Below are 54,523 nucleotides of genomic sequence, written 5' to 3'. Positions count from 1 at the left end.
CCATCCTGGAGGCGCTTGGATCCTGTTGAATTCCCCGGGCGCTGAGTAGAATGGCCACTTCCCCTCTCAGCAAGGACGACGTATGGCCTGCGGGATGTTCGACACGCTTCTGCTCTCTCCTTGTCCTCATGTCGGGCGACGCGAGGCTCCTAAGTTGTTTTGCAATATTGATTTAACTTGTTTCGAATATCTGCCGGCGATCCCCCGGATTCCGTCGCACCTATTCCGACAGTCGGGACGCTGAATCATGTGGAAGACAACGGAAGGCAGCACTGGAAGGCTCCTGCAGCTCTGCACGGGCTATTTCCTGGTCTACATCGTCACCGGTCTGGTGGTGAAGGCGTTCACCGCCGCGCCCCACACACCCATGGGCACGCCGCCCATGAACGCCATCGCCTTCCTGGGCTACAACACGCTGGGGGCCAACCTCACCTGCCTGCTGCCGGTCCTGTTCCTGGGGTGGTTCCGCCTGCGCTCCATCCGGCCCATGCGGGTGGCGGGCCTGACGCTCCCCTCGGAGATCCTCTACATCATCCCCAGCGGCATCTGCACGGCGGTCATCATCCCCACCACCACGCTCATGTACACCCTGCCCATCTCCGTGATGGTGGCCATGGTGATCATGCGCGCCAGCGTCATCGTCATCGGCCGGGTGGTGGACGGGCTCCAGATCGCCCAGGGCATCCTGCGGAAGCGCATCTACTGGGAGGAGAACGCGGCGGTGGTCTTCGCGGTGCTGGCGGCCTGCATCGAGCTGTTCGGGCCCCACACGGACGGCTTCGCCTTCATGCGCAACCGGGCCGCGGTGGTCATCTTCACCAGCTACATCGCCTCCTACGCCATCCGGATCTACATCATGAACTACTTCAAGAACACGCGGCCCAAGGGCGCGCCCCTGGACAACACGGGGTTCTTCGGGGTGGAGCAGATCTCCGCTTCCGTGACCATGGTGGTGGTGGCCCTGGTGGTCTACCAGAGCCCGCGCCTCTTCCCCGGCTGGCTCCAGGCCCCGCAGGTGGTGGACTTCATCGGCTCCATCCAGGCCCCCGCCCCGGGGTGGTACTGGGCCGCGTTCTCCGGCATCGCCTTCGGCCTGGTGGCCTTCTTCTCCGTCTTCATCTTCATGTTCAAGGGCAGGACCGCCACCTTCACGGGCCTCCTGAACCGCCTCACCTCCCTGGTGGCGGGAACCACCGCGACGATCGTGGGGCACTGGCTCTTCCGCAGCCGGCTCCCCAGCGTCCAGAACTGGGTGTCCCTGGGCTTCGTGCTCGTGGCCGTGGTCTTCCTGGCCCGGGCGGAGCGCCGGCGGGCGCAGGAACTGAAACTGGCCCAGGAAATTTGAGGCGGGGTACCCTCAAGGCATGGAACCCACGACCCTCCGCGCTGTCATGGCCGCGCTCCGCAAGCCGGAGACGGGCTGCCCCTGGGACCTGAAGCAGGACCACCAGTCGCTGGCCCGCTATCTGCGCGAGGAGGCGGCGGAGGTGCTGGATGCGCTGGCTGCGCACCAGCCCGGCGATCCGGCCACGGAGGCGCACCTCTGCGAGGAACTGGGCGATCTCTGGCTGCAGATCGCCTTCCATGCCCAGCTGGCGGCCGACCGCGGCGCCTGGGACCTCCACGAGGTCGAGCGCACGGTGGTGGAGAAGCTGGTGCGGCGGCACCCGCATGTGTTCGCGGCGGTCAGCGTGGAGGGCGCAGAGGACGTGCTCACCAACTGGGCCGCCATCAAGCGCGAGGAGAAGGGTCTTCACGGCGAGGAGCCGCGGCTCCTGGAGGGCATTCCGGCCTCGCTGTCGCCCATGGAGGAGGCCCTGGAGATCGGCCGGCGCTGCGCCAAGGTGGGCTTCGAGTGGCCCGACCTGGAGGGCGTGCTGGACAAGGTGAAGGAGGAAGTGGCTGAGCTCCAGGCCGAGTCCGAGCCGGTCCGCGTGGAGGAGGAGTTCGGCGACGTGCTGTTCAGCCTCATGCAGTGGGCCCGCAAGAAGGGCGTGGATCCCGACACCGCCTTGCGGCGCCAGATGATGCGCTTCAAGGGGCGGTTCGTCTCGGTGGAGGATGACGCGCGCCAGGCTGGCGGCTGGGAACACCGGACCCTCGATCAGATGGAAGCGGCCTGGCAGGCGGCCAAGCGGAAGGCGACCTCATGATGCTGTTGGCGCTGCTCGCCTCGCGCGGCGGATCGCCACCCCCACCCGTGGTCCTGCTTCTGGTCCCGGTGGTCTTCCTGCTGATCTCCTGGTTCTCCAACCGGCTCATGGGCCTACCGGCGCTCTACGCGGCCTTCCCTGCCGACCCCACCGATCCCATCGAGAGGAACCTCGGCTGGCAGCAGGTGGAGTTCGGTGCCCTGCGCGGCCACTCGCCCATCTCCCTCAAGGCGGGCCGCCGCTGCCTGCACCTGAAGCAGCCCTTCCCCTTCCAGCCCGCCTGGTGGCAGGGGCCGGCCTCGATTCCCTGGGATCAGATCCGGGTGGAGAAGGAAGCCAGCGAGTCCACCTGGGCCTTCCTCAGCGCCGCCGAATTCCGGCTCGGCCGCGATGGCCGCGTGATCCGCCTGCGCGGCAAGGCCGCCCGGACCCTCCAGGCGAAGGTGCGCGAGAAGCAGGGCTCCACGGGTGGATCGGCCTATGGAACGGGTCTGCCGCCGGGCCAGGGGGCCATCCGGCCGCGGTGACCTAGACCGCGTCGGCGATGGCCTTGCCCATGTCGGTGGTGCTGGCCTTGCCGCCCATGTCCGGGGTGCGCAGGCCGCTGGCCAGCACCGTCTCGATGGCGGCCACGACCGAGGCGCCCGCTTCGGGGCAGCCCAGGTGGTCGAGCATCATGGCTCCGGCCCAGATCTGGCCGATGGGGTTGGCGATGCCCTTGCCGTAGATGTCCGGCGCCGAGCCGTGGACGGGTTCGAACATGGAGGGGAACTCCCGCTCGGGGTTCAGGTTCGCGCTGGGCGCGATGGCGATGGTGCCCGTGCAGCCGGGGCCCAGGTCCGACAGGATGTCGCCGAAGAGGTTGGACCCCACCACCACGTCGAACCAGTGGGGGTTGCGGACGAAGTGGGCGCAGAGGATGTCGATGTGGAACTGGTCCACCTTCACCTCGGGGTAGTGGCCGCCCATGGCCTTCACACGCTCGTCCCAGTAGGGCATGGTGATGGCGATGCCGTTGGACTTGGTGGCCGAGGTGAGGTGCTTCTTGGGCCGCGACTGGGCCAGGTTGAAGGCGTATTTGAGGATGCGGTCCACGCCCTGGCGGGTGAAGACGGTCTGCTGCACGGCCATCTCCTGGTCGGTGCCTTCGTAGAGCCGGCCGCCGATGCTGGAGTATTCGCCCTCGTTGTTCTCGCGCACCACGATGAAGTCGATGTCGCCTTCCTTGCGGCCCGCGAGCGGGCAGGGCACGCCGGGCATGAGCTTCACAGGACGGACGTTGGCGTACTGCTTGAAAGCCCGCCGGATGGGGATGAGCAGGCCCCAGAGCGACACGTGGTCGGGCACGCCGGGGAACCCCACGGCCCCGAGGAAGATGGCGTCGTGGTGCCGGATGCGGTCCAGGCCGTCCTCGGGCATCATGCGCCCGTGTTCGAGGAAGTACTCGCAACTCCAGGGGAACTCGTCCCACTGGAAATGCAGGTCGTGCTTGGCCGCGGCTGCCTCCAGAACGCGGATGCCTTCGGGTACCACCTCTTTGCCGATGCCATCGCCAGGAATGACCGCGATCCTCAAGTCGCGCATGGGGTGCTCCTGTGAAAAAGATGCAAATGTATCTATTTGATGATGGTATGCGGCTGAAAGAACGCGCAGATACCTCTTCACACTATGCGACTCAGAGGTAGACTACGCACCGAAATTCGACCCCCCTTTCCCACACATGGAGGCTCCTCATGAGCCACGACCCCGTTTCAGGAACGGCCCCGGGCGGAGGCCTGTCCGGTTGGCAGGGCGCCAGGCCCGTTCCGGCCCTGGCCACCCTGGTCCTCGGCCTGATCTTGTACTTCGGACTGCCCCGGCTGGTGTCGGTGCCCGACGCCAAACTCTTCACCGGGCAGCCCCCGGCGCCCAAGCCGGCCGCGGCGGCGCCCGCGAAACCTGCGGCGAAGCCTGCTGCGCCAGCGGCTGCACCCGTCGCTGCTCCGGCTCCCGCCAAACCCATGACCAAGGCCCAGCTGGAGGCCAAGGCGAAGGCGGATGCCGAAGCCAAGGCCAAGGTCGAGGCGGAGGCCAAGACCAAGGCTGAAGCCGAGGCGAAGGTGAAGGCGGAGGCTGACGCCAAGGCCAAGGCAGATGCCGAGGCCAAGCGGAAGGCCGACTGGGTGCGGGGGCTCCACCTCTTCGCCATCTTCGTGAGCACCATCGTGGGGATCATCGTCAAGGCGCTGCCCATGGGCGCGGTGGCCATGATCGGCATCGCGGTCACCGCCCTGTCGGGCACCCTCGGCATCGCGGATTCCATCAGCGGGTTCTCCGATGTGACCATCTGGCTCATCGTCCTGGCCTTCTTCATCTCGCGGGGCTTCATCAAGACGGGGCTCGGCGCCCGCATCGCCTACAACTTCATGGCCCTGCTCGGCAAGCGCACGCTGGGCCTCAGCTACGGCCTGGCGGCCACCGATCTCGTGCTCGCGCCGGCCATCCCCAGCAACACGGCCCGCGGGGGCGGCATCGTCATGCCCATCATGGCTTCGCTGGCCCGAGCCTACGGCAGCAACCCCGGTGACGGGAGCGCCCGCAGGATGGGTTCGTTCCTGACGCTGACGGCCTACCAGGTGAACTGCATCACCAGCGCGATGTTCCTCACGGCCATGGCGGCCAACCCCCTGGCCCAGAAGCTGGCGGGCGACCTCAAGGTGAACATCACCTGGGTGGGCTGGGCGCTGGCGGCCGTGGTGCCGGGGGTCGTCGCGCTGCTGCTGATCCCGTTCATCATCTACCGCCTGCACCGGCCCGAGATCACGGAGACGCCTGAGGCGGTGGAAATGGCCAAGGAGCACTTGCGCGGCCTCGGGCCCGTCAAGCGCCAGGAATGGATGATGCTGGGCGTCTTCGTGCTGCTGCTGGTCCTCTGGATCTTCGCCAAGCAGCTGGGCGACCTCAACGCCACCACCTCCGCCCTGGCGGGCCTGGCCGTGCTGCTGATCACCGGCGTCCTCACCTGGGAGGACATCAAGACCGAGACCGGCGCCTGGGACACCCTGGTGTGGTTCGCGGCCCTGGTGATGATGGCCAGCTTCCTCAACAAGCTGGGCATGGTGCCCTGGTTCAGCAAGTCCATGGGCGGCATGGTGGCGGGCAAGGGCTGGATCGCGGCCTTCCTGGTGCTGGCCCTGGTCTACTTCTACAGCCACTACTTCTTCGCCAGCAACACGGCCCACGTGGCCTCGATGTACGCGGCCTTCCTGGGCGTCTCCATCGTGGCCGGCGCGCCGCCCGTGCTGGCGGCCCTGGTGCTCGCCTTCTTCAGCAACCTCTTCGCCGGCATGACCCACTACGGGACCGGCCCGGCGCCGGTGCTCTTCGGCACCGGCTACGTGGAGCTCGGCACCTGGTGGCGGACGGGGCTCATCGTGAGCGTCGTGAACATCGTCATCTGGGTGGGCCTCGGCGGCCTGTGGTGGAAGGTGCTGGGGCTCTGGTAGGGCCCCTCTTGCAGCCATGAAGAAGCCCCGCCAGCCGGCGGGGCTTCTTCGCAGGGAACGCCGTTCAGGCGAAGATCTTCGACAACCCGAAGGCGACGCAGGTGGAGACGCTGACGCCGATGAGGCCGGGGATCATGAAGCTGTGGTTGAGGAGGTACTTGCCGATCCGCGTGGTGCCGGTGCGGTCCATGTTGATGGCGGCAAGGTCGCTGGGGTAGAAGGCGAAGAAGAAGTAGGCGTAGCTGGCGGGGATCAGGCCCAGCAGCAGGGAGGTGGGCAGGCCCAGGGCGTAGCCGAACGGCAGCATGATGGTGAGCGTGGCGGCCTGGCTCTTCACGAAGGCGGACACGCAGAACATCGCGATGGCGAAGGTCCAGGGGGCCATCTGCACCATGGCCTTGATGTGGGCCACCAGGTAGCCCTCGTTGGCCTTGATGAAGGTCTCGCTCATCCAGGCGATGCCGAAGATGGAGACGACGGCGATCATGCCCGCGATGAAGACGCTGGAGCGGGCGATCTCGGGGGCCTTCACTTCGGTGGCGAACAGGATGAAGGCGCCGAAGGCCAGCATGATGATCTGCACCACCGTGGTCATGGGGACGGGCTTGCCGTTCACCAGGGGCAGCAGGGCGGGCTTGAGGGCGATGAGCACGATGGTGAGCACGCCGGCGAAGAAGAGGCCCACGGAGAGCTTGGCCTTGAAGGGGATCACCTTGTCCAGGGTGGTGACGTCGCCTTCCAGGCCCTTGGCGAAGTCGGGATCCTTCATGCGCTCGAGGAACTCGGGATCCTGATCCAGTTCCTTGCCGCGGTTGAAGCTCCAGGCCGCGGCGGCCAGCACGCCGATGATGCCGGCGGGCAGGGTGATGCGGACGATGTCGAAGAGGCCCACGGGGTGGCCGTTCTTGGCGGCCATGGCCAGGAAGGTGGTGACGGCGGCGGCCACCGGGCTGGCGGTGATGCCCATCTGGGAGGCCACACTGGAGATGGCCATGGGACGCTCGGGCCGGATGCGGGTCTTCAGGGCCACATCGGAGATGACGGGCAGCAGCGCATAGACCGCGTGGCCCGTGCCCACGCAGACCGTGAGGAAGAAGGTGGAGAGCGGCGCCAGGATGGTCACGTATTTGGGGTGGGCCCGGAGCAGCCGTTCCGTCAGCTGCACCAGGTAGTCGAGGCCGCCCGCCACCTGGAGGGTGGCCGAAGCCGTTACCACCGCCAGGATGATGAGCATGACGTCCACCGGCGGGGTGCCGGGGGCCACGCGGAAGAAGAGCACCAGCACGGCCACGCCCAGGCCGCCGATGAGGCCCAGGGCGACGCCGCCCTTGCGGATGCCGATCAGGATCGCGCCGAGGACGAGGATGAATTGGATCCAGAACATGAATGCGGGGGACAGCATGTCTTCTCCTTGAGACCGAGGGTCTTTGGTTTTACAACCCTCGCGGGGCGAGCGTAGCAGACCGACCGGTAATGAATGGTCGCTGTCATCACTTTTTTTAGTTGCTAAACCCCGGCGGGGCCTCCGGAGAACCCTCGCGTGCCCCCCACGCCCGCGCCAGGGCAGGCTAGGATGGCTCTTCGAGAGCCCCTCCCGGTGAACCCCCTTCCATTCCATCTGGTGACCTTGACCCAGGCGACCTGGGGGGAGGCCCTTGCCTGCGCCCGGGGACTGGGCCAGGACGCCCTGCCTGAACTCAGGCTGGACCTCTTCTCTCAGGTGGATCCGGGGAGCCTGGTGGAGGCCCTGGGCAGTCGCTGCCTGGTGACCTGCCGGCGGCGCTCGGAAGGGGGCCGCTGGCCGGACGAGGATGAAGCCGGTCGCATGGCCCATCTGCTCCGGGCCGTGCCGGCGGGTCCCGCCTGGGTGGATCTGGAGTGGGATCTGGCGGTGCCGCCGGAGCTCCAGGCGGTCCGGCCCCGGGTGGGCCTCCTCCGCTCCGTGCATGTGGCCTCCGGGGTCTTCGACCTGGACCAGCGCCTGCGTGCCCTCCCCGACGGCGAGGCCTTCAAGTGGGTGGGGTGGGCCGGGCGCCTGGCCGACAGCGGGCGGCTCCGGCCGATCCTGGCCTCGGCCCGCGCTCGCGGAATCGCCCTCTCCGCCTTCCTCATGGGGCCGAAAGGCCTCGTAAGCCGCGCCATGCAGGCGGCCTGGGGCGGCGCCTTCACCTATGCGGCCCCGGACGACGGCCCCGCAGCGGCCCCGGGCCAGCTCCCGCTGGCCACCCTTCGGGCCTGGCGTTGCGCGCACCTGCGCCGGGAGGACGGACTATGCGGCGTCATCGGGGATCCCGTGCTGCACTCCCGGGGCCCGGCCTTCCATAATCCCCGCTTCCAGCAGGCTTCCAGCCATCTGGTCTACCTCCCGCTGGTGTGCGGGGAGGCGGAGGAGGCCGTGGAGGCCCTGGCGGCGCTCGACGTCCTGGGCCTCAGCATCACCGCGCCGCTCAAGTTGGCCCTGCCGCAGGCCCTCGGGCTGGAGGGACCCCTGAACACCCTGTGGCGCCGGACGCCGGGGGACGCCTGGCAGGGCGCCAACACGGATGCGGAAGCCCTTGGACAGTCCCTGTCGCATCTGGCTCCCGGCCCGGTGCTGCTGCTCGGGGGCGGGGGCGTGGGCCGCACGAGCCGTGAGGTGCTGGAGGCCGCCGGCCGCTCCGTGCTTCAGGTCTCCCGGCGGATGCCGTCCAGCCCTGAGGTTGTGGCGGCCTTCGCGCCGGTGGGCCTGGTGCAGGCCACGAGCCTGGGCATGAGCCCTGAGGATCCGGTCCCCTTCCCGGACCTGCTGGAAGCCGCCCTCCCCACCGCACGCTGGGCTGTGGAGTGGATCTACAAGGAGGACACCGCCTTCGGGGCCTGGGCCCGCCACGCCGGCCTGGAGCTGGTCTCGGGCGCGGCCCTCTTCGACGCCCAGGCCGAGGCGCAGAGCCGGCGGTTCATCCAGGGATGTGGCGGAGCCACCTGACAGCTGATCGCCGACAGCTGATAGCTTCTTTTCATGGACCTCCTTCTCGTCGAGGACAAGGACAGCTTCCGGCGCCTGCTCACCCAGGCGCTGGAGGGCTCGGCCTGGACCGTGCGGGCCGTGGCGGATCCGCAGGAAGCGCTGCGGGCCCTGGAGGCGGCGCCCTCGCATGTCCTGGTGTCGGACCTGCGCCTGCCGGGGATGAGCGGCCTGGAGCTGATCCGGCGGGCCCGCCAGCTGCACCCCACGCTGCGGGTGATTCTGATGTCCGCCTTTGCGGAGCCCCGGGACATCGTGGAAGCCATGCGCCTGGGCGCGGAGGATTTCCTGCCCAAGCCCTTCGATCTGGAGGTCTTTCTGGCCCTGCTCGACCGCCTGCGGGCCTTGGTGGGCGCGCCGCCTCCGGATCCGGCGGAGCCCTGGGTGGCTCACAGTACCGCGATGCAGGTCCTGGATCAGGCCCTCCGGCGGGCCGCGGGCACGGATCTGCCGGTGCTGTTCCTCGGCGAGCGGGGTGCGGGCAAGGGCCGCTGTGCCCGTCGCCTCCACACCCTCCGTCACCCCGGCGCCCCCTACCTCACCCTGGCCGCGGCCACGCTGGGCCCCGAGGGGCCGGACCCGGCCCTCCTCCAGCTGATCCAGGGGGGGAGTCTGTACCTGGCGGGGCTGGAGCATCTGGCGCCGGAGGCGGTGGCGCCCCTGGTCCGGGCCATCGATGCGGCCGGTGCTGGCTTCAGCTGGATGGCCGGACTGGAAGCGGGCGGCGTGCTGCCCACGGACCTGGCCCAGCGCCTGGGCGCGCTCGAACTGCGGGTGCCACCGCTGCGCGAGCGCAGGGAGGATCTGCTGGCCCTGGCCAAGGCACTGCTGGAGCGGAGCGCCCGCCTGGAAGGGCGCCCGGCGCCCTGGCTGGAGCGGCCGGCGGAGCGCCAGCTGCTCGACCGCGCCTGGCCCGGAAACGTGCGGGAACTCGAGGCGCTGCTGAGCCGGACCCTGGGCCAGTCGGATGGGCTCGCCATCCGGACCTTCCCGGACCTGGCCCTGGGGTGCTCGGAACTCCTGAACCTCCCCTGGCCCGAACCGGGTTCCCTGGAGGCCATGGTCAGGGCCGCCTCCCGGGCCGCCGAAACCCAGCTGCTGCGCCGCGCCCTGGCCCAGGCTGGCGGGGACCTCCCCCGGGCGGCCGAGGCGCTGGGTCTCACCGTGCGCAGCTTGGCTCAGCGCTTGCGGGACCAGGGCATCCCTTTGGAAGATAGAGACAGTCCTTTCCCCCGGAAGGCCCCATGACCCAGGATCCAGCCCAGGCCCCCCCCGTCCTCACCCCGCCCGTGCGGTCGCAGGAGGGGGTCCGTCCCGCCGCCCGGGCGGGTCTCGCGGCGCTCCAGGCCGTGGTGGTGGGGAAGGATGCCCAGGTGCGGCGGGCCTTCGCGGCCCTGCTGGCCGGAGGGCACGTGCTGCTCGAGGACCTGCCCGGCGTCGGCAAGACCACCCTGGCCAAGGGGCTGTCCCGCATCCTCGGCGGCAGCTTCCAGCGGGTGCAGGGCACCAACGACCTGCTGCCGTCGGACCTGCTGGGCGTGCATCTCTGGGATGCGAAGGAGCAGGCCTTCCGATTCCAGCCCGGCCCGGTCTTCTGCCAGGTGCTGCTGCTGGACGAGCTGAACCGCATCGGCCCCAAGACCCAGAGCGCCATGCTCGAAGCCATGGTGGAGGGCCAGGTGACGCTGGACCGCAGCACCCACCGGCTGCCGGATCCCTTCTTCGTCATCGCCACCCAGAACCCCCTGGACCACGCGGGCACCTTCCCCCTGCCCGAGAGCCAGCTGGACCGCTTTTCCTGTTCCCTGCACCTGGGCTACCCCGACCGCGAAGCCGAGCGCCGGATCCTGAAAGGGGAGGCGGGCTCGGAGCGCCTGGATGCCCTGCGCCCCGCCCTGGACCTGGATGGCTGGCGGATGGCCCGCGCGGCGGTGCGGGCCGTACGGGTCTCCGAGGCGGTGATGGACTACGCCGAGCGGATGGTGGATCGCATCCGGACCGGCGGCGGCTTCTGCTCCACGCGGGCGGTCAAGCACTGGTTCGGGCTGGCCCAGGCCGAGGCCTGGCTGGAAGGGCGCGACTTCATCACGCCCGATGACCTGCAGGCCACGCTGGCGGACACGATGGCCCATCGCGGTAGCCTGGATGATCGCCGCCTGAGCCGCACCGACCGGCGGGACCAGCTGGCCCGGCTGCTCAAGGACCTGCCCGTGGGATGGACGGGATGAGAGAGGATGAGACCGTAGGCCAGATCCTGCGGGAGGCGCGCGTCGCGAAGGGGCTTTCCCGCGAGATCCTCGCGGTGGAATTGAAGCTGCCGCTGCGCCACATCGAGGCCATCGAAGCCGATGACTGGGCGGCCCTGCCGCCGGGGCGTCCCCGGCCCCTGGCCCGGCAGCTGGCGGAGCGCCTGGGTGTGGACCTGGAGTTCCACACCGGAGCCTTCCAGACCGTGCCCGGGGTGCAGGAGCTGACGCCTCCCGACCCCAGGCAGGAGCGGCTGGAGCGCATCGTCATGGGCCTGCTCACCGCAGCCTCGGTGCTGGTCGCCGCCTGGCTGGTGGTGCCTGGCCCCAGCCTCGGTCAAAAGCCCTCCGCCAGCTACCTGACGGCCCTTCCCAAGGCCGCCCTGCCGCCGCCGGCGGCGCCGTCCACTTCGCCCTATCCCGTGCTGGGCGAGCTGCTGCCGGAGGCTCCCCTCAACGACCAGGGCGTGCTGATCAGCCTGCGGGCCATGGATACCTGCGAGGTGCGCCTGGAGCCTGCGCCGGATTCAGGCGCCACGGCTCAGACCCACACCCTGCGGGTGTCGGAGCCCTGGCGGCTCCGCGCGAAGGGACCGTTCTCCATCAGCCTGGACAATGCGGGGGTGGTGAATGTGGAGGTGGCCGGGGTGCGGATCGCCCATGGCCAGAACGTGGGTGAGGCCTGGACCGGCCGCTTCGATGCCGAGGGCCGTTGGCTCAGGCCGCCCTTGCCGCCGGTCCTGGCGCCGACGGACCCCCAGCCTCCCGATGACGAAGAAGACGGAACCCGGCCATGAGCATCCACCCGATTGTCGAGCGCTTCCTGCAGGGAACCCTGCCTGAACCCATGGGCATGACCCTGGTGGGCGGGAGCCTGCCGATCCCGACCGCGGACCTTCTGCAGGCCTTGGCCCACGCCGTCCTCCGGGAGACGCCCTACGCCGCGAAGGCCCTCGAATGCCTGGGTTCCATGCCCGAGTCCATGCTGGCCGGCGTCCTGCTGGAGCCGGTGGATCCGCCCCAGCCGCTGCAGCTGGTCCTCTGCCACCGGAAGGAGCCGGTCCTGCTGGAGGAGGCCCTGCTCAATCCGTCGCTGACGGCGGAGATCGTGGAGGCCTCGGTCCTCAGCCTGCCGGGCTCCGTGCTGGAGATCGTGCTGAACAACCAGGTGCTGTGGATCGAGCGGCCGAGGATCCTCGACCTGCTGGAAGAGCACCCCGAAGGCGAATACGTCATCAAGCGCCGGGTGAACGAGTACCGGTTCGACGTGCTCCGCCTGATCCCGGAGGAGGTCAAGAAGGAGCGGCTGGAGATCCTCGATGAGGTGCAGGCCGGGCACCTGGACAAGGCCTGGGCCGAGCTGCCCCTGCCGAAGGAGAAGTCCCAGGAGGAGGCCGAAGCGGAGATCGAGTCCGAGGAGATGGCCGCCGAGCGGCGCCTGCTGGCCCAGAAGCCCCTGGTGGATGACCAGGGCCAGGAGATCGTCCTCACCCTCTCCCAGCGGGTGGCGAGGCTCCGGACCAACCAGAAGATCATGCTCGCCATCAAGGGCGGCAAGGAGGAGCGCACCATCCTCATCCGCGAGGCCAACCGCCTCATCCAGGTGAACGTCATGCGGAACGGCCGCATCACGGAAGGCGAGGTGGCCTACATCGCCCAGATGCGCACCGTGAACGACGAGGTGCTGCGGATCATCGCCAGCAACCGCGAGTGGATGAAGAAATACACCATCACCAAGGCCCTGGTCCTGAACCCGCGGACCCCGCTCCCCCTGGCCATGACCCACTTCAAGCGGCTGCTCGAATCCGACATGAAGCTGCTGGTGAAGGATCGTAACGTCGCCGAGCTGCTGCGCCGCGAAGCCAAGCGGTTCCTGGAGATGAAGGCGCAGGGGAAGGGGTAGGGCGGGCTACTTGCCGGTCTGGTCCTTCCACCGCCGCAGGGCCGCCATGGCGTTGGCCACGTGCTGGTCGGGCTTGAGGTCCGTGAAGGCGTGGATGATCCGGCCATCCGGGGCGATGATGTAGGAGGTACGGTTGGCGAGCTGCGGCTTGGCGGCCAGGACAGCGTCGTAGGCCTTCATGATGGCCTGGTCGGAATCCGACAGCACTGCGAACTTGCCCCGGCACTCGCTCACGGAGAATCTGTTGAGCTTGTCGATGTCATCGTGGGACACGCCGACGACTGTGGCGCCGAGTTGCTGAAATGAGCCCACAGCTTCGGCGAACAGGTGGGCCTCGGTGGTGCAGCCGGGGGTGAAGGCCGCCGGATAGAAATAGAGCACCACGGGGCCTTTCTGGAGGGCCGCGGCCAGCGAAAACAAGGAGGCCTGGCCCCCGAGGGAGGCCTGGGCCTGGAAATCCGGGGCCTTGTCCCCGACCTTCAGGGACGCGAAGGCCGGAAGGGTCGCGAGCAGTGGCGCCAGGGCCAGGGTGAGAGCCTTCAGTCGCGCCATCGGAACCTCCGCTTTCGAAACCTGCGGTGCGTTGGATTCCCAGAACCTGCATCCGTGACAGCCGGGAAGGGCCAAGGATCCGGGTCGGCCCGCCTGCCATTCCGCGGCTTCGAACTCCATCTTTTCCTGTCCCCAAAACAGAAGGCCCCCGATCGGGGGCCTTCTGTTTTGGAGCGGGCGACCAGGATTGAACTGGCGACATTCAGCTTGGGAAGCTGACGTTCTACCACTGAACTACGCCCGCGGCAGGGGTCCATCCTAGCGCAAGTGCGGGCCGGGAGCCAACCCCGCTCAGCCCAGGTACGCCGCGATGACGCGTTCGTTCCGTCCCAGTTCCTCGGGGGTGCCTTCGACGGCGATACGGCCGCGCTCCATGACGTAGGCGTAGTCGGCGACTTCGAGGGCGCTCTTGGCGAACTGCTCGACGAGGAGGAGGGTGATGCCTTCCTCCTTGAGGCGGCGGATGGTGCGAAAGACTTCCTGCACGATGACGGGGGCGAGACCCATGGAGGGCTCGTCCAGCAGCATCACCTTGGGTTGGGCCATGAGGGCGCGGCCGATGGCGAGCATCTGCTGCTCGCCGCCGGAGAGGGTGCCGGCCGACTGGCGGGCGCGGTCCTTGAGGCGGGGGAACAGTTCGTAGATGCGATCCAGATCGGCCCGGGCGCTGGCCTTGTACCCCAGGAACTTGGGCAGGCGGCTGTAGGCGCCCAGCAGCAGGTTGTCCTCCACGGACAGGGGGCCGAAGACTTTGCGGCCCTCGGGGGAATGGGCGAGACCCAGCCGGGCGATGCGCGAGGCGTCGAGGCCCTGCACCTCCCTGCCGTCGAGCGTGACGCGGCCGCGGGTGGGCCGGAGCATTCCGGAGACGGCGCGCATGGTGGTGGTCTTGCCGGCGCCGTTGGCCCCGATGAGCGCCACCACAGCGCCTGGCTTCACGGTCAGGGAAGTGCCGACGAGCACCTCGCTGGCCCCGTAGCCTGCATGAAGATCATCCACCACAAGCATGCCGGTCTCCTTCAAGCGGGCTGGGGTTCGGCGTCGCCGGGCCCGGATTGGCTGGCCTGGCCCAGGTAGGCCTCGATCACCTTGGGATGCCGCTTCACCTCGTCGGGGGCCCCTTCGGCGATGACCTTGCCGCCATCGAGCACCGTCACCCGGTCGCAAAGCTCGCTCACCACGTCCATGTGGTGCTCGATGAGGATGATGGTGACGCCCCGGGCGTGGACCCGCTTGATGATCTCGATCTGCTGGACGACGTCGGGATGGGCGAGGCCCGCGGCGGGCTCGTCGAGGATCAGCAGGTCCGGCCGCCGGGCCAGGGCCCGGGCGATCTCCAGGAAGCGCTGGGCGCCGTAGGTGAGGTCCTTCGCCTTGGCCCGCGCCTGCTCCTTCAGGCCGATGAGGTCGAGCAGCGCGAGGGCGTCGGCCTGGGCTCGGCGTTCCTCAGCCCGGGCGAAGCCCAGGAGCACCAGGGGGAGGGGCATCCGGTAGACCCCCTTCAGGGCGACCATCACGTTCTCGATGGCCGTGAGCTCGCTGAAGAGCTGAAGGTTCTGGAAGGTGCGCGCCACGCCCGCCCGGGCCACCCGGTTGAGGCTGCCCTGGGGCAGCTCCGAGCCGCGGAGGGACACGCTTCCCGAGGTGGGGGTGTAGAGGCCGGAGATCACGTTCACCACGGTGCTCTTGCCCGATCCGTTCGGTCCGATGAGGCCGTGGATCGTGCCGGCGCGCACCTGCATGGACAGCCCGTCCACGGCCTTCACGCCGCCGAAGTGCCGCTTCAGGTCCGCCAGGACGAGCAGGGGGGCGTCCCCCTGGGTCCGCGGCGGCAGCACCGCATCCAGGTCCGAAGGCGCCGGCAGGGGTGCGGGGGGCACCCGGAACAGCTTGGCCAGGAAGAGGGCCAGGAACCCCATGAGGCCTTCGGGCAGGCCCACCACCACGGAGAACAGCATCAGGGCGAAGATGCCCTTGCGCCAATCCTCGGTGTTCTCCACGAAGAAGCCGCCGACGGCCAGGATGCCCATGGCCACGACGGGGGCGAGGGCCTGGAACGGGCGGGTGGATTTCTTCGCCAGCCCGCGCAGGCCCGCCGCCAGGGCGACCGCGAAGCCCGTTCCGCTGAAGATGTGGAAGAGCAGGGAATTGGACAGCAGGTTGGGCAGCAGGACCACCACGGTGGCCCCCACGAAGGCGCCCCAGAGGCTCTTCCGCCCTCCCAGCACCACGCCCAGCAGGAGGATGATCATCAATTCGTAGACGAAGCTCTGGGGCTGGAGGTACTGGAAGTTGAAGGCGTAGAGGCCGCCCGCGAGCCCGCCGAGGCCCGAGCCCAGGGAGAAGGCGGCGACCTTGTGGTAGTAGGTACCCACGCCCATGGCGTCCGTGGCGATGGGGCTGTCCCGCAGCGCCTCGAAGGCCCGGCCCCACTGGGAGGACAGCAGGTTGCGCATGACCATCCAGACCAGGGCCAACAGCGCCATGCACAGCCAGTAGAAGATCGGCGGCGTGAGGGTGTGTCCGAACAGCGCGGGGCGCACGAGGCTGAGGCCCTGGGCGCCGCCGGTGAGGCCCTCCAGCTCGTTCAGCGCCGTGGTGCTGAGCGCCGCGAAGCTGAGGGTGGCCAGGGCGAACTGCGGGCCTTCGAGGCGCAGGGCGGGCAGGGCGAGCAGCGCGCCGAGGACCAGGCCCACGATCATGGCCGCCGCCAGCGCCGGCACCATGCCGAGGCCGAACCGGGTGACGGCGAGGCCGGCGGCATAGGCTCCCAGGCCGAGGAAGGCCACATGGCCGAGGTTCACCTGGCCCAGATAGCCCACCGTGACGTCCAGCCCGATGAGGAGGATGCCGTAGATCGCCAGCAAGGTCAGGAGGCCCAGGGCATAGGGGTTCACGACCAGCAGGGGGATGGTGGCGAGGAAGGCGAAGACGACAAGCTCGGCGCCGCGGAGGAGGAGGATGCGGCGCATGTCACACCTTCCGGATGACGGCTTTGCCGAAGACGCCGGTGGGGCGCACGGCCAAGGCGAGAATCAGCAGCGTGAGGCCGGGGGCTTCCCGCCAGCCGCTGCCCAGGTAGAAGCTCGCCAGGCTCTCCAGGGCGCCGAGGGCCATGCCGATGAGCACGACCCCGAATCCCGAGTCCAGCCCCGCCACCACGGCCACGGAGAAGGCCTTGAGGATGAGGGCGGAGGCCATGGTGGGGCCCACGGTGGTGATGGGCGAGACGAGGATGCCCGCGAGGGCCGCGACGGCCCCGGACAGGGCGTAGGAGAGCATCACGGTGCGCGTGGCGGAGATGCCCATGAGCTCGGCGGCATCGCGATCGGCCGACACCGCTTCGAAGGCCTTCCCCAACAGCGTGCGGCGCTTGAACAGTTCGATGAGGCCCATGATGGCGAAGACGCCCACGGCCACGGAGAGCTCCAGCCGGGTGACGTCCACGCCGAACACGCGGATGGGATCGGCGGAGATGGGCGTGGGGAAGGGCCGATCGTCGCGCCCCCAGATGTTCTCGGCGGCCGAGAACAGGAAGAGGCCCATGATGATCGAGAGCAGGATCCAGCCTTCGCTCTTCTGCTCAAGCGCGAGCCGGACCCCCGCCCGCTCGATGATCAGGCCCATCAGGGCGCCGAAGAGCAGGCCTCCCGGCACCATCAGCCAGTAGGGCAGGCCGAGGTTGGTGAGGGTGAGGCAGAAGAAGGCGGACACCATCACCAGCTCGCCCTGGCCGAAGTTGATGCTCTTGCTGGTGGCGTAGGTGAGCTGGAAGCCGTAGGCGATGAGGGCGTACACCAGGCCCATGAGGGCGCCGCTGACGGCCATTTGTCCGATGATCAGAGCGTTCATACCGGATCTTCCTGGGGAAGGGCGGAAAAGCCGGGGGGCCGAAGCCCCCCGGTGCGGCGACGGTGTCGGGAAGGCTACTTGGTTTTGCCCTTGCCGGGTTTGGCGGCCGGCTTCGCGGCGGGCTTGGCGGGAGTCCCGGTGGCTTCCTTGATGAGGCGGGCCTTGTCGGCGGCATTGCCGAAGACCACGCGGCCGTCCTGCACCATGCCCATCACGACCTGCTCGCGGCGGAAGGCCTCATGGGTGGTCACATCCGCCGGATTCCACTTGGTGTAGGGGTGGTTCCAGGTCGCGATGACGCCCTTCACGGGTTCCTTCAGGTCCTCCAGGGCCGCCTTGATCTTGTGCGTGTCCGTGGAACCGGCCTGCTTCACCGCCGCGGCGAAGATCAGGACGGCGTCATAGCCCTGGGCCGCGGCCACGGCCGAGGGGATGCGGTCCACCTTGTAGGTCTTGTGGTAGCCGTCGATGAAGGCCTTCGCCTTGGGCGTGATGGGCTCCTCGATGAAGGTCTGGGGCATGAGGGTGCCGTTGCCGTTCTTGCCGGCATTGTCGATGTAGTTGGACATGGAGAGCGTCCAGCCGCCGATGAGGGGGGCCTTCATGCCGATCTTGGCCATGCCGTTGGACACGGCGGCCAGCTCGGGGCCGATGGCCCAGATCAGGACGGCCTGGGCACCGGCGGCCTTGGCCCGTAGCAGCTGGGCGGTCATGTCCTTGTCGCCGATGTTGAACTTCTCCTGGGCCACCACCTGGAGCTTGTTTCCCTGCAGCTTGATCTGGTTCAGGATGTCATCGCGGCCGGAGACGCCGTAGTTGGTGGAATCGAAGACCACGGCCACCTTGGTGAACTTGCGGTTGATGGCCTCCTCGACCACCATGGCGGCCTGGATGCCGTCATGGGCGGCGAAGCGGAAGATGGAGAGGTCCTTCACGCCGGCCTTGCTCCACTGGGTCATGGAGGCGGAGCCCGCGGCGGGGCAGATGATCTTGGTGACGCCCTTCTCCTGGAGGTGCTTGTCGCCCGCCATGCAGACGCCTGTGTTCACGGTGCCGATGACGCCAGAGAGGTCGTTCATGGCGGCCAGTTCCTGGGCGATGAGGGCGCCGCGCTCGTTCTTGGCCTCGTCATCGCGCTCGATGGCCTCGATCTTCATCTTCTTGCCGCCCACCTGGATGCCGCCCGCGGCATTGATCTCCGCGATGGCCAGCTTGGCGCCGTCGCGCGTGGAGGCGCCCATGGGGGCGGAGCCGCCGGTGAACGGGCCGGTGATGGCGAGCTTGACCGTGTCCCCGGCGTGAAGGCCGAGGGCCGCCAGCAGGAGAGAACCGTAGAGAGTCTGCCTGAGCATCGTATCCCCCGTGGTGAGATGGATCTGGTTGGAGTGGCTTGGTGGGCGCAAGCATAGCGATCCAGCCGGGCTTTGGGAAGCCTGGCCGGTTCCTTCCTGGGCGCGCATTCAGGCGAGTCGGGACGCCACCCAGGTGAGCAAAGGTTCCCCACCGGTGATCCGCTGCTCGGCGATGAACAGGGGCATCTCCAGTGCGCTGGCATGTTCCGGACCCAGCTTCACCGCATCCTTCTCGGTGCAGACCAGCCAGGCGGCATCTTCCGCCCTGGCGCGGACCTGGAGCCGGACCAATTCGGCGGGGGTGGGCCCCCGGTGGTCTGGATAGCTGTGGGAGCCGGTCCAGGCTTGGCCGGCCACCAGCAGGTCGGCGTAGAAGGCCTCCGGGTGGCCCAGGCCGCACCAGGCGAAGGCCGGGCCCTGGTCGGCAAGGGGGAGGGGGAAGCGCGCTTCCGTGCCCCAGCGGCGCAGGGAGGCCAGGGCGAAGTCCACCCAGAAGATGGGACCGCCGCTGCCCTGGCGGGTCCACCAGGCCTCCACCCCCGCCCGGTCCTTCACCCGGCTGGCCCGGGTCACCACCAGGGCGTGGGCCCTCCGGGCGCTCTCCTGGGGTTCCCGAAGATCCCCCAGGGGCAGCAGGCGGCCGTTGCCCCAGAGCCGCACGCCGTCCAGCACCAGCAGATCCAGATCCCGGTGCAGGGCCCGGTGCTGGAACCCGTCATCGAGCAGCAGGCAGCGCAGATCTGGACGCTGGGCCAGGGCCCGGAGGGCGGCGGCATGGCGCCTCCGCCCCACCACCACCCGCTCCGGCCCCAGGCGCCGGGCCATGAGCAGCGGTTCGTCGCCGGTCTGCCGGGGATCGGAATCGGCCTCCACGCTCATGGGATCGACCTCGCGCCGGCCGCCGTAGCCCCGGGACAGCACGGCGTTGCGCCAGCCAGCTGCTTCGAGCCCTTCGGCCAGGAACAGGGTGAGCGGCGTCTTGCCCGTGCCCCCGGCGCTCAGGTTGCCGATGGACACCACCGGGACGGCGGCGTGGGCCACCCGCTCCGGGTGGGCATCGAAGGTGCGGTTCCGGGCGCGCACCACCAGCCCGTACAGGGGGGACAGGGGAGCGGCCAGATAGCGCAGAATGGACATGGGACCAGGGTAGCGGAGGAGTTGATGAGCGAGGGGATCCTGCTGGAACCGGTGGCGCGGGGCACCCTGCTGCCCGAATCTGCGCGGGTGGCGCGCCTCGAATCGGCGCTCCCGCAGATGCTCGCCGCGCTCGAAGGCGAGACCGACGAGGTCGCCGTCCAGGCCACCCTGGCCTGCCTCCTGTGGGAGACGCTACCCCAGGTCAACTGGTGCGGCTTCTACCGGCGCATCGGTGAGCGTCTGCTCGTCGTGGGCCCCTACCAGGGCGGCATGGGTTGCCTGCGCATCCCCTTCGAACGGGGGGTCTGCGGGGCCTGCGCCCGCACGGAAACCACCCAGCTGGTGCCTGACGTCCAGGCCTTTCCCGGCCACATCGCCTGCGATGACGCCACCCGCTCCGAGCTCGTGATCCCCATCACGGTTGGTGGTCGCCTCCGCGCCGTGCTGGACCTGGATTCTCCGCATCCGGGCGGGTTCTCGACCGCCGAGGCCCGGATCCTGGAAGCCCTGGTGGCACGCGCCTTCTCGGGAGAGGTTCACCCATCGCCTGGCATCGGTTAACCTAGGGCACTCTCCGGGATCCGCATGGCTGAACCCAGCTTCATCGATCAAAGCAAGCTGCGCTTCCGCGAAGGCGAGATCATCTTCCGCAAGGGGGAGATGGCTCAGCAGATGTACATCATCCTCGCGGGACGGGTTCGGCTCTATGTCTCAGAGGAGCCCAAGGGCGAATGGGCGGAGGAACTGTCCAAGGGGGACTTCTTCGGGGAAGGCAGCCTGCTGGAGGCCCTGCCGCGCCAGCACACGGCCCTGGCGCTGGAGGACTCGGACCTCATCGCCATCAACCGCGGCACCTTCATGCGCATGATCCGGCAGAACCCGGAAGTGTCCGTGAAGATGATGCAGCGCCTGGCCCAGCGCCATCGCGAGTTGGGCGAGCGGGTGGAGGAGCTGGATGCCAGCCGGCCCGCCAAGGCCACGGGCACGCCGGTGGCGAACCTGGTGTCCGTGCTCAGCGGCAAGCCCCATCCCATCCTGGCCCACGGTTCCCTGATCGGACGCTTCGATCCCACCACGGGCGTGCATCCCGACATCGACCTCACCGAAGAAGACCACAACCTGAGCGTGTCCCGGCGCCACGCCCGGATTCTCTGCGAGCATGGCCGGTACTTCCTGCTGGAGGAGCCCGGCGTCGCCAACGGCACCTTCGTGCGGGGCGAGCGCATTCAGCCCGGCGAGCCCCGGGAACTGAAGCACGGCGACCGGGTGGGGTTCGGCATGGTGGTGCTGTTCTTCGAAAAGAACTAACCTTCCGGCGGACGGACTACCGGAGGTGGCCATGGGAACGGATCTGCACGTCGAGTTGTGGCGGGATGAACACGGCGCCATCCGGGAGTTGGTGCAGTTCGGCCTGGATGAGATCGGCGGAGCCTGCGTCATCCGAGAACGGAACAGCCTGGATGCCCTGGACGGTGATGGGAACGAAGGCGACATGGTCGTCGCCCGCTTCGGCGATCCCGAGGATGCCCGGGACTTCCTCCGGGATGAAGGGTTCGAGCCCGTCTAGCCTTTGCGCGCTCCAGAACCTCCCCCGGCGATGTCCTGGAGCGATGAGCGGCATTCTGAGAAAGGAAACCAACGATGAATTCCCTGTTCAACCCGGCCGACCGGGATGCCTTGGCCCGGCGCTTCGCGGAGCTGGAGCCGGGCGCCCAGCGTCAGTGGGGGAAGATGGATCCCGCCCAGATGATGAGGCATTGTTCCATCGCCCTGGGTGATCCTCTGGGCGATCGCCCGGTGAAGCAGCTCTTCCTCGGGAAGCTGATCACGCCCCTCATTCGCCGCGCGGTCTTCGGGGACAAGCCCTTCCGCCGCAACTCTCCCACCGATCCCATCTACGTGGTGTCCGATCCCCAGGACTTCGAGACCGAGCGCACCCGGCTGGCCACGCTCATCGACCGCGTGGTCCAGCGCGGCGCCGCCAAGACCGAAGGCAGGGTCCACCCCTTCTTCGGCCGGCTCAGCGGCGACCAGTGGGGCCGCCTCATCTACAAGCACTTCGACCACCATCTGAGGCAGTTCGGGGTTTGAGGTTTTCCTCCGGTGCAAAAAGGCCCGGCACTTGCCGGGCCTTTTTGCACCGGAGAACGGCGGCTAGTTGGAACCGATCCCCAGCGCCTTGGCGGCCTTGGTGAGCTCGGGAACGACCTCGAAGAGATCGCCCACAATCCCGTAGTTCGCCAGCTTGAAGATGGGGGCTTCGGGATCCTTGTTGATGGCGACGATGAACTTCGAGCCGCTCATGCCGGCGATGTGCTGGATGGCGCCGCTGATGCCGCAGGCGATGTAGAGGGTGGGGCTCACGACCTTGCCGGTCTGACCCACCTGCATGCTGTGGGGCAGGCCCCAGCCGGCGTCCACGGCCGCCCGGGAGGCGCCCACGACGCCGCCGATGGCGTCCGCCAGCTCTTCGAGGATCTTGAAATTGGCGCCGTCCTTCATGCCGCGGCCGCCGCTCACGATGACGTTGGCTTCGCTGAGGTCCACCTTGCCGCCGGCCTTGGCCAGGATCTCCTTCACCACGGACTTGAAGTCCCCGGCAGGGGCGGCCAGGGCCTCCACAGCGCCCGCGCCGGCCTTCTCGGCCGCAGGGAACACGTTGGGGCGGGTGGTGGCCACCTGGACGGCGCTGGAGAAGGTGGTGGTGGCGAAGGCCTTGCCGGCGTAGACGGGCCGCACGGCTTGCAGCTTGCCGTCCACCATGGAGAGACCGGTGACGTCGGAGGCATAGCCGGCGCCCAGGCGGGCCGCGGCGCGGGGGAGCACGTCCTTGCCCACGGCGGTGGCGGCGGCCAGCAGGACCGTGGCGCCCTTGCCCTTCACCGCATCGGCGAGGAGGGTCGCGTAGGCATCGCTGGAGTAGGAAGCCAGGGTGGGGGCCTCGGCGGTCAGGATCACGTCCGCGCCGAACTTGGCGGCCTCGGCGGCGCCGGCGCAGGAGGCGCCGGCAAAGAGCGCGCCGACCTTCTTGCCGGAGGCGTCGGCCAGCCGGCGGCCTTCGCTGAGGGCTTCGGTGCTGGGCTTGCGGATCTGGCCGTCCTTCAGTTCACAGAACACGAGAATCATGGATGTCGTCCTTTCGAATCGGAGCAATCAGCGGAAGAGGACCGGTTAGAAGACCTTGGCTTCATCCTTGAGGGCCTGGAGCAGGGCCTGGGCCTGGGCAGGGGCATCGCCCTGCAGGAGGCGGCCGGCGGGGCGCTCGGGCGGCAGGGCCAGGGCGCTCACCTGGGCACCGGCGGTGACGGCCGCGGCGTCCAGCTCTTCGATGGTCTTCTTCTTGGCGGCCATGATCCCCTTGAGGCTCGCGTAGCGGGGCTCGTTGAGGCCCTTCTGGGCCGTGATCACGGCGGGCAGGGCGCCTTCGACGACCTCGGAGCCGCCTTCGATCTCACGCTCGGCCTTGAAGGTGCCCTCGCCGAGTTCCAGCTTCACGACGACATTGGCCTGGGCCACGCCAAGCAGCTCCGCGAGCATGGGACCCATGGCGGCGTTGTCGCCGCCGAGGCCCTTGTTGCCGCAGAGGATGAGGTCGAAGCCCTTGTCCTTGGCGTAGGCGGCGATCATCTGCGCCACGGCGAACGCATCGCCCTGGCCATCGCCCTTCAGCAGGACGGCGCTGTCGGCGCCCAGCGCCAGGGCGTTCTTCAGCACGTCCTTGGCCGTGTCACCGCCGACGGAGAGGGCCATCACCTCGGCCCCCTTGCCTTCCTTGATGCGGATGGCCTCTTCCAGGGCGTACTCGTCATAGGGGCTGGTGATCCATTTGACGTCCGCGGGATCGAGCGATTTCCCGTCCGCGGCGACTTTGATCTTGGTCTCAGTATCGGGGACCTGTTTGAGGGCGACGAGGATCTTCATGGGCGCTCCCTGATGCGTCATGGATTGGCCGGTGGGAACCGGCGGAAAAATGGATTCTAGCGCGGCGTGACCTTCCACCTTACCGGCCTTTGACGATCTTTGTGCCGGGAATCACGCGTCTGTCTCCAGGTAGGCTGCGTCTGTCTCTGGGTAGGGTGGGCCAGCCTTCCGGTATGGTGGTCAGATCATGCGCGACGCCACGCCGACCTTCGCAGGAGCCCTCGTCCTCACCGGGGGGGGGACGGGGGGACATTTCTTCCCGGCCATGGCCTTGGCGGAAGGGGCCCAGCGGCGGTGGCCGGAGCGTCCCATCCGGTTTGTGGGCGCCCGCCGCGGCATCGAGGCCCGGGAGCTTCCGGGCAGCAGCTGGCCCCATGTGCTGCTGGACGTGGAAGGATTCCTGGGCCGGTCGCCGCTGCGGGCCGCGAAGTCCGCCTGGAAGCTCTGGCGCGCCACGGGCCGCCTGAAGGCCCTGTGGCGGCGGGAGCGGCCCTGGGCCGTGATCGGCACCGGCGGGTACGGCGCGGCACCGGCGCTGCTGGCGGCGCGCGCCCTGGGCATTCCCTTCTTCCTGCACGAAAGCAACGCCGCCCCGGGGGCTCTGGTGAAGCTCGTGGCCCCGAAGGCGCGGCGCGTCTGGTGCGGCTTGGAGGCTGTGCGGCCGCTGCTGCCGGGAGCGGACTGCCGGGTGGTGGGCACGCCGGTGCGGGCGGCCTTCCACCGGGAGTTCCGCCCCGCGGACGCGCTGCCGCCTCCATTCCGGCTGCTGGTGCTGGGGGGCAGCGGCGGCGCCCGGGCCCTCAACGAAGCGCTGTTGGAAGGTGCGCCTGCGTTGCTGGAGGCGGCTCCGGAGTGGGAGATCCTGCACCAGGCCGGGCCGGTGGAGTTCGAGCGCCTGAAGGGGCATCCCCGTCATGCCCGGCATGACCTGGTTCCCTTCATCACTCGCATGGACGAGGCCATGGAAGCCGCCAGCCTCATTCTGAGCCGCTCCGGCGCCAGCACCTGCGCTGAGTTGAAGGCCGCGGGCCGGGGGGCCGTCCTGGTGCCGCTGCCCACCAGCGCCAACGACCACCAGCGCATGAACGCCCTGGCCCTGGCCACGGAGGGGCGGGCGGCCGTCGTCGAGCAGGGGGCCGATTTCCCGGGGCGACTCCAGAGCGCCCTGCGGCTTCTCATGGCCGACGGGACGATGCGCCGATCGCTATCCGGCACGCGGGAACCCAACCGGGCCGTGGATCTCTGCCTGGAGGACCTGGCGGACTACTTCGGCGCGCGGGGTTCCGCCAGCCAGGCGACGACGACGGAGATGAAGTAGAGCCCCAGCAGCACGACGCTGAAGAAGATCGTGGTCACCACGACATCGCCGGGCGTGAAGAAGGCGCTGAAGATGAGGATGACGATGGTGGCGTGGCGCCAGTACTTCAGCATGAGGCGCGCGGTCACGATGCGGAACTTCGCCAGGAAGAAGAACAGGACCGGCAGTTCGAACATCACGCCGGTGATGAGCGTGGTGGAGATGAACAGGTCCAGGTAGTCCGAGGCGTGCAGGTTCGCCCGCAGCCCTGCGGAGGCGGCCTCCTGGAAGAGGATGTCGCCCAGGAACTTGAAGGCCTGGGTGTAGGCGAAGGCGGCGCCGGCTAGGAAGCACCCCGACGTCACGAGCACAAACGGGATGACGAGGCGGCGTTCCTTCGGGAGCAGGCCAGGCCGGATGAAGGCCCAGAGCTGGTAGAAGAGGAAGGGGGCGCAGAACACGGCGGCGGACCACAGGGAGAGCCGCATCATGCTGAAGAAGGGCTCGGTGAGATCCGTGAAGGCAAAGGGATCCAGGGCCGAGATGGCCTTGCCGGTCTGCCGTGACATGGCTTCCAGAAAGGGCTTCTGCGCCCACGCCCAGAGCTTGAACCGGTAGGCATAGGTGACGGCGAAGCCCACAGCCACGATGGCGAGCGAGCGTACCAGACGCACCCGCAATTCCTGCAGGTGTTCCCAAAAACTCATCTTGTCGGGCGGCGTGGCTGGAAGCGCCATGGTCCTCAAGCGGGAAAAAGGGCCGGCCCCCGGAAAGAGGCCGGCCGGTGAAGGGCTTGCGGGCCTACTTCTTGTCCTTGTCGGCAGGCGGCGCGGCGACGTCTTCCTTCACGGAATCCGTCAACTCGCGGCTGGCCTTCTTGAACTCCTGGATGCCCTTGCCCAGGCTCTTGCCCAGCTCGGGCAGGCGGGAGGGGCCGAAGAAGATCAGCAGCGCGATGCCGATCAGCAGGATTTCCATCATTCCGAGGTTGCCCATGTTCGTGCTCCTTGGCGGGTGCGAGTGCCGTTCAGGGTTTGAGATCCGCCAGCGTCAGGCCGGCCGGAAGGTCGAGTTCCATTCTAAGCAGGGCCTGTCCGTGAGTCTTGCCCTGGGCATCGGTTTTCACGCTTTCGCTGCCGCCGCCGCCCAGAGAGTCGTGCAGGATGAAGTTGATGGCCTTGAGGTTAGGCACCTCAAAGCGTTCAACACTACCTTTGCATATGGTTGAAAAGTGATGTTTGACACGTTCCGGCGTAAGTTCCTGTTGCAACAAGCGATAGCCCGCTTCGGTGTAGGCGATGACCCCCACGTTGGAGCCGTCTCCCTTGTCGCCGCTGCGGGCGTGGGCGATCTCCTCGAGCCGGATGCGGGTCATTTCCCCTCCACGGTGCGGCGTCCGAGGGAATGGTAGGTCCAGCCCTGGGCCTCCATGGCTTCGGGCCTGAAGAGGTTGCGGCCATCGAACACGCGGCGGGCCTTGAGGGCCTTGGCGACAGCTTCCAGGTCCGCCTCGCGGTACTGGGGCCACTCCGTGGCGATGAGCAGGGCGTCGGCGCCCTCGCAGGCTTCCAGCGGGGTCGCGGCGTAACGGACCTTGTCGCCGATCTTGGCCTTTACGGCATCCATGGCGGCGAAGTCGTGGACCACCACCTCTGCGCCGAGGTTCACCAGGCCGTCGATGAGTTCCAGGGACATGCTCTCCCGGATGTCATCCGTGTTGGCCTTGAAGGCCAGGCCCCAGAGGGCGAAGCGCCGGTCCTTCAAGGGGGCGGGAACCCCGGCCTTCACCCCGAAGTAGTCCTTCACCTTCCGCATCAGGACCTGCTTCTGGTGCCGGTTGGCCTCCACGGTGGTGGCCAGGGTCATCATGGGCTGGCCATACTCCCGACCCACCTTCAACAGGGCCTGCAGGTCCTTGGGGAAGCAGGAACCGCCGAAGCCGGGGCCCGGATTGAGGAAGGCCGGCCCGATGCGGTGGTCGGCGCCGATGGCCGTCTTCACGTGGTCGATGTCCGCGCCCACGCACTCGGCCAGGTTGGCGATCTCGTTGATGAAGCTGATGCGCAGGGCCAGCATGGCGTTGGCGGCGTACTTGGTGAGCTCCGCGCTGGGGGGATCCATGCGAAACCACTTGCCGCCGCTGCGGTCCAGGAAGGACTGGTAGAGCCCCTTCATCACCTGCTCGGCATGATCCGTGCGGCAGCCCACCACCACGCGATCAGGTTCCAGGAAGTCGCCGATGGCTGAGCCTTCGCGGAGGAACTCGGGGTTGCTCACGACCTCGAAGGCGCGATCGGTGTGGGAGGCGATCTCCGCGTGGACCCGGGCTGCCGTGCCCACGGGGACGGTGCTCTTGTCGACCACGATGAGCGGCTTGGCCTCCTTGGCCCGCAGGGCCATGGCCTCGCCGATCTGGCCGGCCACGGCGAGCACGTACTTCATGTCGGCGCTGCCGTCCTCGCTCTGGGGCGTGCCCACGCAGATGAATGCGGCATCGGCCTCCGCCATGCCTGCCTTGAGGTCCGTGGTGAAGCGCAGGGTGCCTGAGGCCAGGTACTTCGTGAGGAGTTCGTCCAGGCCCGGCTCGAAGATGGGCGACTGGCCCCGGGACAGCGAGGCGACCTTGGAGGCGTCCACGTCCACACCGATGATGCGATGCCCCGCCTCGGCGAAGCACGCAGCAGCCACCAGCCCCACGTATCCGGATCCAATGACCAGCACCTGCATGGCGTCCTCGCGCAAAGCACCCAGTGTAGCCGCATCCCCGCTTGCTATCATTTCCTGGACGGAGGCAGCATGGCGATTCTGGCGGCACCCACGGGCAATGAGGTCAATCTGCTGGAGGTGATGCTCCATGCAGGTCCGGTCTCCAAGTCGGTGCTGGCGATCCTCGCCACGTTTTCACTGCTCAGCTGGGTCGTGATCATCCGGAAGGCCCTCCTCTACCACCGGAGCCGGGAGGTGTCTGAGCGTTTCCGCGGCGCCTTCAAGCGGGCCACCGACTGGCGCGACCTGAAGCAGCAGGTGGAGCGGTTCGCCCTGAGCCCGCTGGTGGGCCTCTTCGTGGCGGGCTACGGTGAAGTCACCTACCAGCTGCGCCAGGTCGGGCCCGATGGGCGCCCCCAGCTGCGCAGCATGGAGGCCGTGGAGCGCAGCCTCCAGCGGGCCAGCGTGGTTGAGATGGGGCGGCTCGAGCGCTCCCTGGGTGGCCTGGCCACCGTGGCCGCGGTGAGTCCCTTCATCGGCCTCTTCGGCACGGTCTGGGGTATCATCGACGCCTTCCGGGGCATCGGCGCCACCGGCAACGCCAACCTGGCGACCGTGGCCCCCGGCATCTCCGAGGCCCTGGTGGCCACGGCCATCGGCCTGGTGGCTGCCATCCCCGCCCTGATGGCCTACAACTTCTTCCAGGGCCAGCTGAAGCAGTTCCAGACCGAATTGGACGACTTCTCCCTGGAGTTCATCAGCCTCTCCGAGCGGAACTTCACCTGAGCGACCTCCGGCTCCCACTCTCCCTGGACTGGGAGGACTGGTTCCAGCTCTGCTGCCCGCCCTTCGACCAGCCGGAGGCCCTGGACCGCTTCGAGTGCCGGCTGCCGCTGGCCACGGAGCGATCGCTGGCGCTTTGCGCCGAACTTGGCGCCAAGGCCACCTGGTTCTGCCTGGGCGACCAGGCCCGGCGCCATCCCGCGTTGCTGCGGCAGATCGCGGGCCAGGGCCATGCCATTGGCCTGCACGGGCTCACGCATCGCCGGGCCTTCGACATGGACCGCGCCGCCTGGCGCGGCACCGTCCGGGATGGCAAGGCCCTGCTGGAAGACCTCACGGGATGCCCCGTGGTGGGCTACCGGGCCCCGGAGTGGAGCCTGCGCGGCGCGGCGGCGGACTGGTGGCAGGACCTGCCGGAACTCGGGTTCCGCTACGACTCCAGTCGCGTGCCCCTGGCCGTCATCGGGGACCCCGCCGCGCCCCGGCGGCCGTACCGGCTGACCGGAGGCCTGTGGGAACTGCCTCCGCCGGTGCTCTGGTCCGGGCCGGTCCGCATGCCGCTCTGGGGCTGGGGGCCGAGGATGCTGCCCTTCGGCCTGGTCCGCCGGGCGCTGGAGGACCTGGCGTTGGAAGACGCCGGCACCCCCCTGGTGCTGCACCCCTGGGAGCTGGACGCGGAGCAGCCGAGGCTGGCCGGCATCTCCCTGGGCCACCGCTACACCCACGGCATCGCCCTCCGGGGCTACGAAGCCCGTCTGCGCGAGCTGCTGGGCGGGCTGCGGCTCACGACCCTCGAGGCCTGGGTGGCGGGGCGATGAAGCGCCTGCCGGTCATCCTGCTCGCCCCCTCCGAGGACAAGGCGGGCGGGGGCGTGCGTGGCCGCCTGCCGGAGACCCCCGCCCAGCGCTGGGTGCGGGAGCGGTTGGTGGCCCTGGCGAAGACGGGATCGCCTGAGGCCCTGAAGAAGGCCTTCGGTGTGAAGGACCTGGCCCTGGACAAGGCCCGGGCCGAGGCGCTGGCGCTGGGCGGGCCCGTGCCGCTGCTGCCGGCCCTGGCGCGCTACACGGGGGTGGCCTTCCAGGCCCTGGAGGCGGCTTCGCTGCCGCCGGAGGCCTGGCGGCAGGTGTTCATCCTGTCCAACCTGCGCGGCCTGGTGCGCGGCGATGACCCCGTGCCACCCTACAAACTCAAGCTGGGCGCCATCCCGGGGCTGAAGGCCCACTGGCGGAAGGCGCTGCCGGTGCCGCTGGAGACCCTGCCCGAAGGCCCCCTGTGGGAGCTGCTGCCCGGCGACTCGGCGGACCTGCTGAAGGGCTGGGGCCGCCCCCGGCACACCCTGGAGATCTGCGATGCCGGGGGCCGGGCCATCAGCCATTTCTCGAAGAAATACCGGGGGCTGGTGGCTCGGTGGCTGCTGCTCCACGGGCAGGGCGATCCGCGGAAGGTGCTGAAGGGAAGGATCCCCGGCTGCCAGTGGGCCGGGGTGGACGAGAATGACCGGGGCGGCCTGGCCCTCCGGCTGCTGGTGGAACCATGAGCGACGATTGCAACCGCACCCCCTTCTGGCAGCGCCAGCCCCAGCTTCCCCTCGAGATCCAGCGCTTCTTCCAGGCCCGCGTGGAGGCGGCCCTGGGCGACCCGGATGCCCGCCAGGCCCTGGTCTGGCCCACCATTCTCGGTGCGCCGGCCCTGCGGAAGGCCCATCCCGGGGGCCTGCCGGAGCCGGAGTTGCTGGGCCATGCGGCGCGGATGCTGAGCGCCCTGGGGCACCACGATGCCGCGGCCGCCTGGAGCGCGCACCTGGCCACCTGGCCGGACACCGCGGAGGCTGGAGCCACCGGCTGGCACCCGGCGGCCGGTTGGGGCGCCTGGGGCCCCCTGGTGAGCCTCCGTTGCGGCTGGCAGCTGGCGGCGCTCACCCCTCTGCCCTTGGGCGCCCGCTATCCCCTGGCCTGCGGCGTGTCCCTCTTCAACCACGGGCTCTACCACGAGTGCCACGATGCGCTCGAGCCGCTTTGGGAGGCCGCGGAAGGAGACCTGAAGAGCCAGCTCCAGGGGCTGATCCTGCTGGCAGGCGGCTACCACCACCTTCAGCAGCACAACCTGAGGGGCATGGTGGCCTTGTGGGAAGAGGGCCTGGGCCGCCTGGAAGGCTGCGGCGGGCGAATCGCCACGCCGTGGGGTGAGGTAGGGGCTGAGGTCGCGCTGGACCTGACGGCCCGGCGGCTCGACCATGGACGAGGCATGACGGACGATGCGGATCTCTCGGCTCTGTGGGCCCTGGACCGCCCCACCTGGGAGCTGGCATGAAGGATGTGGCCGATCTGCTGGTTCTGGGCGCGGGGATCGCAGGCTGCTCGGCGGCCCTGCGTGCGGCGGACCAGGGCATCTCGGTGATCCTGGTGGCCAAGGATGAGCTGGGCGGCAGCAACACCGCCTGGGCCCAGGGCGGCATCATCGGCCAGCCGCCGCCGGAGGAAGGCGACTCTGCGGACCTGCTGGCCGCGGACATCGAGGCCGCGGGTGCGGGCCTCTGCCGGGCGGAGGCCGTGCGCCAGCTGGCGGAGGAGGGACCGAAGCTCTGCCGGAGCTTCCTCTGGGAGCGGCTGGGCGTGCCCTTCGACCTCGGGACCGGCGGAACCCCCGATCCCACGGCCGAAGCCGCCCACAGCGCCCGGCGCATCTACCACGCCAAGGACGCCACGGGGCTGGCCATCCAGACGGCCCTCAGCGACGCCGTGCGCCAGCATCCCAACATCCGCCTGCGGGAGGGGCTCTGCCTGGTGGACCTCATCACCAGTCCCCACCACTGTGTCAGCCCGGTGCAGGTCTATGAGCCCATCCGGGTCCATGGCGCCTACCTCTTCGATCCCGCCTCCGGCGGAGTGGAGGGCCTGCTGGCCCGCCGGACCCTGCTGGCCACCGGCGGCCTCGGCTACCTCTACCTGCACACCACGAATCCTCCCGGCGCCACCGGCGACGGGTTGGCCGCGGCCTACCGGGCCAGCGCCCGTATCGTGAACTGCGAGTACCTCCAGTTCCACCCCACGACGCTCTATGTCCCGGGCAAGCCCAGGACCCTGCTGACTGAGGCGCTGAGAGGCGAGGGTGCCCAGCTGGTGAATCGCAAAGGCGAGCGCTTCATGGCGAAGTACTCGCCGGACCAGCTGGAGCTCGCCCCCCGCGACGTGGTCAGCCGGGCCATCTTCCAGGAGATGGCGGTCAGCGGGGAGCCCTGCGCCTACCTGGACCTGGCTCCGGTGGCGGCGAAGCTGGACCTCGACGAGCATTTCCCCACGATCATGGCGGCCTGCCGTGCCGAGGGCATCGATCCGCACCGTCAGCCCATCCCCGTGGTGCCCGCCGCCCACTACTTCTGCGGCGGCGTCCTGGTGGATCTCGAGGGCAGGACCAGCCTGCCGGGGCTCTTCGCGGCCGGCGAGGTGGCCTGCACGGGGCTCCATGGCGCCAACCGGTTGGCCTCCACCAGCCTGCTGGAGGGCCTGGTCTGGGGTTTCCATGGCGCCGACGCCGCGGTGCGCGAGCTGCGCGGGACGGTGGATCCGGATCCCGGCGAGCTGGCTCCCTGGCGCATGCCGGAGGAATCGGAGGAGACCGATCCTCTGCTCATCGATCAGGACTGGCGCCTCATCCGCAGCACGCTCTGGAACTACGCGGGCATCGTCCGCAGCAGCGCCCGCCTGGAGCGAGCCAAGGCCGACCTGCACTACCTGGCCCATCGCATCGAGCGCTTCTACCACGAGGCTCCCCTCAGCCGGGAGCTGCTGGAGCTGCGCAGTGGCATCCTCTGTGCCCGCCTGATCCTCAACGCCGCCCTCCAGAACCCCGAGAGCCGGGGCTGCCATTACCGGGTGGACTGAGCGCGCCCGGCCATCTTCCGTGATGCGGCGCGTCGTCAGGTGCATTGAGTGCGTTTCGCGGGACAATGGGGCATGGTCCTGTCCGTCTTCGATCTCTTCCGCATCGGCATCGGGCCCAGCTCCTCGCACACCGTGGGGCCCATGCGGGCGGCCCGCAGCTTCGCCCTCGGGCTGGAGGCCTCGGGCCTGCTGGGGGCCACGGCCGGGGTGCGGGCCGAGCTGTTCGGCAGCCTGGGTGCCACGGGAAGGGGCCACGGCAGCGACAAGGCGGTGATCCTCGGGCTGCTGGGGGAGACCCCGGAGGGTGTGGACGTGGAAGCCGTGGAGGGCCTGGTGGCGCGGGTCCGCGATTCCGGGCGGCTGGCCCTCCTCGGACAACGCGAGGTCCCTTTCCGCGAGGCCGACCACCTGCACTTGCTCCACAAGAGCCTGCCCTTCCATCCGAATGGCCTGCGCTTCACGGCCCTGGACGCGGCCGGCGGGGTGCTCCGCGCCCAGGTCTACTACTCCGTGGGCGGCGGCTTCGTGGTGGAGGAGGGCGTCCCAGTCCAGGCGGCCGCCGGCCCGGAGCCGCCGTTCCCCTTCCACGCGGCCAAGGACCTGCTGGCCCACTGCCAGAGGCAGGGCCTGCCCGTCAGCCAGGTCATGCGGGCGAACGAGCGGACCTGGCGCTCCGAGGCGGCGATCCAGTCGGGCCTTCAGGAGCTCTGGTCGGTGATGCAGGCCTGCGTGCGGCGCGGCTGCCGGACGGAGGGTGTCCTGCCCGGCGGCCTGAAGGTGCCGCGCCGCGCGCCGGCGCTGTTCCGCCGCCTGACCGAATCCCCGGAGGCGGGCCTCAAGGATCCCCTCACGGCCCTGGACTTCGTGAGCCTCTACGCCCTGGCGGTGAACGAGGAGAACGCGGCCGGGGGCCGCGTGGTGACGGCCCCGACCAATGGCGCCGCGGGCATCATCCCCGCCGTCCTGCACTATTACCGGCGCTTCGTGCCCGGGGCCACGGACGAGGGGGTGGCGCGGTTCCTCCTGACGGCCGGGGCCATCGGCGCCCTCTACAAGGAGAACGCCTCCATCAGCGGTGCCGAGGTGGGCTGCCAGGGCGAGGTGGGGGTGGCCTGCTCCATGGCGGCCGGAGCCCTGGCCGAGGTGCTGGGCGGCACGCCAGACCAGGTGGAGAACGCCGCGGAGATCGGCATGGAGCACAACCTGGGGCTCACCTGCGATCCCATCGGCGGACTGGTGCAGGTGCCCTGCATCGAGCGCAACGCCATGGCCAGCGTGAAGGCCATCAATGCCGCGCGCATGGCCCTGCACGGCGATGGCCACCACTTCGTGAGCCTGGACAAGGTCATCAGGACCATGCGCGACACCGGCGCCGACATGAAGAGCAAGTACAAGGAGACGGCCCGGGGCGGTCTGGCGGTGAATGTGCTCGAGATCCCGCTAGACTTCACGGTGAACCTGCCGGAGTGCTGATGCGATCGTCCGCCGCCCTGCTGTCGCTGGTCCCCGTCCTCCTCTCGGCCCAGGCCGCGGGCCTGGACGAGGGGCGCCTTGATCCGGCCTGGTTCGGACCCGGCGCCGTGTTCCAGCCGTCGAAGGCGCTGGGGTTCCAATGGCTGAAGCCCGGCCTGGACCTGCGGGGCCGGGCGCTCCAGCTCAAGGGCTGGGAGGCCCCCGCCTGGTTGCGGGGCCGGCGCGATATGAAGGACCGGGCCTTCCTCCAGCGGGTCGAGCCCTCGCTGCCGAAGGCCCTGGACCGCGGCCTCCGGAAGGGGCTCAAGGGGGGGCTTTCCGTCTCGACCGCCGCCGGAGACCTCCTCCTGGTGGGACGGGTGGTGGACGCCATCGGTCTGGGCGACGACTACCTGGCGATGGGCCGCGTGGCCCTGTCCTTCGACCTCAAGCTGGTGGACGGGAAGACGGGCGAGGTGCTCGGCGCCTTCCACGACACCCTCGAAAGCGCCGCCCCCGACCACATCCCCAGCCGGTTCGAGCGATGGAGCGAGGACCTGGGCAGGCTCCTGGCCGCAGCCGCGACCGCACCCGTGGCCCCGGTGCCGGCGCCAGCACCGGCACCGGTCCAGCCGGCCGCTCCGGTGGCCCAGCCCAGGCCGGTGGCGGCCCCCTCCGTTCCGCCCGCCCCGGCCGTCTTCGACCTGGAGGTGGCGCTTGCCCGCATCGAGGGGCTCAAGCGCGACGGCCTCCTCAATGAAGAGGAATACCAGGCGTTGCGCAGGAAGGCGGTCGAGAAGGCCAGACCGCCTAGATAGGCCAGGCCCCCGCACCTTCGCGCAGGAGGACGGGTTCCTCGCCGCTCAGGTCCAGGATCGTGCTGGGGACGCCCACGGGCTGGCCGCAGTCCACGACCATGTCCAGGGCGTGGCCCTGTTCCTCCTCGATCTCCCAGGCGGTGTTCAGGATGGGCTGGTCGGGCAGGGCGACGCTGGTGGTGATGATGGGTTCGCCGAGCAGGGCCACCAGGGCATGGCAGAAGGGCTGGTCCGGGATGCGGAGGCCCACCACCTGCTTGTTCTGCAGGTAGCGCGGTACCTCCCGGCTGGCGGGCAGCAGCACGGTGTAGGGGCCCGGCAGCAGCTGCTTGAGGAGGCGGAAGGTGGGCGTGTCCAGGTGGCGGGTGTAGCGGCAGAGCATCTCCATGTCCGAGCACATGATCGACATGGGCTTCTTGGGGTCGCGGCCCTTGATCTGGCTGATGCGGTCCACGGCCTTCTTGTGGGACATCAGGCAGCCCAGCCCGAACAGCGTGTCGGTGGGGTAGGCGATGACCCCGTCCCGCCGCAGCAGCTCCGCGAGGCGCTCGAGGTGGCGCACCTGGGGCGTGTCGGGGTGCAGGGTGAGGATCATGGCTGTTCCAGCTCGCGCCAGCGTGCCCGGCCCGCGGAGGGGTGGTCCTGGGGCCGCTGGAAGAAGCGCTCCGCCAGGGTCGGATCCAGGGCCGCGGCCACCCCGGTCCGCCGGCTCTGCAGGGCCAGCAGCGCCACCACCGTGAGGCTGTCGGTGATCTCTCCGGCCAGCACCCGGCGGAGGCAATCCTGGAAGGGCTCGCGATGGAGCAGCAGCTCCTCGTCATCCTCCGCGTGGTGGCCGTCCATGGGGCCGAGTTCCGTGGCCAGGAAGAGGAAGGCCTCCTCCTCGGTGGAGGAGTTGCTGGTGTGGAAGAAGGCCAGGGGCTCCCACACCTGGGCCGCGAGGCCGGCCTCCTCCGCCAATTCCCGGCGCATGGCCTCGAAGGGGCTCTCCGAAACATCGCCGCCGCCCTCGGGGATCTCCCAGGAGTAGGCCTCCAGGGGGTAGCGCCACTGGCCCACGAGCACCACGCGGTCCTGGTCGTCGAGCGCCAGGACACCGCAGGCGGTGCGGTGGAAACCGCAGACGGCGTAGCGCCCCTCCGCGCCCCGGCGGTGGCGGAAGCGGTCCTCGCGGATGCGGATCCAGGGCGAGTCGTAGATGAACCGCCGGCCGGTGACGGTGTAGGGATCCGGATGTTCGGGCCGGGGCAGGGGTGTCAGGTCCATCTTCTGAACATAGCAAAACGCCCCTGAATGTGTGACCTCTCCCAGGGGGGAGAAAAGAAGAAGCCCGGCTTTGCCGGGCTTCTTCTTGGGGGTCCGGGGGTGTGCGCGCAGCGCGGAACCCCCGGAGAATATTTACCGACGGAGGCCGAGGCGCTCGATCAGGGCGGCGTAGCGCTCCTTGCTCTTCTTCTTGAGGTAGTCGAGCAGGCGGCGGCGCTGGCCGACCATGATCATGAGACCGCGGCGGCTGTGGTAGTCCTTGGTGTGGGTCTTGAAGTGCTCGGTCAGGTCGTTGATGCGCTTGGTGAGGATCGCGACCTGCACCTCGGGCGAGCCCGTATCGGTGTCGTGCTGCTTGTAGTCGTCGATGATGATCTTCTTCTGTTCCACATTCAGGGCCATGGTGGCTCCTTTTCGGGGGATCGCCCGTCACCCGTTCCTCAGTCCCGTACCGAGGATGGGTCGAACTTGGAGGAGGCCAAGTGCCTTTTGGTTTTCAACGACCTTTTTCCTGCCGGCGGCGCCGACGGGGAAATGGTGCGGATAGAGGGACTCGAACCCCCACGTCTTGTGAACACTAGTACCTGAAACTAGCGCGTCTACCAATTCCGCCATATCCGCTTGAAAGAGCATTCCGGGCCCCGCAGGTTCCGGATGTGCCGAACTCCAAGCCTAGCGTGGACCGCGGTTCGAGGCAACAGCGATTCTCGGAGGGGAGCCCTACCACTCCCGGTAGGGGATGCCGTTCATGCCGGTTCCCGGGGCGAGGCTGTAGACATCGTAGACGTGCCCGCCGCCCCAGCTGGTGCTGTTGGCGTCGTCATTGGTGTTCCGGAGGCCCCACTCGGCCTTGCCGGTGAAGGGGTCCACGGGAATGCGGCGGAGGAACCTCACCTTCTTGCTGAGGGAACCGGCGGCCGGGACGCCCTCCACCAGGGTTTGCAGGCTCTCGGGATAGCCGTTGGCTTCCGCGGGCGGGGCCTTGATCTTCTGCTGGTCCGCCTGTTTCTTGTATTCATCGATGGCCTGGCGCATCTCCCGGAGGTCCCGGCGCAGCTCCAGTTCCTGCTGGCGCTTGAGGCCGTTGCGGGCCAGGGGGATCGTCACAGAGGCGAGGATCAGCAGCACGGTGGCCGTGACCACCAGCTCCAGCAGGGTGAATCCGGTCTGGCGGCTCACTGCACCGTCACGAGGGCGTTGGACCAGCGCCCGGAGACGGGATTGGTGCCGGCGAGGAACTGCCCGCTCTGGATGAGCACGGGCGCGTTGCCGGGCGTGAGGCCCGTCAGGTCGAGGGTGGCCAGCTGGCCGGCGTCCACCTCGGTGCCGTTGCGCTTGAAGACGAGCTTCAGCGTGCCGTCCTTCCCCGGGAACTGCTCCAGGCTGCCGCCCTCCGTGGTGATGAAATCACCGGGCGTCAAGGACCCGAGCTTGAGGCCGGGGGGCAGACGGAGCTCCAGGGTGCCCGAGCTGAGCCCCTTGCCCCCGCTCACCGTGAGACTGATCTGGACCCGCTCGCCGGTCTTGATCTCCGAGGCCACCGGGGTCATGAAGATCACCAGATCCGAGGCCGTGACGGGAGGCTGGTCCCCGGCGGGTCCTTCGGGCTTTTTCTCCTGGATGGCGTCGGTGGCGGGCGCGGGAACCGCGGGGACCGGGGCCGTGGCGGGAGCGGTCTTCGGTGCGGCGGAATCGGCGGTCGGGGCCGGTCCCGGCTGCTTCTCGGAAGCCGGTGCGACGGCCTTCGGGGCCTTGGGAGTGAACTGGCCGGATTTCGAGGCGGCCTCATCGGGGTTGAAGGGGGCCCAGTCCTGTTCCGTGAGCACGGGCTTTCTCACCAGGACCGCGCGGATGGTGAGGATGACGTCGGTCTTGGCCTTGCTGTTGCGGGTGTTCCCGGTCAGGCGCCCGATGAGGGGGATGTCGGCGAGGCCCCAGATGCCCTGAAGGCTCTTCTGCTCCTCATCCTTGAGCAGGCCGCCGAAGATGGCGGTCTCGCCGTCGCGCAGGCGGGCGGAGGTGATGATCTCCCGCTTGCCGAGGTCCGGCCGGCCCGGGGTGGACCCGGACTTCAGCGTGGTGACGAGGCTGTTGATCTTGAGGGTGATCTCGCCGTTGTGGTGGACGCGGGGCTCGACCTTGATCTTCACGCCCACGTCTTCGTAGGAGAAGGAGGTCTGGCCCACGCCGCCCAGCAGGGAAGAGGCGGAGGTGGTGCCGGTCGTGCCCGTGGTGGGCAGGGACAGCTGGCTCTGGGTGGTGGAGATCTTCTCGCCGATGTTCACCTCGCCGGTCTCGCCGGAGAGCACGCGGACGTTGGGGCTGGCCACCAGGCGCGCGTCACCGTTGCCCTTGAGGAAGTCCAGGGCCAGGTTCGGGAACAGCACGCGGATGTCGGCGGTGTGGATCTTGGTGAAGCCCGAGTTCGTGTTGAGGCCCGAGGTGTTGTTCACCGTGGTGGCGCCCATCCGGAAGGTGCCCGAGGTGTCCGAGGCGTTGATCACCGGCAGCAGGCCCACCTGTTCCAGGCTGTTCTCGGTGACTTCCATCAGCTCCATGTAGACCATGACCTCGGCCTTGGCCTTGTCGAGGCTGCGGATCACCTGGTCGACGACCGCCAGCTCCAGGGGCTTGGCCTTCACGATGATGGCGTTGATGCGCTTGTCGGTGAACACGCGCAGCTGGGGGTTGAGGGTGGTGAGGGTCGACCGCAGCTCCGTGGGATCGGCGTTGGACAGGTAGTAGGTCTTGAGGAGCTGGTTCTCGTACTGGTCCCGGTTCTGGGGGGTCGCCTTGAAGACCATGATGGTGTTCTGGTCGATCACCTTGTAGAACAGGTCGTTCTGCAGCATCAGGGTGTCCAGGATGCGCTGGAAGGGCAGGCCCCGCAGGTCGATGGAGATGCTCTGATCCTGGAAGGACGAGTGGGCGATGATGTTCACGCCGGAAGCCCGGCTGAGGGTGGCGAAGATCTCGCGCAGGCTCGTCCGGCGGCTGAAGTTCAGGTCGAGGCCCTCGATGGACCGCGGGTTCAGCTGCACGGGATTCACCGTGTCCGCCTTGGCCTTCATCAACTCGAGGTCGTCCGCCGCATCGGCCTCGGCCTTGTCCTTGGCCGCCTTCTGCTCCAGGCGGATCAGCCAGTCCTGGGCGATCTGATTGTCCGGATCCAGCACGAGGGCCTTGCGCACTTCCATCAGCTCGGTGTCGCTCATGCCGCGCTGCTCGGCATGGCGGGCGAGGGCGAGATGCCCCTCCGCGGCCCGCTGGGAGGCCCGCTTGATGCCGATGCGGGCCTTGGTGTTCGAGGGATCGCCGCGCAGGACCTGGCGGTAGGCGGTCACGGCGTCATCGTAGCGGCCCTCGTCGTAGGCCTGGTTGGCCTTGTGCAGGCTGCAACCGAGGGCCAGCAGCAGGACCGCGGCCGCGGCGAGGATCTTCCGGGTGGGAGCGAAGGAGGAAAGCGGCATCGGTGGCATCCTTCGGATCAGAACTGATTGACGGGCGCGCCGCCGGAGGCGTCGCGGGCCTCCAGGACCAACCGCAGGTCTGGGTATTTGGTGTTCTGGAATTCAGCGCGGGTGTCGAGGATCGTGACGAGTTTCCAGCGATCCCCGACCATGGCGCCCTGGGTCAGGGTCACGGGCTCCTCGCCCTTCATGAAGGCACCCACGAGGCCCGACGGGCTGCCCTTGAAGTACCCCAGGTAGCGGAGGGTCTGGGGTCTCCCCGCGAACTCGGCGGCTTTGGCCTGGGCCAGGCGCTGGCGCTCCACTTCCTCAGGGGAAGGCGGCGGAGGCGGTGGCGGTGGCTTGACGGCCTTGGGCGGCGGTGGCGGAGCCTCGAAGAGGAAGAGGTCGCGCTGGACCTTGGCGGCGGGCGGGAGTTCGCCGGCGCGGTCCAGGGCTGCCAGGTCGGGGAGCTTGCGCAACCCCAGGAGCTGGCGCGGATCCAGGGTGGAACCGGACCCGGCGGCCGTGGCCTGCTTCGCCCGGGGCGCATCCGGCGCCAGGATGGTGTAGAGCGCGTAGGCGAGAACCAGGGCGAAGGCCACGAGGGCCGCCTGGGTCCGGCGGTTGCCGCGGAGTTCCTGGAACATCGACTGGAGGTCGAAGGCGCGGGGCGGTGTGCTCATGCCTCCTCCTCGCGTTCCGGCGCCCCGGCCTTGCGGAAGGCCCGGAGCACGATGTCGAGTCGCGCGCCTTCCGGGCTTTCCTCCAGACGGCCATCCCTGACGGCGAAGGGCAGTCCGGAGCCTTCAAGCTCGAGCATGAAGGCTTTGTGGTTCGCATAGACGCCGACGGCCACGAACTCCACATCCACCGCTTCCAGGTCGGAACCGCGCGTCCCCTCCCGGCTGGGCAGGCCGTACTTCACGGTCAGGAGGCGCAGGCCATGTTTCCTGGCCAGCTCATGCAGGGTCTTGCTGAGGCTCCACTGCAATTCCCCGGCCGAGCCCCTGGGCAGGCGGGCTTCCAGGCTTTCGAGTGTCTCCCGGCCCCGGCGGATGCGGTCGGCCAGCTGCTGAAGCTCCTGGAGCTGCTGCACCTTCTGGTTCCGGTTGAGTTCGGCCTCCCGCTTGGCCTTCAGCTTCTGGGCCAGCTGCTGGGAGGCGTCCGGGAGCAGGAAGAAGGCCACGCCGAGGCCCAGGGCCAGCCCCAGGGCACCCAGCGCCAGGCGGAGACGGCTTGCGCGGAGGGGGCTGCTCATCGGGGGGGCCTCCTCATGGTGCGTGAACCCCGACGGGGGGCCGATTCCTCGTCATCCCCCCCGGGAGGAACCGGGCGGGGCGGAACGGCTTCGCGGCCGCCTGGGGTCTGGGGTGCGACCGGAGTGGTGGAGGGTGGGGCCAGGCGTGCGGGACCGGCAGTCTGGAGGGCGACGGGCGCCGGGGTCGGCCTGGCCGCGGCGGGCCTGGGCGCAGGGGGAGCGGCCGGTGCGGGGCCGGTCTTCACGGGCCGCAGCTCGAAGGGGGGCGGGATGGCAGCAGCGGGCAAGCTCAATTCGAAGTCCCAGCCACCACCTTGGCGCTCGGATTCGCGCTCCAGGATCACTTCGGAGAAGACCGGGGCCGTGCGGAGGGCGTCCACGAAGCTGGCTTCCGCCTGGCGGCTCTGGGCCTCGCCCTTCAGCTTCATCACCACCTGCTGGGCGTTGCCGCGGGTCCGCTGCAGCCCCTTCAGCCGCATGCCGGGCGTCATGCACTGCTCCAGTTCGGCGGTGACCCGGGACCAGGGCAGGCTCCGCTCCTGGAGGATGCGTTCGGCCAGCTTCCATCGGGCCTGCTCGCGAGTGGCGTCCATGCCCTGGAGCGAGGCCTGGATCTGGGCCTCGGAGCGGGCGGCCCGCCGGGTCTCTTCGGTCAGGCTCACGGCATCGCGTCCGGCCCGTCCGGCCTGGTGGTAGGCCCGCCAGGTGAGCCCCAGGGAGCCGAGGAGAAAGGCCGCGCCGAAGCCGAGGGCGGCCCAGCCGAGAAGCCGGTGGTGCTGCCGCCAGAGGCTGGGGCGGGGCGCCAGGTTGAGATTGAGGGCAGGAACGGCCATCAGGGCGTCTCCACCAGGGCGAAGCGGTCATCCAGGAGACGCGTCGGGAGACCGGCGTCCGGCCAGGTCGGGGCGCCCCATACCGCCAGGCTCTGGGGCGTCCGGGACTCGCGCTGGAGGAAGGCGGCGCTGGGGGTGATGCGCTCTTCGTTCCAGCCCTGGGGATCCAGGGGTTCGGACCACTGACGGACCAGGCAGAGGGTCCGGCCCCAGGCCACCAGGGTGCCGGCGTAGCGGCCCTGGCCGGCCGGGCTCAAGGATAAGAGCATGCCCGGCAGGTCCAGCGAAGGGGCCAGCAGGTTGTAGAGGTGCAGCCAGCGCGGGGTGAGGCTATGGAGGTTCCGGTCGAGCCGCAGACCGAGCTGGAGCAGGGTCTCCCGGAACTCCTCGCGGATGCCCGAGGCCAGCCAGATGCCGGGTTCGATCTCCAGCGCCTGGACGAAGTGGGGTTGCTCCAGGGCCAGGGCGTGGGTGAACCGCCAGCGCAGGAAGGCCTCCTGGGCCTCCGCGCCCTTGGGCAGTTCCGTGAGGTCCCGCATCAGGATGGAGGGCGTCCAGAGGTCATCCAGCACCCAGCGGGTGGGCCCCTGGGGCAGGGCCGCCAGGGCCTGGGTCAGCTGATCCTCGGTGACAGGGCCCGTGAGGGCGCGCCGGTGGGTGCCCGCATGGAGGCGGTGGGCTTCCAGCCATACCAGGGACGACACGGGGGCCTGGAGAAAGGGCAGCCTCATGGGGCCCACTCCCGGGTTCCAGCCACCCATCCAGGGCAGGGCCCTCCCGGCCGGGGGTCTGTCGCCGGGTCGCACAGGGAGGGACAGAGGGGATGCACAGACGACTCCTGACAGGACAGGGGAAGGAATCGAGTCTAACGGGCCTCCGCCGGATTCCCAAGGGACGGAGAGCACGTCTGGTATGGAATGATGGAGGCAGATGTTCCCCATCACTTTCTACGGAGCGCTGTCCGCGTGCGCCTGATCTCCCTCGAACTCCACGGCTTCAAGTCCTTCGCCGACGCCCAGAAGCTCAGCTTCCCGGGCGGCATGACGGCGGTCGTGGGGCCCAACGGCTGCGGCAAATCCAACATCTCCGACAGTCTGGCCTGGGTGCTGGGGGAGCAGCGGGCCTCCATGCTGCGCGGGGCGGAGATGGCCGACGTGATCTTCGCGGGCACCGCCCAGCGCCGGGCCACGGGGCTGGCCGAGGTGAAGCTGGTCCTCGACATGCCGGATCCCACCCTGCCGGGCTCCACCCGGGAAGTGACCATCTCGCGGCGCCTCTACCGCGACACCGGCAGCGAATACCGCATCAACGGCCGGGAGGCCCGCCTCAAGGATGTGCAGGACCTGCTGCTGGACACGGGCATGGGTACCCGTGCCTACAGCTTCATCCAGCAGGGCCAGATCGACCTGATCCTCAGCAGCAAGCCCAAGGACCGGCGGCTGCTGCTGGAGGAGGCCGCAGGCATCACGCGCTACAAGCTGCGCCGCGCCGATGCGGAGAAACGCCTGGAGGAGACCCGGAGCAACCTGCAGCGGCTGGACGACATCCTCTATGAGCTGAACAAGCAGATGGATTCCCTCCGCCGGCAGGCCGCCCGTGCCCGCAAGGCCAAGGAGTTGGACGCGGAGATCAAGGCCACCCAGCGCGTCCTACTCGCCGGGAAGGTCGTGGAGCTGGAGGAGGCCAAGCAGCGGATCCTGGATGACCTGGACCGGATCGAACGGCGGGTGGCGGAACTCACCGCGCAGGTTTCCGAGAAGGCCTCCGAGGTCGAATCCCTGCGCCTGTCCGTGGACGAACAGCAGCAGGCCCAGGCCAAGCGCGCCAGCGCCATGCTCGGGCTGGACCAGCGCCTGCAGCTGGCGGACCAGGAGCGCAGCTTCCAGGAGGCCCGGAGGATCGAGGCGCACGACCAGCGGGCCCGCCTGGAGGAACACAGCCAGATGCTGGTGGCCCGCCTGGCCGAATCCGGTGATTCCTTCACGGCGCTCGAAGCCCAGCTGAAAGAGGCCGGTGAGCGCCTGGCCCTGCAGGAGGGCGAACTGGCCAAGGCCGAGGAGGCCGTGGCCCTGGCCCAGGGCGCTCTCCGCCACTCGGAGGCGGATCTCCACGCCCTCCGAGACCGGAAGGCCGAATCCCAGAAGGAGGCCCTGGCCCGCCAGAAGCAGCGCATCGGACTCCAGACCCAGGTGGCCCAGTTGGAAGGCCGCCTGGACACCCTCAACCACGAGGAGTCCGTCCGGGCCCCGCGGCTGGAGAGCCTCGAGGCCGAGGCCGGTCAGGTGGAGCGTACCCTGGAGGGCCTGCTGGCCCAGCTCGAGCAGGCCGAAGAGGCGGCGCTGGACCAGCGCCGCCGGGCCGAGCAGCTGGAAGAGGCGCAGCGAATCCTGGCCCAGGATCACCACCGGGCAGAGGCCGAACTGGATGCGGCGGAACGCCGCCTCCGGCAGATCTCCGACCTCCTGGCCAAGAGCTTCGGCGAGGCCGAGCTCCAGAAGGGGCTCACCTGGCTGCGGGACCAGGGGGTCCGTCCTCAGACCCTGGTGGACCTGCTCACGGTGGACGAGGCCCTGCGGCCGGACCTGGAGCGCCTCCTGGGCAGCTGGCTCCAGGTCCTGGCCGCCGATGAGGCCCTGGCGGTCCGGGCGGCGGAGGCCCCCGGCCACCTGCTGCTGGCCCTGGAGGCCGGGGCGGCCCTCCCGCCGGTTCCCGAAGGCTGCGAGGCCCTGCGTGACCACCTCCGCTGGGCGGGACCGGAGCGCCCCCTCGGCGGCCTGCTGGACCGGGCCTTTCATTGTTCCGACGAAGCCCTGCCGGCCCTGGCGCTGGCTCACCCGGACCTGGCCTTCGTGTCCCCGGCCTTCGTGCGCCTGCCCTTCGGCCCCGTGCAGCTGGGGGTGTCCGCCCCGGCGGCCTCGCCCCTGAAGCTGCGGGCGGAGCAGGAAGAGGCCCGGGCCACGCGCGAGGCGCTGCTGGATCGGATCGAGGACCTGGAAGCCCGGCGCGGCAAGGGCGGCGACGACAGCCGGGCCGCGCGCGAACGGTCGATGGAGATCGATGAGGACCTGCGGGCCCTCCAGCGCCGGGCGGACACCATGAAGGCCCAGCGGACCTCGCTCCAGAGCCAGCTGGCGGAGATCCGGGCCGCCAGCGAGCGGGCCGACACACTCTGGGAGCAGATCGAGGCCGAGATCAAGGGGCTCCAGGGCCAGCTCCGGGAGTTGGAAGCCCACCCGGAAGAGGCCAACGACACCGCGCTGGAGGAGGCCATCCAGCAGGCGGAGACCCTGGTCCGAGAAACGCGGCATCGGCTGGATGAGCGCCGCGACCAGCGCATGGAGGCTGCCCGCAGCCGGGATGCCGTCTGGGCGGAGCGCGATGGCCACCAGCGGCACCTGCAGCTGGCCCAGCGGGGCCGCTTCGACTTGGAGGCGGAACGGCAGCGTCTGGAGTTGGAGGCCGCGGAGCAGACCAGCCGGATGGAGACCTGCGTCCGGCGGCTGGAAGAACTGGAGCTGGAGGCCCAGGGCCTTCTGAACGACCGGGAGGAGATCCAGGTTCTGGCCCAGGAGGCCCAGCCCCGCCTGGAACTGGAGCAGGAGACCCTGCGTGTGCAGGAACGGGCGGCCCGCGAGCTCCAGGAGGCCCTGGAGAATGCCCGGGCCCAGCACCAGGAGGTGCTCATCCACGGTGCCCAGGTGCAGGGCAGTCAGGAGGCCCTGGCCAAGGAGGTCGAACTGGCGCTGGGGCTCGAGATTCCCGCCTTCCTCGCCGGTCTCAGCGAGGCCGAGCGCGAGGCCTGGGCCGAAGGTGAGCTGGTCCACCAGACCCGGTTGAACGAGTTGCAGGGCCGGCGCATGGACCTGGGCGGCGTGAACCCCCTGGCCATCCAGGAACTCGAGGAGGCCGAAACCCGGATGGCCTTCATGAATGAACAGCGGGAGGATGTCACCACCGCCATCGGGAACCTGGAGTCCACCATCCAGGAGATCAACGCCACCAGCGAGGAGCGCTTCCGGGAGGCCTTCGACTTCGTGAACAACCGCTTCCAGGAGGTCTTCCGCGAGGCCTTCGGCGGCGGCCAGGCCCACCTGAGCCTGGAGGATCCCAAGAACCTGCTGGAGTGCGGCATCGAGATCACGGCCCAGCCCCCGGGCAAGACCGCCAAGGCCCTCACGCTGCTGAGCGGCGGGGAGAAGGCCCTGACGGCCATCTCGCTCCTGTTCGCCATCTTCCACTTCAAGCCCAGCCCCTTCTGCGTGCTGGACGAAGTGGACGCCCCCCTCGACGAGGCCAACGTGGGCCGCTTCGCCGCCATGGTCCAGAAGATGAAGGCCGACACGCAGTTCATCGTCATCACCCACCAGAAGCCCACCATGGTGGCGGCGGACACCCTCTACGGCGTCACCATGGAGGAGGCGGGATGCTCGCGCCTGGTGAGTGTCCAGCTCCGGGAAGCCGAGGCCCTGGTCTGAACGACGGTGTGACGGAATGGATGGCGTGAGACCTTTTCGCCTCCCTCTTCATGCCCGGTAAGGGGACTCGGCCTGTCAATGCGAAAGAAAGCGTAAATTGTGGAAAACCCCGTCCCGGGATTGCTTGGCAGACACTGCTGTCGTATTTAATTTAAATATTGATATGTATTGATTTAAATTGATGCTGATCCGAGTTAAAACCCATGCGAAGTCTATCTCGCGACAGGATTTAGCCCCTCCGGAAAGGATCAATCCACAGGCTTTTCCACAGGCGCTGGGTTGCGGTATGTAACTATCTGGTACCGCTGGTGTGACGGGCCTGTGTCAGCCTTCCAGGCCGGCCGCGAGGAACTCGGGCCGGAGCCATTCGCGGAGGGTCTCCTCACCCACACCCAGCTTGGTGAGATGCTCGGTGGCCATCTTCATGCTCTGACCTGCGTCCCGGCAGATGAGCAGCCGCTGCTTCCAGGCCTCCAGCGCGCGGGACCGCAGGTCGGGTTCCCCCTGCTCCATGCGCTTCTCGAGCACGAACCCCAGGTTGTTGGCCGCCTTGCGGTGGCTGGGCTCGAGCCCCAGGGCCTTCTCGTAGGCCTCGGTGGCCTCCTTCAGCCGTCCCCCCACTTCCAGGGCCACGCCCCGGGCGTTCCACACGTCGGAGTCGTCGGGGGCCAGGGCCATGGCCTGGTCCACCATGCCCATCTGGTCCTCGGGGCGGTTGGCGAAGCGATAGACCTCGGACAGGCCCAGGTAGGCGCTGTATTCGCTGGGATCGTTCTCCAGGGCCTGGAGGAAGGCCTGTTCCGCCGCGGGCCCCTGGCGGGTCTCGATGAGGGCGTACCCGAGCTGGACCTGGAGGTCCGCCGCGTCGGGTTCGCGCATCAGGGCTTCGCGGTAGCAGCGGAGGGCATCGTCCCACCGGCACTCTTCGCGGGCCATGTCGCCCAGCGCGGCCCAGGGGTTCGAGGCCTCGGGATCTGTCTCGGTGGCGAGGCTGAAGTAGGAGACGGCTCCCTCGCGGTCGCCCATGTCGCGCTTCAGCTCGCCCAGCAGGGCCTGGGCCTCCGCGAGCACCGGCGCGGGGGGCGCGAGCAGCATCAGCGTGTGGAGTTGGCCCTGCGCCAATTCCAGGTGCCCCTGCTCGCTGAAGATCTCCGCGAGGATGAAGTAGCTGGCCGGGTCGCACACATGCAGGCTGCGGGCCCGCTGGATGCAGCGCAGGCCCTCGGCGAGTTCGCCGCGCTTCAGCAGCATCTCGCCCAGGGCATGCCAGCCCCAGTAGTACGAGCCGTCCGTCTGGAGGGCCGCCACCAGCTGGGCCTCGGCGCCGGCCCAGTCGGCCAGCTGGTCCATGGCGATGGCGAGCAGGCGCAGGGTGCGGGGATCCCTGGGCCGCAGGCTCAGGGACTTCAGCAGCCAGGCCTTGGCCTCGGCGGGATGTCCGCGATGGAGGTGCACGAGACCGGTGAGCTCGAGGGCCTTGGGGTCCTGCCCGTCGAGGGCCAGCGCCTGCTTGAGGGCGAGTTCCGCGCCGTCGATGTCCTGGAGGAGGAGGCGCAGATACCCGAGGTTGCGCAGGTGGCCGCCGTGCTCCGGATGCTCGTCCCGCAGGGATTCAAGCTGGGCCAGCAGCTCCAGCCCCTCTTCTTCCTCGGTGTTGTCGCTGAAGCAGAGCAGGCGCTCGAACCAGGCCTCCGCGTGGGAGCGATCCTCGACGAGCAGCTGGTCCAGGACCTCCTGGGCCTCCGCATGGCGCGCGCGTCCGTTGAACGCGCGCGCCAGCTTGAGGCGGTCTTCAAACGACGACCCTGCGGCGGCCTTGAGGGCCGTCAGGTCGGGATCAAGCAGCTTGAGCCAAGGGCGTGCCATGGGGTGCCTCGTGAGGGACTCCAGGGTATCACCCAAGCGCAGAGGCCAGTCCGTCACAAAGCAGGCGCGCCATGGCTTCGCGCGTCTCCACGGTGGCGGATCCGAGGTGGGGCAGCAGGACGGTCCGGGGTGCCTTCAGCCACCGTGGATTGAGGCGCGGCTCACCCTCATAGACATCCAGGCCCACGCCGCCGAGCTGGCCTGTTTCCAGCAGGTCGATGGCGGCGTTCTCATCTAGGATGCCGCCGCGGGCGGTGTTGATGATCACGGCGCCCTGGGGCAGCTTCGCCAGCGCGGCGCGATCCAGCATGCCGCGGGTCTGGTCCGTCAGCGGGCAGTGGAGGGACAGCACCGCGCTGCGGGACAGCAGATCGGCCAGGGGGATCCGAATCGCCCGGCCGGTGCCGAAATCCACGTCGCCGCCGCGGCCCTCGCGGTCCCAGAACAGCGGCGTCATGCCCAGGGCCTGGGCGCGCCGGGCGAAGGCCTGGCCAATGGGGCCGCTGCCGAGGATGCCGCAGACCTTGCCTGCGAGGGCAGGTCCCAGCAGCTGATCCGGCGCCCAGCCCTGCCAGGCACCTGAACGCACCAGAGCCTCGCCCTCGGCCACGCGCCGCGTGACGGCCATGAGCAGGGCCAGCGCGATGTCCGCCGTGGCGTCCGTCAGCACGCCCGGTGTGTTCACCACGGCGATGCCGCGGTCCTGGCAGGCCTTCACCGGCAGGTGGTTCACGCCCACAGAGTAGGTGCCGATGGCCTTCAGCTTCGGCGCGGCAGCGAGGTCCGCTTCGGTGATGGGTTCGGAGAGCATGACCACCAGGGCCTCGGCCTCGGGCAGGGCGGCATTCCATTCCGGCGAGCGGAACGGGGCCAGCCGGAGGGCGGGGAACCGGGCGCCGAGCTCGGCGAGGGCGGGACCGACGAGGGGGGAGGTGGAGAGGATTCGCGTGCTCATCGCTGCAAGGCCTTCAAGGCAAGGCGGATGGCCTCCGCCAGGGGCGGCTTCGAAGCGCGGAGGTCCGCCACCACCGGCAGTACCACATCCTCCTTGAAGCCAAGATTCGTCATGGCGGAACGCAGGCTCTCCTCCCAGGGATCGCCGGAAGCCGTGCCCGCGAGGCCGTCCAGTCCCGTGAGGCCGCCCAGCTTCTCCGACAGCTCGAAGCACATCTTCTCGGCGGTCTTCTTCCCCACACCGGGAATGCGCGTGAGGGTCTTCACGTCCCGGCCCCGGATCGCGCGCACCAGGTCCTCCAGGCTCAAGGCCCCCAAGGCGGCCAGGGCCAGCTTGGGGCCCACCCCGTCCACTTTCACCAGCAGCCGGTAGAGTTCCCGTTCCTGGGTGGAGGAGAAGCCCAGCAGGGCGATCTCGTTCTCGCGCACCAGCAGTTCCGTGTGCAGCACCACCTGGGAGCCCGCCTCGGGGAGCAGTCCGTAGGTGGAAAGGCTGATGGCCGCGGCGTAGCCCACCCCGCCGCACTCGACGAGGGCCAGGTTCGGCAGCTTCTGGATGAGTTCCCCGCGCAGGCGTCCGATCATGCCTCGAGGATACCGGAAGTACGGCCGTGCCTCGGCCTGCTAGAGCCAGTAGCGGAACAGGGAATCCATCAGCCGTGAGACCACATCCCGGTTGCGGCGCTTCCGCTCCTCGCGGCCCGCGAGCTCGGGAAAGGCCGGCACCGGATCGTGCAGGGTCGAGCCCACCTCCGGTCCCAGGAGGTGGCGCCAGCGGTCCAGCCAGGCCTGGGGGAGGTCCTCCGGAATGGGGAGCTCCATCAGGGTGAGGTAGAGGATGGTCCAGACGCGGGCGACCACCTGGGCCTCGTACCCGCCGCCCAGGGTGAAGAGCGTCCGGCCGTGGGCGTGGGCGCCGGCCAGGGCGAGGATCCGGCGGTAGAGCTGCTGGAACGCCTGGGTCGTCAGGGCGAGATCCCCCAGGGGATCGGCGAAGTGCGCGTCGGCTCCGGCCTGGACCACCAGGACATGCGGCGAGAACCATTCCAGGGCCCGGGGGACCACATCCTCGAAGGCCTCCAGGTAGCTCTCGGCCTCGGTGAAGGGCTCGAAGGGGATGTTCACGCTCAGTCCGCGGGCGGAGCCGGTGCCCAGTTCCTGGATGTGGCCGGTGCCGGGGTAGAGGTAGTGGCCGGTTTCGTGGAGGCTGATGGTCAGGACCCGGTCGTTGTCGTAGAACAGGTTCTGGACGCCGTCGCCGTGGTGCAGATCGATGTCCAGGTAGGCCACGCGCCAGCCATGATCCACGAAGGCGCGGATGGCCACGGCCAGGTCGTTGTACATGCAGAAGCCTGCGGCCCGGTTCTTCTGGGCATGGTGCAGCCCTCCGCCCAGCTGGAGCACGCGCGTGTCGGTCCCCGCCATCAGCAGCCGCGCGCCGTGGAGGGTCCCGCCCACCAGCCAGCGCGCCGCGAGGTCCATGCCAGGGAAGATGGGATTGTCCGGAGTGCCGAGGCCGAACTGCTCCGCTTCGGGCACGGTTTCACCTCGGTCCAGGGCCTCGACCATCGCCACGAACGCCTCGTCGTGGACGGACAGGATCTCCTCGCGGGTGGCGGCCGGCGGCGCGATGGGCGCGGTCGGGTACCCCAGGCCATGGATCAGGTCCAGGAGCATCCCCAGCCGCGCCGGCGTGAAGGGATGCTCAGGACCGAAGTCGTACCCGGTGTACTCCGGGCGGTAGATCAGTGCTGCCATGGCTTCGAAATGGGCCAGAGAACCTCGAACTTGGCTATCCGCAGGTCATCCGCCAGGGGGCGGATCTGGTTGGAGGCCACCCTCAGCACCGTGCGGACCGCATCGGGCGAGGGATAGGTGAGGATCGAGTGGATGTTGACGTGGCGGTCAGCCAGAAAGGTCGTGAGGCGGGCCAGCTCGCCCGGCCGGTCGGCGAGGGCCACTTCGAGCCGGGAGGACGGCTTGGTCACCCCCGTGAGGATCATCAATGCGTCGAGGAGGTCCATGCCCGTCAGGATGCCCACCAGCTCGGACCCATCCACGACGGGCAGGCAGCCGATCTTGTTCTCGCGCATGATGCGCGCGGCATCCTCGACGGGATCGAGGGGATCGGCGGTCAGGGGCGGACTGCTCATGGCGCCGGAGACGGGATCCTCGGCGGTGCGGGGCGTGTGGCAGAAGCTGCTGGTGGCGAACCGGAGATCCCGGTCGGTGAGGACGCCCACCAGGCGCCCGCGGTCCACCACCGGGAGGTGGCGGAACCCCCGGTCCTGAAGCAGCTGGAAGGCCTCTCCGATGGTGGCTTCGACCGAAATCACCGTCACCGGCCTGCGCATCATCTCCTTCACGAGCATGAGGGCCCTCCTTCGGGGTCAGGACTTGCGGAAGCCGACTTGGGTGAAGGTCAGGCGCAAGTCGGGCTGCAGGGGCAGGGGCGTGAGGTCACCGGTCTCGCCATGAACGGCGACCTGGGCCTCCAGGGTGTGGAGCCAGGGCAGCTCCTCCACGAGCTGGGTGAGGCGGCCCAGGGTTTCGCCCAGGCCGCTGGTGGGAGACAGGTGCATCCGTTCGAGGACATCCGTGATGTCCAGATCCGTGAGTGGGGTGATGCGCAGGATGGAGCCCACTCCCTGGCGATGGAAGCGCCAGATGGGCCCGAAATCAGGATCCGTCGACAGGTGGAGGGCCACCCTCGGGCCCCGCCGGTCCACCGGCTCCGGGAGCGCCGTGACCGGAAGGCCGAACAGCGCCATGAGGTCCCGGGCCTGGGCGGGCGAGAACACCGAGTGGGCGGAATCCGGCAGCTTCTCGATGAGCTGCTCCACGCGGCGTCGCGCCTCCCCGGCATTCAGGTCTGTGTAGCCCAGGAACCGGCCCGGCGGCTGCCGGCGGAAGCGGGCGTACTCCACGACCTTGGAGAGCGCCAGGGCCGCCGATTCCGGGAAGCGGTAGGACGGGAAGGTGCGGTTCATGCCGCCGCTCTCGCCCAGAGCGGCTGAGCCCACGGGCACCGCGCCGCTCACGCCCATGAGGGAGAGCAGGGTCGGCTTGGCGATGCCCGTGCTCTGCTCCGCCCGCACGGCGGCCCGCCGGATGGCCCGGGCGACCATGGCCGGATCGCAGTCCCCCAGGCAGGCGAAGGAGGCGATGAGGGCGTCCACCTCGGGATGCTCGAGGGCCTCCCGGCAGGCCCGCTCGTAGTCTTCCGCCGTGGCCATGGCGTGCAGGTCCATCACGCCGGGGCCGGCGATGCGCATCCCGTGGGATTCGCAGGCGTCCGCGCAGATGGTCGCCACCCCGCCCGAATTGCTGACGATGGCCACCCGGTCCCCGCGTGGCAGAGGCTGGTGGGACAGCAGCAGCGCGATGTCGAACAGATCCTCCAGGGTGTCGGCGCGGATCACGCCGGCCTGGTGGAAGAGGGCCTCCACCTCGGCATCGTTCTGGGGGCTCGCGGCGATGTGGGCCTGGGCCACGCGCCGGCCGGCATGGCTCCGCGCACTCTTGACGCACAACACCGGCTTGCGGTGGGAGATCCGGCGGGCCAGCCGCGCGAAGCGGCGCGGATTCCCGAAAGTCTCGAGGTAGAGCAGGGCCAGGTCCGTGTCCGGGTCCTCCTCCCAGTACTGAAGCAGGTCGTTGCCCGACACGTCCGCCCGGTTCCCGGCCGAGACGAAGGTCGAGAAGCCCAGCCCGCGCTCGGCGGCGTATTGCAGGATCACCACGCCCAGGGCGGCGGAATGGCTGAAGAACCCGACGCGTCCCCGGGGCGGCATCACCGTGGCCAGGCTCGCGTTCAGCTGGACGCCGCCATGGGTGTTCAGGAGCCCCAGGCAGTTGGGCCCCACCAGCCGCGCGCCCCGGCTGCGGGCCAGCTGCACCAGGCGCTCCTGGCGCCGGGCGCCCTCGGGGCCCGTTTCCGCGAAGCCCGCGGTGAGCACCAAGAGGCCGCGGGCGCCCTTGTCCAGGGCGCGCTTCGCGAGGGCGGACACCTTGGCGGCGGGCACTGCGAGGACCACCAGATCCGGCGGCTCCGGCAGGGAGGCCAGAGACGGGTAGGCCTTCACGCCCTCGATGGCCTTGGCCCGGGGATTCACCGGGTAGACAGCGCCCTGGAAACCGCCCTTGAGGATGTTGCGGAAGATGGTGCTCCCGACCGAGGCGGGGTCCCGCGAGGCGCCCACCACGGCCACGTTGCCGGGGCGCAGGAGTGGGACCAGGGAGTTGGCCGTGGCCACGCGCTCGCGGATCTCCGCGCGCTCCCGCTGGGCCTCGGGGGCGCTCAGGGGGAAGCTCAGATGGATGATGCCGCCCTCCATGGCCCGTGTGGTCTCGAACCCGGAATCCCGGAAGACGTTGGCCATCTTCTGGTTCTCATGGAGGAGCTCGGCCTCGAAGCCCACGTAGCCTGCGCCCGCCGCCAGGCCCGCCAGGCGCTCGAGGATCAGGGTGCCGATGCCCCGGCCCTGGTGGGCGTCCCCGATCATGAAGGCGACCTCGGCCACGGCCCCGCCGTCGCCCACGTAGTTGCCCAGGCCCAGTATCTGCTGCTCCGCTCCCTCGCCTTCGATGGCCAGGAGGCAGGCCTGCAGGTGGGGGTTCTCGCTGCAGAGATCCTCCACGAACTTGCGGGAGACGCTGGAGACGCCGCCCATGAAGCGCATGGCCATGCTCTCGCGGGAGAGGCTCTGGATGAAGGCCGCCACCCGCTCCTCATCGTCCGAGGAGGCGATCCGGAGCAGGACGCCCTGGCCGTCCTTCAACAGGACGAATTCCCGGTAGCCTGCGGCGTCAGGAATGATGCTGAACACAGGATGCCTCGCGGAGGGGGGTGCAACGCGACCACCCTACCATGCAGGCGCAGCGTGCGGCCCTACTTGAGAATCTTTCTCGCCCTTCATGTCGTTTTTCATCCTGGACGGCCGGTTCGGGCTGCCCTAGATTGCTCTATACCCCCAGACGAATCAGGAGGACCAGATGAATGGTCGCGAAGCCTTCCTTCAAGCCAGGGACTTCCTCGTCCAGCATCGGGATGACTATGCGACCGCGCGCCGTGATTTCCGCTGGCCGGTCCTGGATACCTTCAACTGGGCCCTGGACTACTTCGATGCCTACGCGGTGGGCAACGACCGTCCCGCGCTGTGGATCGTCGAGGAGAGCGGCGCGGAGACGAAGGTCAGCTTCCAGGAGCTCTCCCGGCGCAGCAACCAGGTGGCCAACTCCTTGAGGGCCATGGGCGTCCGGCGGGGCGACGGCGTGCTGATCATGCTGGACAATGTCCTGCCCCTCTGGGAGATCATGCTGGCCTGCATCAAGCTGGGCGCGGTGCTGGTCCCCTCGACCCTGCTGCTCTCCCAGGCCGATCTCCAGGACCGCATCGAACGCGGCGGGATCCGGCATCTGGTGGTGGATTCCGCCCAGACCGCCAAGTTCGACGGGCTGGATGCAAGCCTCACCCGCATCTGCGTGGGGCCGCAGGTTCCGGGCTGGCACGAGGTCGCGGAGCTCCACGCGGGATCGACTTCCTTCGAGCCCGAGGCGGCCACCCGGGCCACGGACCCCATGCTGCTCTACTTCACCTCCGGCACCACGGCCAAGCCCAAGCTGGTGGTCCACACCCACCAGTCCTACCCCGTGGGCCATCTCTCCACGCTCTATTGGGTGGGTCTGCGCGAAGGTGACATCCACTACAACATCAGCTCGCCGGGTTGGGCGAAGCACGCCTGGAGCAGCTTCTTCGCGCCCTGGAACGCCGGAGCCTGCATCTTCGTCTACCGGGCCGCCCGCTTCAGCGCCCCGGCCACCCTGCAGGTCATCGCCGACAAGGGCGTGACCACCCTCTGCGCGCCGCCGACCGTG

Annotated in this window: 53 protein-coding genes and 2 tRNA genes (2 of these 55 only partly in view); 24 read left to right on the top strand and 31 right to left on the bottom strand. The window is 69.1% G+C overall.

Features of this window, described 5'->3' with window-relative positions; translation table 11 throughout:
- The 4 genes from MLE43_RS04585 to MLE43_RS04570 form a co-directional block, all read left to right on the top strand.
- A protein-coding gene (locus MLE43_RS04585) for a L,D-transpeptidase family protein (RefSeq protein ID WP_243302287.1) crosses the window boundary here: on the top strand, positions 1 to 29 show its end. It extends 1,915 nt beyond the left edge of the window; 29 of the gene's 1,944 nt are visible here — the last part of the coding sequence; its start codon lies off the left edge, out of view; its stop codon occupies positions 27 to 29.
- 218 nt (positions 30 to 247) lie between these two features.
- Positions 248 to 1,345: a hypothetical protein gene (locus MLE43_RS04580; RefSeq protein WP_243302286.1), complete on the top strand. Its 1,098-nt coding sequence runs from the start codon at positions 248 to 250 to the stop codon at positions 1,343 to 1,345.
- A 19-nt stretch (positions 1,346 to 1,364) separates the two neighbouring features.
- Positions 1,365 to 2,153, top strand: a complete 789-nt coding sequence (mazG, locus tag MLE43_RS04575; RefSeq protein WP_243302285.1) for a nucleoside triphosphate pyrophosphohydrolase — start codon at positions 1,365 to 1,367, stop codon at positions 2,151 to 2,153.
- Positions 2,150 to 2,680: a hypothetical protein gene (locus MLE43_RS04570; RefSeq protein ID WP_243302284.1), complete on the top strand. Its 531-nt coding sequence runs from the start codon at positions 2,150 to 2,152 to the stop codon at positions 2,678 to 2,680. The genes mazG and MLE43_RS04570 overlap by 4 nt, the downstream gene beginning before the upstream one ends.
- A 1-nt stretch (position 2,681) precedes the next feature.
- Here the strand turns inward: MLE43_RS04570 and MLE43_RS04565 are convergent, their stop codons facing one another.
- Complete coding sequence (locus MLE43_RS04565; RefSeq protein ID WP_243302283.1) at positions 2,682 to 3,737, bottom strand: tartrate dehydrogenase; 1,056 nt, start codon at positions 3,735 to 3,737, stop codon at positions 2,682 to 2,684.
- A 149-nt stretch (positions 3,738 to 3,886) separates the two neighbouring features.
- Here MLE43_RS04565 and MLE43_RS04560 point away from each other — a divergent pair, with 149 nt between their 5' ends.
- Complete coding sequence (locus MLE43_RS04560; RefSeq protein ID WP_243302282.1) at positions 3,887 to 5,638, top strand: anion permease; 1,752 nt, start codon at positions 3,887 to 3,889, stop codon at positions 5,636 to 5,638.
- Positions 5,639 to 5,702: 64 nt separating this feature from the next.
- On the opposite strand, the gene MLE43_RS04555 is transcribed toward MLE43_RS04560, so the two are convergent.
- On the bottom strand, positions 5,703 to 7,040 hold the full coding sequence (locus MLE43_RS04555; RefSeq protein WP_243302281.1) for an anaerobic C4-dicarboxylate transporter: 1,338 nt from the start codon (positions 7,038 to 7,040) through the stop codon (positions 5,703 to 5,705).
- 195 nt (positions 7,041 to 7,235) lie between these two features.
- On the opposite strand from MLE43_RS04555, the gene MLE43_RS04550 reads away from it, so the two are divergent.
- The 5 genes from MLE43_RS04550 to MLE43_RS04530 are packed head-to-tail and all read left to right on the top strand — an operon-like array spanning position 7,236 to position 12,791.
- Positions 7,236 to 8,603 (top strand): type I 3-dehydroquinate dehydratase, encoded by a 1,368-nt coding sequence (locus tag MLE43_RS04550; RefSeq protein ID WP_243302280.1) that lies wholly within the window; start codon positions 7,236 to 7,238, stop codon positions 8,601 to 8,603.
- 33 nt (positions 8,604 to 8,636) lie between these two features.
- On the top strand, positions 8,637 to 9,890 hold the full coding sequence (locus MLE43_RS04545; RefSeq protein ID WP_243302279.1) for a sigma-54-dependent transcriptional regulator: 1,254 nt from the start codon (positions 8,637 to 8,639) through the stop codon (positions 9,888 to 9,890).
- Positions 9,887 to 10,870 carry an AAA family ATPase gene (locus MLE43_RS04540; protein WP_243302278.1) on the top strand — a complete coding sequence of 328 codons (984 nt, stop codon included), beginning with the start codon at positions 9,887 to 9,889 and terminating at the stop codon, positions 10,868 to 10,870. Before MLE43_RS04545 ends, MLE43_RS04540 begins: the two co-directional genes overlap by 4 nt.
- Complete coding sequence (locus MLE43_RS04535; RefSeq protein ID WP_243302277.1) at positions 10,867 to 11,685, top strand: helix-turn-helix domain-containing protein; 819 nt, start codon at positions 10,867 to 10,869, stop codon at positions 11,683 to 11,685. Before MLE43_RS04540 ends, MLE43_RS04535 begins: the two co-directional genes overlap by 4 nt.
- A complete protein-coding gene (locus tag MLE43_RS04530) occupies positions 11,682 to 12,791 on the top strand; it encodes a hypothetical protein (protein ID WP_243302276.1) in 1,110 nt (369 codons plus the stop codon). The genes MLE43_RS04535 and MLE43_RS04530 overlap by 4 nt, the downstream gene beginning before the upstream one ends.
- A gap of 6 nt (positions 12,792 to 12,797) precedes the next feature.
- Here the strand turns inward: MLE43_RS04530 and MLE43_RS04525 are convergent, their stop codons facing one another.
- From MLE43_RS04525 to lpxK, 7 genes are all read right to left on the bottom strand, one after another.
- Positions 12,798 to 13,343, bottom strand: a complete 546-nt coding sequence (locus MLE43_RS04525; RefSeq protein ID WP_243302275.1) for a peroxiredoxin — start codon at positions 13,341 to 13,343, stop codon at positions 12,798 to 12,800.
- Between the two features lie 169 nt (positions 13,344 to 13,512).
- Positions 13,513 to 13,587, bottom strand: a tRNA-Gly gene (locus MLE43_RS04520).
- 47 nt (positions 13,588 to 13,634) lie between these two features.
- Positions 13,635 to 14,351, bottom strand: a complete 717-nt coding sequence (locus MLE43_RS04515) for an ABC transporter ATP-binding protein (RefSeq protein WP_243302274.1) — start codon at positions 14,349 to 14,351, stop codon at positions 13,635 to 13,637.
- A gap of 11 nt (positions 14,352 to 14,362) precedes the next feature.
- A complete protein-coding gene (locus MLE43_RS04510; RefSeq protein WP_243302273.1) occupies positions 14,363 to 16,315 on the bottom strand; it encodes a branched-chain amino acid ABC transporter ATP-binding protein/permease in 1,953 nt (650 codons plus the stop codon).
- A 1-nt stretch (position 16,316) separates the two neighbouring features.
- Positions 16,317 to 17,195, bottom strand: coding sequence for a branched-chain amino acid ABC transporter permease (locus MLE43_RS04505; RefSeq protein WP_243302272.1), 879 nt, complete (start codon positions 17,193 to 17,195; stop codon positions 16,317 to 16,319).
- 74 nt (positions 17,196 to 17,269) lie between these two features.
- Complete coding sequence (locus MLE43_RS04500; RefSeq protein ID WP_243302271.1) at positions 17,270 to 18,547, bottom strand: ABC transporter substrate-binding protein; 1,278 nt, start codon at positions 18,545 to 18,547, stop codon at positions 17,270 to 17,272.
- 108 nt (positions 18,548 to 18,655) lie between these two features.
- Positions 18,656 to 19,684, bottom strand: coding sequence for a tetraacyldisaccharide 4'-kinase (lpxK, locus tag MLE43_RS04495; RefSeq protein ID WP_243302270.1), 1,029 nt, complete (start codon positions 19,682 to 19,684; stop codon positions 18,656 to 18,658).
- Positions 19,685 to 19,801: 117 nt separating this feature from the next.
- On the opposite strand from lpxK, the gene MLE43_RS04490 reads away from it, so the two are divergent.
- The 4 genes from MLE43_RS04490 to MLE43_RS04475 all read left to right on the top strand — a co-directional run bounded on the left by MLE43_RS04490 (position 19,802) and on the right by MLE43_RS04475 (position 21,775).
- Positions 19,802 to 20,245: a GAF domain-containing protein gene (locus MLE43_RS04490; RefSeq protein ID WP_420843164.1), complete on the top strand. Its 444-nt coding sequence runs from the start codon at positions 19,802 to 19,804 to the stop codon at positions 20,243 to 20,245.
- Between the two features lie 24 nt (positions 20,246 to 20,269).
- The gene (locus MLE43_RS04485; RefSeq protein WP_243302268.1) at positions 20,270 to 20,992 is read left to right on the top strand and encodes a cyclic nucleotide-binding domain-containing protein; all 723 of its coding nucleotides are present in this window, start codon (positions 20,270 to 20,272) and stop codon (positions 20,990 to 20,992) included.
- Between the two features lie 31 nt (positions 20,993 to 21,023).
- Positions 21,024 to 21,251 (top strand): hypothetical protein, encoded by a 228-nt coding sequence (locus tag MLE43_RS04480; protein WP_243302267.1) that lies wholly within the window; start codon positions 21,024 to 21,026, stop codon positions 21,249 to 21,251.
- Positions 21,252 to 21,325: 74 nt separating this feature from the next.
- Positions 21,326 to 21,775 (top strand): DUF1569 domain-containing protein, encoded by a 450-nt coding sequence (locus MLE43_RS04475; protein ID WP_243302266.1) that lies wholly within the window; start codon positions 21,326 to 21,328, stop codon positions 21,773 to 21,775.
- 63 nt (positions 21,776 to 21,838) lie between these two features.
- On the opposite strand, the gene MLE43_RS04470 is transcribed toward MLE43_RS04475, so the two are convergent.
- Together MLE43_RS04470 and MLE43_RS04465 are read right to left on the bottom strand one after the other, a co-directional pair.
- Positions 21,839 to 22,810, bottom strand: coding sequence for an electron transfer flavoprotein subunit alpha/FixB family protein (locus MLE43_RS04470; RefSeq protein WP_243302265.1), 972 nt, complete (start codon positions 22,808 to 22,810; stop codon positions 21,839 to 21,841).
- A gap of 45 nt (positions 22,811 to 22,855) precedes the next feature.
- Complete coding sequence (locus tag MLE43_RS04465; RefSeq protein ID WP_243302264.1) at positions 22,856 to 23,605, bottom strand: electron transfer flavoprotein subunit beta/FixA family protein; 750 nt, start codon at positions 23,603 to 23,605, stop codon at positions 22,856 to 22,858.
- 187 nt (positions 23,606 to 23,792) lie between these two features.
- Here MLE43_RS04465 and MLE43_RS04460 point away from each other — a divergent pair, with 187 nt between their 5' ends.
- On the top strand, positions 23,793 to 24,923 hold the full coding sequence (locus tag MLE43_RS04460; RefSeq protein WP_243302263.1) for a UDP-N-acetylglucosamine--N-acetylmuramyl-(pentapeptide) pyrophosphoryl-undecaprenol N-acetylglucosamine transferase: 1,131 nt from the start codon (positions 23,793 to 23,795) through the stop codon (positions 24,921 to 24,923).
- On the opposite strand, the gene tatC is transcribed toward MLE43_RS04460, so the two are convergent.
- From tatC to MLE43_RS04440, 4 genes are all read right to left on the bottom strand, one after another.
- Entirely contained in the window at positions 24,869 to 25,639 is a 771-nt protein-coding gene (gene tatC / locus MLE43_RS04455; protein ID WP_243302262.1) for a twin-arginine translocase subunit TatC, read from the bottom strand. The genes MLE43_RS04460 and tatC overlap by 55 nt on opposite strands.
- 64 nt (positions 25,640 to 25,703) lie before the next feature.
- Positions 25,704 to 25,898, bottom strand: a complete 195-nt coding sequence (tatA, locus tag MLE43_RS04450; RefSeq protein WP_243302261.1) for a twin-arginine translocase TatA/TatE family subunit — start codon at positions 25,896 to 25,898, stop codon at positions 25,704 to 25,706.
- A gap of 31 nt (positions 25,899 to 25,929) precedes the next feature.
- Positions 25,930 to 26,277 carry an AtuA-related protein gene (locus tag MLE43_RS04445; protein ID WP_243302260.1) on the bottom strand — a complete coding sequence of 116 codons (348 nt, stop codon included), beginning with the start codon at positions 26,275 to 26,277 and terminating at the stop codon, positions 25,930 to 25,932.
- On the bottom strand, positions 26,274 to 27,629 hold the full coding sequence (locus MLE43_RS04440; protein WP_243302259.1) for a UDP-glucose dehydrogenase family protein: 1,356 nt from the start codon (positions 27,627 to 27,629) through the stop codon (positions 26,274 to 26,276). Before MLE43_RS04440 ends, MLE43_RS04445 begins: the two co-directional genes overlap by 4 nt.
- 69 nt (positions 27,630 to 27,698) lie before the next feature.
- Between MLE43_RS04440 and MLE43_RS04435 the strand changes: the two genes are divergently transcribed.
- From MLE43_RS04435 to MLE43_RS04405, 7 genes are all read left to right on the top strand, one after another.
- Complete coding sequence (locus MLE43_RS04435) at positions 27,699 to 28,394, top strand: MotA/TolQ/ExbB proton channel family protein (RefSeq protein ID WP_052571703.1); 696 nt, start codon at positions 27,699 to 27,701, stop codon at positions 28,392 to 28,394.
- Positions 28,340 to 29,209 carry a DUF3473 domain-containing protein gene (locus tag MLE43_RS04430; RefSeq protein WP_338029064.1) on the top strand — a complete coding sequence of 290 codons (870 nt, stop codon included), beginning with the start codon at positions 28,340 to 28,342 and terminating at the stop codon, positions 29,207 to 29,209. The genes MLE43_RS04435 and MLE43_RS04430 overlap by 55 nt, the downstream gene beginning before the upstream one ends.
- Entirely contained in the window at positions 29,206 to 29,928 is a 723-nt protein-coding gene (gene yaaA, locus MLE43_RS04425) for a peroxide stress protein YaaA (protein WP_243302258.1), read from the top strand. Before MLE43_RS04430 ends, yaaA begins: the two co-directional genes overlap by 4 nt.
- Positions 29,925 to 30,701: a DUF309 domain-containing protein gene (locus MLE43_RS04420; RefSeq protein WP_243302257.1), complete on the top strand. Its 777-nt coding sequence runs from the start codon at positions 29,925 to 29,927 to the stop codon at positions 30,699 to 30,701. Before yaaA ends, MLE43_RS04420 begins: the two co-directional genes overlap by 4 nt.
- Positions 30,698 to 32,272 carry an L-aspartate oxidase gene (nadB, locus tag MLE43_RS04415; RefSeq protein WP_243302256.1) on the top strand — a complete coding sequence of 525 codons (1,575 nt, stop codon included), beginning with the start codon at positions 30,698 to 30,700 and terminating at the stop codon, positions 32,270 to 32,272. Before MLE43_RS04420 ends, nadB begins: the two co-directional genes overlap by 4 nt.
- Positions 32,273 to 32,344: 72 nt before the next feature.
- Positions 32,345 to 33,745, top strand: coding sequence for an L-serine ammonia-lyase (locus tag MLE43_RS04410; protein WP_243302255.1), 1,401 nt, complete (start codon positions 32,345 to 32,347; stop codon positions 33,743 to 33,745).
- Complete coding sequence (locus tag MLE43_RS04405) at positions 33,745 to 34,542, top strand: hypothetical protein (protein WP_243302254.1); 798 nt, start codon at positions 33,745 to 33,747, stop codon at positions 34,540 to 34,542. Before MLE43_RS04410 ends, MLE43_RS04405 begins: the two co-directional genes overlap by 1 nt.
- Here MLE43_RS04405 and MLE43_RS04400 read toward each other — a convergent pair.
- The 10 genes from MLE43_RS04400 to MLE43_RS04355 form a co-directional block, all read right to left on the bottom strand.
- On the bottom strand, positions 34,535 to 35,137 hold the full coding sequence (locus MLE43_RS04400; protein ID WP_243302253.1) for an L-threonylcarbamoyladenylate synthase: 603 nt from the start codon (positions 35,135 to 35,137) through the stop codon (positions 34,535 to 34,537). The two genes, MLE43_RS04405 and MLE43_RS04400, sit on opposite strands and share 8 nt — an antisense overlap.
- Positions 35,134 to 35,808: an NUDIX domain-containing protein gene (locus MLE43_RS04395; protein ID WP_243302252.1), complete on the bottom strand. Its 675-nt coding sequence runs from the start codon at positions 35,806 to 35,808 to the stop codon at positions 35,134 to 35,136. The genes MLE43_RS04400 and MLE43_RS04395 overlap by 4 nt, the downstream gene beginning before the upstream one ends.
- 132 nt (positions 35,809 to 35,940) lie before the next feature.
- Positions 35,941 to 36,210: a 30S ribosomal protein S15 gene (gene rpsO, locus MLE43_RS04390; protein WP_243302251.1), complete on the bottom strand. Its 270-nt coding sequence runs from the start codon at positions 36,208 to 36,210 to the stop codon at positions 35,941 to 35,943.
- A 133-nt stretch (positions 36,211 to 36,343) separates the two neighbouring features.
- Positions 36,344 to 36,429 (bottom strand) — tRNA-Leu (locus MLE43_RS04385).
- Between the two features lie 99 nt (positions 36,430 to 36,528).
- Positions 36,529 to 36,987, bottom strand: a complete 459-nt coding sequence (locus tag MLE43_RS04380) for a type II secretion system protein (protein WP_243302250.1) — start codon at positions 36,985 to 36,987, stop codon at positions 36,529 to 36,531.
- Positions 36,984 to 39,278, bottom strand: a complete 2,295-nt coding sequence (locus tag MLE43_RS04375) for a secretin N-terminal domain-containing protein (protein WP_243302249.1) — start codon at positions 39,276 to 39,278, stop codon at positions 36,984 to 36,986. Before MLE43_RS04375 ends, MLE43_RS04380 begins: the two co-directional genes overlap by 4 nt.
- Positions 39,279 to 39,295: 17 nt before the next feature.
- Positions 39,296 to 39,943, bottom strand: a complete 648-nt coding sequence (locus MLE43_RS04370) for a hypothetical protein (RefSeq protein WP_243302248.1) — start codon at positions 39,941 to 39,943, stop codon at positions 39,296 to 39,298.
- Complete coding sequence (locus tag MLE43_RS04365) at positions 39,940 to 40,518, bottom strand: hypothetical protein (protein WP_243302247.1); 579 nt, start codon at positions 40,516 to 40,518, stop codon at positions 39,940 to 39,942. The genes MLE43_RS04370 and MLE43_RS04365 overlap by 4 nt, the downstream gene beginning before the upstream one ends.
- Positions 40,515 to 41,351, bottom strand: coding sequence for a PilN domain-containing protein (locus MLE43_RS04360; protein WP_243302246.1), 837 nt, complete (start codon positions 41,349 to 41,351; stop codon positions 40,515 to 40,517). The genes MLE43_RS04365 and MLE43_RS04360 overlap by 4 nt, the downstream gene beginning before the upstream one ends.
- The gene (locus tag MLE43_RS04355) at positions 41,351 to 42,082 is read right to left on the bottom strand and encodes a hypothetical protein (RefSeq protein ID WP_243302245.1); all 732 of its coding nucleotides are present in this window, start codon (positions 42,080 to 42,082) and stop codon (positions 41,351 to 41,353) included. Before MLE43_RS04355 ends, MLE43_RS04360 begins: the two co-directional genes overlap by 1 nt.
- A 234-nt stretch (positions 42,083 to 42,316) precedes the next feature.
- Here MLE43_RS04355 and smc point away from each other — a divergent pair, with 234 nt between their 5' ends.
- Positions 42,317 to 45,826, top strand: coding sequence for a chromosome segregation protein SMC (smc, locus tag MLE43_RS04350; protein ID WP_243302244.1), 3,510 nt, complete (start codon positions 42,317 to 42,319; stop codon positions 45,824 to 45,826).
- Between the two features lie 324 nt (positions 45,827 to 46,150).
- Here smc and MLE43_RS04345 read toward each other — a convergent pair whose 3' ends face one another.
- Genes MLE43_RS04345 through MLE43_RS04320 form a run of 6 tightly spaced genes read right to left on the bottom strand, consistent with a single transcriptional unit; the run spans position 46,151 to position 53,475 of the window.
- Positions 46,151 to 47,692, bottom strand: coding sequence for a tetratricopeptide repeat protein (locus MLE43_RS04345; RefSeq protein ID WP_243302243.1), 1,542 nt, complete (start codon positions 47,690 to 47,692; stop codon positions 46,151 to 46,153).
- Positions 47,693 to 47,720: 28 nt separating this feature from the next.
- Positions 47,721 to 48,647, bottom strand: a complete 927-nt coding sequence (locus MLE43_RS04340; RefSeq protein ID WP_243302242.1) for a 2-hydroxyacid dehydrogenase — start codon at positions 48,645 to 48,647, stop codon at positions 47,721 to 47,723.
- Entirely contained in the window at positions 48,644 to 49,231 is a 588-nt protein-coding gene (gene ruvA / locus MLE43_RS04335) for a Holliday junction branch migration protein RuvA (RefSeq protein ID WP_243302241.1), read from the bottom strand. Before ruvA ends, MLE43_RS04340 begins: the two co-directional genes overlap by 4 nt.
- Before the next feature lie 39 nt (positions 49,232 to 49,270).
- Entirely contained in the window at positions 49,271 to 50,404 is a 1,134-nt protein-coding gene (locus MLE43_RS04330; protein WP_243302240.1) for an acetoin utilization protein AcuC, read from the bottom strand.
- Complete coding sequence (locus MLE43_RS04325) at positions 50,392 to 51,018, bottom strand: CBS and ACT domain-containing protein (RefSeq protein ID WP_243302239.1); 627 nt, start codon at positions 51,016 to 51,018, stop codon at positions 50,392 to 50,394. The genes MLE43_RS04330 and MLE43_RS04325 overlap by 13 nt, the downstream gene beginning before the upstream one ends.
- A gap of 18 nt (positions 51,019 to 51,036) precedes the next feature.
- On the bottom strand, positions 51,037 to 53,475 hold the full coding sequence (locus MLE43_RS04320; RefSeq protein ID WP_243302238.1) for a bifunctional acetate--CoA ligase family protein/GNAT family N-acetyltransferase: 2,439 nt from the start codon (positions 53,473 to 53,475) through the stop codon (positions 51,037 to 51,039).
- A 166-nt stretch (positions 53,476 to 53,641) separates the two neighbouring features.
- On the opposite strand from MLE43_RS04320, the gene MLE43_RS04315 reads away from it, so the two are divergent.
- Positions 53,642 to 54,523: the 5' portion of an AMP-binding protein gene (locus tag MLE43_RS04315; protein WP_243302237.1), read on the top strand. Its footprint extends 795 nt past the window's final position; the window shows 882 of its 1,677 coding nt (coding positions 1-882); it begins with the start codon at positions 53,642 to 53,644; its stop codon lies beyond the right edge, outside the window.

This window comes from Geothrix oryzisoli, assembly GCF_022808865.1.
In the GTDB taxonomy this organism is placed as follows: Bacteria; Acidobacteriota; Holophagae; order Holophagales; family Holophagaceae; genus Geothrix; species Geothrix oryzisoli.
This window is presented reverse-complemented; position numbering and strand designations above follow the sequence as displayed.

Excerpts from the sequence above, each read along its gene's own strand:
- MLE43_RS04580 (WP_243302286.1), top strand. The coding sequence starts at position 248 with ATGTGGAAGACAACGGAAGGCAGCACTGGAAGGCTCCTGCAGCTCTGC.
- mazG (WP_243302285.1), top strand. The coding sequence starts at position 1,365 with ATGGAACCCACGACCCTCCGCGCTGTCATGGCCGCGCTCCGCAAGCCG.
- MLE43_RS04570 (WP_243302284.1), top strand. The coding sequence starts at position 2,150 with ATGATGCTGTTGGCGCTGCTCGCCTCGCGCGGCGGATCGCCACCCCCA.
- MLE43_RS04565 (WP_243302283.1), bottom strand. The coding sequence starts at position 3,737 with ATGCGCGACTTGAGGATCGCGGTCATTCCTGGCGATGGCATCGGCAAA.
- MLE43_RS04560 (WP_243302282.1), top strand. The coding sequence starts at position 3,887 with ATGAGCCACGACCCCGTTTCAGGAACGGCCCCGGGCGGAGGCCTGTCC.
- MLE43_RS04555 (WP_243302281.1), bottom strand. The coding sequence starts at position 7,040 with ATGCTGTCCCCCGCATTCATGTTCTGGATCCAATTCATCCTCGTCCTC.
- MLE43_RS04545 (WP_243302279.1), top strand. The coding sequence starts at position 8,637 with ATGGACCTCCTTCTCGTCGAGGACAAGGACAGCTTCCGGCGCCTGCTC.
- MLE43_RS04540 (WP_243302278.1), top strand. The coding sequence starts at position 9,887 with ATGACCCAGGATCCAGCCCAGGCCCCCCCCGTCCTCACCCCGCCCGTG.
- MLE43_RS04535 (WP_243302277.1), top strand. The coding sequence starts at position 10,867 with ATGAGAGAGGATGAGACCGTAGGCCAGATCCTGCGGGAGGCGCGCGTC.
- MLE43_RS04530 (WP_243302276.1), top strand. The coding sequence starts at position 11,682 with ATGAGCATCCACCCGATTGTCGAGCGCTTCCTGCAGGGAACCCTGCCT.
- MLE43_RS04525 (WP_243302275.1), bottom strand. The coding sequence starts at position 13,343 with ATGGCGCGACTGAAGGCTCTCACCCTGGCCCTGGCGCCACTGCTCGCG.
- MLE43_RS04515 (WP_243302274.1), bottom strand. The coding sequence starts at position 14,351 with ATGCTTGTGGTGGATGATCTTCATGCAGGCTACGGGGCCAGCGAGGTG.
- MLE43_RS04510 (WP_243302273.1), bottom strand. The coding sequence starts at position 16,315 with ATGCGCCGCATCCTCCTCCTCCGCGGCGCCGAGCTTGTCGTCTTCGCC.
- MLE43_RS04505 (WP_243302272.1), bottom strand. The coding sequence starts at position 17,195 with ATGAACGCTCTGATCATCGGACAAATGGCCGTCAGCGGCGCCCTCATG.
- MLE43_RS04500 (WP_243302271.1), bottom strand. The coding sequence starts at position 18,547 with ATGCTCAGGCAGACTCTCTACGGTTCTCTCCTGCTGGCGGCCCTCGGC.
- lpxK (WP_243302270.1), bottom strand. The coding sequence starts at position 19,684 with ATGTCCATTCTGCGCTATCTGGCCGCTCCCCTGTCCCCCCTGTACGGG.
- MLE43_RS04490 (WP_420843164.1), top strand. The coding sequence starts at position 19,802 with ATGCTCGCCGCGCTCGAAGGCGAGACCGACGAGGTCGCCGTCCAGGCC.
- MLE43_RS04485 (WP_243302268.1), top strand. The coding sequence starts at position 20,270 with ATGGCTGAACCCAGCTTCATCGATCAAAGCAAGCTGCGCTTCCGCGAA.
- MLE43_RS04480 (WP_243302267.1), top strand. The coding sequence starts at position 21,024 with ATGGGAACGGATCTGCACGTCGAGTTGTGGCGGGATGAACACGGCGCC.
- MLE43_RS04475 (WP_243302266.1), top strand. The coding sequence starts at position 21,326 with ATGAATTCCCTGTTCAACCCGGCCGACCGGGATGCCTTGGCCCGGCGC.
- MLE43_RS04470 (WP_243302265.1), bottom strand. The coding sequence starts at position 22,810 with ATGATTCTCGTGTTCTGTGAACTGAAGGACGGCCAGATCCGCAAGCCC.
- MLE43_RS04465 (WP_243302264.1), bottom strand. The coding sequence starts at position 23,605 with ATGAAGATCCTCGTCGCCCTCAAACAGGTCCCCGATACTGAGACCAAG.
- MLE43_RS04460 (WP_243302263.1), top strand. The coding sequence starts at position 23,793 with ATGCGCGACGCCACGCCGACCTTCGCAGGAGCCCTCGTCCTCACCGGG.
- tatC (WP_243302262.1), bottom strand. The coding sequence starts at position 25,639 with ATGGCGCTTCCAGCCACGCCGCCCGACAAGATGAGTTTTTGGGAACAC.
- tatA (WP_243302261.1), bottom strand. The coding sequence starts at position 25,898 with ATGGGCAACCTCGGAATGATGGAAATCCTGCTGATCGGCATCGCGCTG.
- MLE43_RS04445 (WP_243302260.1), bottom strand. The coding sequence starts at position 26,277 with ATGACCCGCATCCGGCTCGAGGAGATCGCCCACGCCCGCAGCGGCGAC.
- MLE43_RS04440 (WP_243302259.1), bottom strand. The coding sequence starts at position 27,629 with ATGCAGGTGCTGGTCATTGGATCCGGATACGTGGGGCTGGTGGCTGCT.
- MLE43_RS04435 (WP_052571703.1), top strand. The coding sequence starts at position 27,699 with ATGGCGATTCTGGCGGCACCCACGGGCAATGAGGTCAATCTGCTGGAG.
- yaaA (WP_243302258.1), top strand. The coding sequence starts at position 29,206 with ATGAAGCGCCTGCCGGTCATCCTGCTCGCCCCCTCCGAGGACAAGGCG.
- MLE43_RS04420 (WP_243302257.1), top strand. The coding sequence starts at position 29,925 with ATGAGCGACGATTGCAACCGCACCCCCTTCTGGCAGCGCCAGCCCCAG.
- nadB (WP_243302256.1), top strand. The coding sequence starts at position 30,698 with ATGAAGGATGTGGCCGATCTGCTGGTTCTGGGCGCGGGGATCGCAGGC.
- MLE43_RS04410 (WP_243302255.1), top strand. The coding sequence starts at position 32,345 with ATGGTCCTGTCCGTCTTCGATCTCTTCCGCATCGGCATCGGGCCCAGC.
- MLE43_RS04405 (WP_243302254.1), top strand. The coding sequence starts at position 33,745 with ATGCGATCGTCCGCCGCCCTGCTGTCGCTGGTCCCCGTCCTCCTCTCG.
- MLE43_RS04400 (WP_243302253.1), bottom strand. The coding sequence starts at position 35,137 with ATGATCCTCACCCTGCACCCCGACACGCCCCAGGTGCGCCACCTCGAG.
- MLE43_RS04395 (WP_243302252.1), bottom strand. The coding sequence starts at position 35,808 with ATGGACCTGACACCCCTGCCCCGGCCCGAACATCCGGATCCCTACACC.
- rpsO (WP_243302251.1), bottom strand. The coding sequence starts at position 36,210 with ATGGCCCTGAATGTGGAACAGAAGAAGATCATCATCGACGACTACAAG.
- MLE43_RS04375 (WP_243302249.1), bottom strand. The coding sequence starts at position 39,278 with ATGCCGCTTTCCTCCTTCGCTCCCACCCGGAAGATCCTCGCCGCGGCC.
- MLE43_RS04370 (WP_243302248.1), bottom strand. The coding sequence starts at position 39,943 with ATGAGCACACCGCCCCGCGCCTTCGACCTCCAGTCGATGTTCCAGGAA.
- MLE43_RS04365 (WP_243302247.1), bottom strand. The coding sequence starts at position 40,518 with ATGAGCAGCCCCCTCCGCGCAAGCCGTCTCCGCCTGGCGCTGGGTGCC.
- MLE43_RS04360 (WP_243302246.1), bottom strand. The coding sequence starts at position 41,351 with ATGGCCGTTCCTGCCCTCAATCTCAACCTGGCGCCCCGCCCCAGCCTC.
- MLE43_RS04355 (WP_243302245.1), bottom strand. The coding sequence starts at position 42,082 with ATGAGGCTGCCCTTTCTCCAGGCCCCCGTGTCGTCCCTGGTATGGCTG.
- MLE43_RS04345 (WP_243302243.1), bottom strand. The coding sequence starts at position 47,692 with ATGGCACGCCCTTGGCTCAAGCTGCTTGATCCCGACCTGACGGCCCTC.
- MLE43_RS04340 (WP_243302242.1), bottom strand. The coding sequence starts at position 48,647 with ATGAGCACGCGAATCCTCTCCACCTCCCCCCTCGTCGGTCCCGCCCTC.
- ruvA (WP_243302241.1), bottom strand. The coding sequence starts at position 49,231 with ATGATCGGACGCCTGCGCGGGGAACTCATCCAGAAGCTGCCGAACCTG.
- MLE43_RS04330 (WP_243302240.1), bottom strand. The coding sequence starts at position 50,404 with ATGGCAGCACTGATCTACCGCCCGGAGTACACCGGGTACGACTTCGGT.
- MLE43_RS04325 (WP_243302239.1), bottom strand. The coding sequence starts at position 51,018 with ATGCTCGTGAAGGAGATGATGCGCAGGCCGGTGACGGTGATTTCGGTC.